Source organism: Variovorax paradoxus (genome assembly GCF_040544635.1).
Taxonomy (GTDB): Bacteria; Pseudomonadota; Gammaproteobacteria; order Burkholderiales; family Burkholderiaceae_C; genus Variovorax; species Variovorax paradoxus_R.
In genome coordinates, this window is sequence record NZ_JBEPKJ010000005.1 from 110519 (window position 1) to 164231 (window position 53713).

Annotated in this window: 60 protein-coding genes and 2 tRNA genes (2 of these 62 cut by a window edge); 33 read left to right on the plus strand and 29 right to left on the minus strand. The window is 64.3% G+C overall.

Annotated elements, in window-relative coordinates:
• The 4 genes from ABIC94_RS10030 to ABIC94_RS10045 form a co-directional block, all read left to right on the plus strand.
• Positions 1 to 271, plus strand: the 3' portion of a protein-coding gene (locus ABIC94_RS10030; protein WP_354372870.1) for an HU family DNA-binding protein. It extends 2 nt beyond the left edge of the window; only the last 271 of its 273 coding nucleotides appear in the window; only part of the start codon is in view: it crosses the left edge, with 1 base visible at position 1; the stop codon is at positions 269 to 271.
• Between the two features lie 27 nt (positions 272 to 298).
• Positions 299 to 374 (plus strand) — tRNA-Val (locus tag ABIC94_RS10035).
• Between the two features lie 75 nt (positions 375 to 449).
• Positions 450 to 2360 carry a SurA N-terminal domain-containing protein gene (locus ABIC94_RS10040; RefSeq protein ID WP_354372871.1) on the plus strand — a complete coding sequence of 637 codons (1911 nt, stop codon included), beginning with the start codon at positions 450 to 452 and terminating at the stop codon, positions 2358 to 2360.
• 103 nt (positions 2361 to 2463) lie between these two features.
• A complete protein-coding gene (locus tag ABIC94_RS10045) occupies positions 2464 to 3138 on the plus strand; it encodes a histidine phosphatase family protein (RefSeq protein WP_354372872.1) in 675 nt (224 codons plus the stop codon).
• 36 nt (positions 3139 to 3174) lie between these two features.
• Here the strand turns inward: ABIC94_RS10045 and ABIC94_RS10050 are convergent, their stop codons facing one another.
• Together ABIC94_RS10050 and ABIC94_RS10055 are read right to left on the minus strand one after the other, a co-directional pair.
• On the minus strand, positions 3175 to 3507 hold the full coding sequence (locus ABIC94_RS10050) for a hypothetical protein (protein ID WP_354372873.1): 333 nt from the start codon (positions 3505 to 3507) through the stop codon (positions 3175 to 3177).
• Between the two features lie 23 nt (positions 3508 to 3530).
• A complete protein-coding gene (locus ABIC94_RS10055; RefSeq protein ID WP_354372874.1) occupies positions 3531 to 3782 on the minus strand; it encodes a GlsB/YeaQ/YmgE family stress response membrane protein in 252 nt (83 codons plus the stop codon).
• 197 nt (positions 3783 to 3979) lie between these two features.
• Between ABIC94_RS10055 and ABIC94_RS10060 the strand changes: the two genes are divergently transcribed.
• The 3 genes from ABIC94_RS10060 to ABIC94_RS10070 all read left to right on the plus strand — a co-directional run bounded on the left by ABIC94_RS10060 (position 3980) and on the right by ABIC94_RS10070 (position 5383).
• The gene (locus ABIC94_RS10060) at positions 3980 to 4612 is read left to right on the plus strand and encodes a YbhB/YbcL family Raf kinase inhibitor-like protein (protein WP_354372875.1); all 633 of its coding nucleotides are present in this window, start codon (positions 3980 to 3982) and stop codon (positions 4610 to 4612) included.
• Between the two features lie 75 nt (positions 4613 to 4687).
• Positions 4688 to 4763 (plus strand) — tRNA-His (locus tag ABIC94_RS10065).
• A gap of 275 nt (positions 4764 to 5038) precedes the next feature.
• On the plus strand, positions 5039 to 5383 hold the full coding sequence (locus tag ABIC94_RS10070; protein WP_354372876.1) for an H-NS histone family protein: 345 nt from the start codon (positions 5039 to 5041) through the stop codon (positions 5381 to 5383).
• Between the two features lie 87 nt (positions 5384 to 5470).
• Here ABIC94_RS10070 and ABIC94_RS10075 read toward each other — a convergent pair whose 3' ends face one another.
• Entirely contained in the window at positions 5471 to 6457 is a 987-nt protein-coding gene (locus ABIC94_RS10075; protein WP_354372877.1) for an NADPH:quinone oxidoreductase family protein, read from the minus strand.
• A gap of 128 nt (positions 6458 to 6585) precedes the next feature.
• On the opposite strand from ABIC94_RS10075, the gene surE reads away from it, so the two are divergent.
• Genes surE through rlmD form a run of 5 tightly spaced genes read left to right on the plus strand, consistent with a single transcriptional unit; the run spans position 6586 to position 11546 of the window.
• Entirely contained in the window at positions 6586 to 7344 is a 759-nt protein-coding gene (gene surE / locus ABIC94_RS10080) for a 5'/3'-nucleotidase SurE (RefSeq protein WP_354372878.1), read from the plus strand.
• Position 7345: 1 nt separating this feature from the next.
• Positions 7346 to 8119, plus strand: a complete 774-nt coding sequence (locus tag ABIC94_RS10085) for a protein-L-isoaspartate(D-aspartate) O-methyltransferase (protein WP_354372879.1) — start codon at positions 7346 to 7348, stop codon at positions 8117 to 8119.
• Between the two features lie 11 nt (positions 8120 to 8130).
• Positions 8131 to 9021: a peptidoglycan DD-metalloendopeptidase family protein gene (locus ABIC94_RS10090; RefSeq protein WP_354372880.1), complete on the plus strand. Its 891-nt coding sequence runs from the start codon at positions 8131 to 8133 to the stop codon at positions 9019 to 9021.
• Between the two features lie 7 nt (positions 9022 to 9028).
• Complete coding sequence (locus ABIC94_RS10095; RefSeq protein ID WP_354372881.1) at positions 9029 to 10033, plus strand: sigma-70 family RNA polymerase sigma factor; 1005 nt, start codon at positions 9029 to 9031, stop codon at positions 10031 to 10033.
• Positions 10034 to 10085: 52 nt separating this feature from the next.
• Positions 10086 to 11546 carry a 23S rRNA (uracil(1939)-C(5))-methyltransferase RlmD gene (gene rlmD / locus ABIC94_RS10100; RefSeq protein WP_354372882.1) on the plus strand — a complete coding sequence of 487 codons (1461 nt, stop codon included), beginning with the start codon at positions 10086 to 10088 and terminating at the stop codon, positions 11544 to 11546.
• 62 nt (positions 11547 to 11608) lie between these two features.
• Here the strand turns inward: rlmD and ABIC94_RS10105 are convergent, their stop codons facing one another.
• Positions 11609 to 12310 (minus strand): Bax inhibitor-1/YccA family protein, encoded by a 702-nt coding sequence (locus ABIC94_RS10105; protein ID WP_354372883.1) that lies wholly within the window; start codon positions 12308 to 12310, stop codon positions 11609 to 11611.
• Positions 12311 to 12476: 166 nt separating this feature from the next.
• Here ABIC94_RS10105 and ABIC94_RS10110 point away from each other — a divergent pair, with 166 nt between their 5' ends.
• The gene (locus ABIC94_RS10110; protein WP_028258861.1) at positions 12477 to 12884 is read left to right on the plus strand and encodes a GlcG/HbpS family heme-binding protein; all 408 of its coding nucleotides are present in this window, start codon (positions 12477 to 12479) and stop codon (positions 12882 to 12884) included.
• A gap of 195 nt (positions 12885 to 13079) precedes the next feature.
• Here ABIC94_RS10110 and hemP read toward each other — a convergent pair whose 3' ends face one another.
• The 13 genes from hemP to bfr form a co-directional block, all read right to left on the minus strand.
• Positions 13080 to 13292, minus strand: coding sequence for a hemin uptake protein HemP (hemP, locus tag ABIC94_RS10115; protein ID WP_018903010.1), 213 nt, complete (start codon positions 13290 to 13292; stop codon positions 13080 to 13082).
• 95 nt (positions 13293 to 13387) lie between these two features.
• A complete protein-coding gene (locus ABIC94_RS10120; RefSeq protein ID WP_307701852.1) occupies positions 13388 to 13801 on the minus strand; it encodes an ExbD/TolR family protein in 414 nt (137 codons plus the stop codon).
• Between the two features lie 5 nt (positions 13802 to 13806).
• Positions 13807 to 14523 (minus strand): MotA/TolQ/ExbB proton channel family protein, encoded by a 717-nt coding sequence (locus ABIC94_RS10125; protein WP_176658475.1) that lies wholly within the window; start codon positions 14521 to 14523, stop codon positions 13807 to 13809.
• 22 nt (positions 14524 to 14545) lie between these two features.
• Positions 14546 to 15247, minus strand: coding sequence for an energy transducer TonB (locus tag ABIC94_RS10130; RefSeq protein ID WP_436317989.1), 702 nt, complete (start codon positions 15245 to 15247; stop codon positions 14546 to 14548).
• Positions 15248 to 15355: 108 nt separating this feature from the next.
• Positions 15356 to 15628 (minus strand): (2Fe-2S)-binding protein, encoded by a 273-nt coding sequence (locus ABIC94_RS10135; RefSeq protein WP_354372885.1) that lies wholly within the window; start codon positions 15626 to 15628, stop codon positions 15356 to 15358.
• Positions 15629 to 15735: 107 nt separating this feature from the next.
• Entirely contained in the window at positions 15736 to 16416 is a 681-nt protein-coding gene (locus tag ABIC94_RS10140; RefSeq protein ID WP_354372886.1) for a Fe2+-dependent dioxygenase, read from the minus strand.
• Positions 16417 to 16503: 87 nt separating this feature from the next.
• The gene (locus ABIC94_RS10145; RefSeq protein ID WP_354372887.1) at positions 16504 to 18882 is read right to left on the minus strand and encodes a catecholate siderophore receptor Fiu; all 2379 of its coding nucleotides are present in this window, start codon (positions 18880 to 18882) and stop codon (positions 16504 to 16506) included.
• A gap of 236 nt (positions 18883 to 19118) precedes the next feature.
• Positions 19119 to 20471: a sulfite reductase subunit alpha gene (locus tag ABIC94_RS10150; protein WP_354372888.1), complete on the minus strand. Its 1353-nt coding sequence runs from the start codon at positions 20469 to 20471 to the stop codon at positions 19119 to 19121.
• Positions 20472 to 20478: 7 nt separating this feature from the next.
• Positions 20479 to 21483, minus strand: a complete 1005-nt coding sequence (locus ABIC94_RS10155; RefSeq protein WP_354372889.1) for an FAD:protein FMN transferase — start codon at positions 21481 to 21483, stop codon at positions 20479 to 20481.
• Positions 21484 to 21497: 14 nt separating this feature from the next.
• Positions 21498 to 22307 carry a DUF4198 domain-containing protein gene (locus ABIC94_RS10160; RefSeq protein WP_354372890.1) on the minus strand — a complete coding sequence of 270 codons (810 nt, stop codon included), beginning with the start codon at positions 22305 to 22307 and terminating at the stop codon, positions 21498 to 21500.
• Positions 22308 to 22356: 49 nt separating this feature from the next.
• Entirely contained in the window at positions 22357 to 22857 is a 501-nt protein-coding gene (locus ABIC94_RS10165) for a DUF2271 domain-containing protein (RefSeq protein ID WP_436317990.1), read from the minus strand.
• 53 nt (positions 22858 to 22910) lie between these two features.
• A complete protein-coding gene (locus ABIC94_RS10170) occupies positions 22911 to 23555 on the minus strand; it encodes a PepSY-associated TM helix domain-containing protein (protein WP_354372892.1) in 645 nt (214 codons plus the stop codon).
• A 120-nt stretch (positions 23556 to 23675) separates the two neighbouring features.
• On the minus strand, positions 23676 to 24152 hold the full coding sequence (gene bfr, locus ABIC94_RS10175; protein WP_354372893.1) for a bacterioferritin: 477 nt from the start codon (positions 24150 to 24152) through the stop codon (positions 23676 to 23678).
• A 244-nt stretch (positions 24153 to 24396) separates the two neighbouring features.
• Here bfr and ahpC point away from each other — a divergent pair, with 244 nt between their 5' ends.
• Both ahpC and ahpF read left to right on the plus strand, forming a co-directional pair.
• On the plus strand, positions 24397 to 24969 hold the full coding sequence (ahpC, locus tag ABIC94_RS10180) for an alkyl hydroperoxide reductase subunit C (RefSeq protein WP_021006525.1): 573 nt from the start codon (positions 24397 to 24399) through the stop codon (positions 24967 to 24969).
• A gap of 90 nt (positions 24970 to 25059) precedes the next feature.
• Positions 25060 to 26634 (plus strand): alkyl hydroperoxide reductase subunit F, encoded by a 1575-nt coding sequence (gene ahpF, locus ABIC94_RS10185; RefSeq protein WP_354372895.1) that lies wholly within the window; start codon positions 25060 to 25062, stop codon positions 26632 to 26634.
• 31 nt (positions 26635 to 26665) lie between these two features.
• Here ahpF and ppsR read toward each other — a convergent pair whose 3' ends face one another.
• Positions 26666 to 27487, minus strand: coding sequence for a posphoenolpyruvate synthetase regulatory kinase/phosphorylase PpsR (ppsR, locus tag ABIC94_RS10190; protein WP_124959280.1), 822 nt, complete (start codon positions 27485 to 27487; stop codon positions 26666 to 26668).
• Positions 27488 to 27677: 190 nt separating this feature from the next.
• Here ppsR and ppsA point away from each other — a divergent pair, with 190 nt between their 5' ends.
• From ppsA to dnaB, 7 genes are all read left to right on the plus strand, one after another.
• On the plus strand, positions 27678 to 30071 hold the full coding sequence (gene ppsA / locus ABIC94_RS10195) for a phosphoenolpyruvate synthase (protein ID WP_354372896.1): 2394 nt from the start codon (positions 27678 to 27680) through the stop codon (positions 30069 to 30071).
• Between the two features lie 212 nt (positions 30072 to 30283).
• Positions 30284 to 30823, plus strand: a complete 540-nt coding sequence (locus tag ABIC94_RS10200) for a hypothetical protein (protein WP_354373153.1) — start codon at positions 30284 to 30286, stop codon at positions 30821 to 30823.
• Positions 30824 to 30937: 114 nt separating this feature from the next.
• Complete coding sequence (gene rpsF / locus ABIC94_RS10205; protein WP_280817253.1) at positions 30938 to 31312, plus strand: 30S ribosomal protein S6; 375 nt, start codon at positions 30938 to 30940, stop codon at positions 31310 to 31312.
• Positions 31313 to 31319: 7 nt separating this feature from the next.
• Positions 31320 to 31637 carry a primosomal replication protein N gene (priB, locus tag ABIC94_RS10210; protein ID WP_354372897.1) on the plus strand — a complete coding sequence of 106 codons (318 nt, stop codon included), beginning with the start codon at positions 31320 to 31322 and terminating at the stop codon, positions 31635 to 31637.
• A 21-nt stretch (positions 31638 to 31658) separates the two neighbouring features.
• The gene (gene rpsR / locus ABIC94_RS10215) at positions 31659 to 31940 is read left to right on the plus strand and encodes a 30S ribosomal protein S18 (protein WP_007830781.1); all 282 of its coding nucleotides are present in this window, start codon (positions 31659 to 31661) and stop codon (positions 31938 to 31940) included.
• 12 nt (positions 31941 to 31952) lie between these two features.
• Entirely contained in the window at positions 31953 to 32405 is a 453-nt protein-coding gene (rplI, locus tag ABIC94_RS10220; RefSeq protein ID WP_354372898.1) for a 50S ribosomal protein L9, read from the plus strand.
• A gap of 173 nt (positions 32406 to 32578) precedes the next feature.
• Complete coding sequence (gene dnaB / locus ABIC94_RS10225) at positions 32579 to 33988, plus strand: replicative DNA helicase (protein WP_354372899.1); 1410 nt, start codon at positions 32579 to 32581, stop codon at positions 33986 to 33988.
• On the opposite strand, the gene ABIC94_RS10230 is transcribed toward dnaB, so the two are convergent.
• From ABIC94_RS10230 to ABIC94_RS10260, 7 genes are all read right to left on the minus strand, one after another.
• A complete protein-coding gene (locus tag ABIC94_RS10230) occupies positions 33982 to 34722 on the minus strand; it encodes a helix-turn-helix transcriptional regulator (RefSeq protein ID WP_354372900.1) in 741 nt (246 codons plus the stop codon). The genes dnaB and ABIC94_RS10230 overlap by 7 nt on opposite strands.
• Positions 34722 to 35189, minus strand: coding sequence for a 6-O-methylguanine DNA methyltransferase (locus ABIC94_RS10235; protein ID WP_354372902.1), 468 nt, complete (start codon positions 35187 to 35189; stop codon positions 34722 to 34724). Before ABIC94_RS10235 ends, ABIC94_RS10230 begins: the two co-directional genes overlap by 1 nt.
• Complete coding sequence (locus tag ABIC94_RS10240; RefSeq protein WP_354372904.1) at positions 35186 to 35656, minus strand: GyrI-like domain-containing protein; 471 nt, start codon at positions 35654 to 35656, stop codon at positions 35186 to 35188. Before ABIC94_RS10240 ends, ABIC94_RS10235 begins: the two co-directional genes overlap by 4 nt.
• 44 nt (positions 35657 to 35700) lie before the next feature.
• Positions 35701 to 36078 carry a VOC family protein gene (locus ABIC94_RS10245; protein ID WP_354372905.1) on the minus strand — a complete coding sequence of 126 codons (378 nt, stop codon included), beginning with the start codon at positions 36076 to 36078 and terminating at the stop codon, positions 35701 to 35703.
• Positions 36079 to 36239: 161 nt separating this feature from the next.
• Positions 36240 to 38039 (minus strand): PhoH family protein, encoded by a 1800-nt coding sequence (locus tag ABIC94_RS10250; RefSeq protein WP_354372906.1) that lies wholly within the window; start codon positions 38037 to 38039, stop codon positions 36240 to 36242.
• A gap of 211 nt (positions 38040 to 38250) precedes the next feature.
• Positions 38251 to 38727: a peroxiredoxin gene (locus ABIC94_RS10255; RefSeq protein WP_007830801.1), complete on the minus strand. Its 477-nt coding sequence runs from the start codon at positions 38725 to 38727 to the stop codon at positions 38251 to 38253.
• 135 nt (positions 38728 to 38862) lie between these two features.
• Positions 38863 to 39246, minus strand: coding sequence for an Mth938-like domain-containing protein (locus ABIC94_RS10260; RefSeq protein WP_354372907.1), 384 nt, complete (start codon positions 39244 to 39246; stop codon positions 38863 to 38865).
• A 100-nt stretch (positions 39247 to 39346) separates the two neighbouring features.
• Between ABIC94_RS10260 and ABIC94_RS10265 the strand changes: the two genes are divergently transcribed.
• The 6 genes from ABIC94_RS10265 (at position 39347) to ABIC94_RS10290 (ending at position 45529) form a co-directional block, all read left to right on the plus strand.
• On the plus strand, positions 39347 to 40576 hold the full coding sequence (locus ABIC94_RS10265) for a pyridoxal phosphate-dependent aminotransferase (RefSeq protein ID WP_337314546.1): 1230 nt from the start codon (positions 39347 to 39349) through the stop codon (positions 40574 to 40576).
• 25 nt (positions 40577 to 40601) lie between these two features.
• Positions 40602 to 41924: a homoserine dehydrogenase gene (locus ABIC94_RS10270; RefSeq protein WP_354372908.1), complete on the plus strand. Its 1323-nt coding sequence runs from the start codon at positions 40602 to 40604 to the stop codon at positions 41922 to 41924.
• Between the two features lie 21 nt (positions 41925 to 41945).
• Complete coding sequence (gene thrC, locus ABIC94_RS10275; RefSeq protein WP_354372909.1) at positions 41946 to 43361, plus strand: threonine synthase; 1416 nt, start codon at positions 41946 to 41948, stop codon at positions 43359 to 43361.
• Between the two features lie 84 nt (positions 43362 to 43445).
• Positions 43446 to 43991: a molybdopterin-guanine dinucleotide biosynthesis protein B gene (gene mobB, locus ABIC94_RS10280; protein WP_354372910.1), complete on the plus strand. Its 546-nt coding sequence runs from the start codon at positions 43446 to 43448 to the stop codon at positions 43989 to 43991.
• Positions 43984 to 45264, plus strand: coding sequence for a molybdopterin molybdotransferase MoeA (locus ABIC94_RS10285; RefSeq protein ID WP_354372911.1), 1281 nt, complete (start codon positions 43984 to 43986; stop codon positions 45262 to 45264). The genes mobB and ABIC94_RS10285 overlap by 8 nt, the downstream gene beginning before the upstream one ends.
• Before the next feature lie 13 nt (positions 45265 to 45277).
• Positions 45278 to 45529, plus strand: coding sequence for a MoaD/ThiS family protein (locus ABIC94_RS10290; protein WP_354372912.1), 252 nt, complete (start codon positions 45278 to 45280; stop codon positions 45527 to 45529).
• Here the strand turns inward: ABIC94_RS10290 and ABIC94_RS10295 are convergent.
• The gene (locus ABIC94_RS10295) at positions 45516 to 46412 is read right to left on the minus strand and encodes a 4-hydroxy-tetrahydrodipicolinate synthase family protein (protein ID WP_354372913.1); all 897 of its coding nucleotides are present in this window, start codon (positions 46410 to 46412) and stop codon (positions 45516 to 45518) included. The genes ABIC94_RS10290 and ABIC94_RS10295 overlap by 14 nt on opposite strands.
• Before the next feature lie 253 nt (positions 46413 to 46665).
• On the opposite strand from ABIC94_RS10295, the gene ABIC94_RS10300 reads away from it, so the two are divergent.
• On the plus strand, positions 46666 to 47142 hold the full coding sequence (locus tag ABIC94_RS10300) for a molybdenum cofactor biosynthesis protein MoaE (protein ID WP_354372914.1): 477 nt from the start codon (positions 46666 to 46668) through the stop codon (positions 47140 to 47142).
• A 125-nt stretch (positions 47143 to 47267) separates the two neighbouring features.
• On the opposite strand, the gene ABIC94_RS10305 is transcribed toward ABIC94_RS10300, so the two are convergent.
• Positions 47268 to 48263, minus strand: coding sequence for a Bug family tripartite tricarboxylate transporter substrate binding protein (locus ABIC94_RS10305; protein ID WP_354372915.1), 996 nt, complete (start codon positions 48261 to 48263; stop codon positions 47268 to 47270).
• Positions 48264 to 48373: 110 nt separating this feature from the next.
• Between ABIC94_RS10305 and clpB the strand changes: the two genes are divergently transcribed.
• The 3 genes from clpB to arfB are packed head-to-tail and all read left to right on the plus strand — an operon-like array spanning position 48374 to position 51795.
• Positions 48374 to 50995, plus strand: a complete 2622-nt coding sequence (clpB, locus tag ABIC94_RS10310; protein WP_354372916.1) for an ATP-dependent chaperone ClpB — start codon at positions 48374 to 48376, stop codon at positions 50993 to 50995.
• A gap of 9 nt (positions 50996 to 51004) precedes the next feature.
• Complete coding sequence (locus tag ABIC94_RS10315; protein WP_354372917.1) at positions 51005 to 51343, plus strand: hypothetical protein; 339 nt, start codon at positions 51005 to 51007, stop codon at positions 51341 to 51343.
• A 44-nt stretch (positions 51344 to 51387) separates the two neighbouring features.
• Positions 51388 to 51795, plus strand: a complete 408-nt coding sequence (arfB, locus tag ABIC94_RS10320; RefSeq protein ID WP_354372918.1) for an alternative ribosome rescue aminoacyl-tRNA hydrolase ArfB — start codon at positions 51388 to 51390, stop codon at positions 51793 to 51795.
• Here the strand turns inward: arfB and ABIC94_RS10325 are convergent.
• Positions 51764 to 52294, minus strand: a complete 531-nt coding sequence (locus tag ABIC94_RS10325; RefSeq protein ID WP_354372919.1) for a hypothetical protein — start codon at positions 52292 to 52294, stop codon at positions 51764 to 51766. The two genes, arfB and ABIC94_RS10325, sit on opposite strands and share 32 nt — an antisense overlap.
• A gap of 113 nt (positions 52295 to 52407) precedes the next feature.
• On the opposite strand from ABIC94_RS10325, the gene ABIC94_RS10330 reads away from it, so the two are divergent.
• Positions 52408 to 52980: a DUF3299 domain-containing protein gene (locus tag ABIC94_RS10330; RefSeq protein WP_354372920.1), complete on the plus strand. Its 573-nt coding sequence runs from the start codon at positions 52408 to 52410 to the stop codon at positions 52978 to 52980.
• On the opposite strand, the gene ABIC94_RS10335 is transcribed toward ABIC94_RS10330, so the two are convergent.
• Positions 52932 to 53713, minus strand: partial view of a SulP family inorganic anion transporter gene (locus ABIC94_RS10335; protein WP_354372921.1) — the end only. The gene runs 976 nt beyond the window's last position; 782 of the gene's 1758 nt are visible here — the last part of the coding sequence; the start codon falls outside the window, past its right edge; it ends in the stop codon at positions 52932 to 52934. The genes ABIC94_RS10330 and ABIC94_RS10335 overlap by 49 nt on opposite strands.

Below are 53713 nucleotides of genomic sequence, written 5' to 3' on the forward strand. Positions count from 1 at the left end.
GAACAAGTCCGAACTGATTGAGCACATCGCAAAAAACGCCGATATTTCCAAGGCAGCCGCCACGCGCGCACTCGAATCCACCATCGGCGCCATTCGTACCACGCTCAAAAAAGGCGGCTCCGTGTCGCTGGTCGGTTTCGGAACTTTCGCAGTGGGCAAGCGGGCCGCCCGCACCGGCCGCAATCCCCGGACCGGCGACGCGATTAAAATCAAGGCCGCCAAGATTCCGAAGTTCCGTCCGGGCAAGGCGCTGAAAGACGCGCTGAACTAAGACGTAGACTCGGAGAGTTTCCCGGTGGGGTGCTTAGCTCAGTTGGTAGAGCGGCGCCCTTACAAGGCGTAGGTCGGGGGTTCGAGCCCCTCAGCACCCACCACCACCGATGCAAAGGCGAACACAGGTTCGCCTTTTTTATTGCCGTTCGACATCCGTCGCAAGAGAGTGTTCAAGCATGTTTGATTTCTTCCGCAAGTACAACAAGATCGTCATGATTTTCTTGTTCTTGCTGATCATTCCCTCGTTCGTCCTGTTCGGCGTGGACCGCTACCAGGGCTCCGGCAACGAGGAAAAGGTCGCGCGTGTCGATGGCAACGGCATCACACGTTCCGAGTGGGATGCGCAGCATCGCACCGAGGTCGACCGCATTCGCCAGCAGTCGCCGAACGTCGATCCGACGCTGCTCGACTCCGATGTGATGCGCTATGCCACGCTGGAGCGCCTGGTGCGCGATCGCGTGCTGGCCGCTGCGGCAGCCAAGTCGAACATGACGATTTCCGAAGAACGGCTGTCGCGGATCTTTGCGCAGGACGCAGGCCTTGCCTCGTTCCGCACGCCGGACGGCAAGTTCGATCGCGAAACCTTCCAGCGCGTGACCGGCCGCACCCCGGAGCAGTACGAAGCCTCGATGCGCGCCGACCTTGCAACGCAGCAGGTGCTGCTGGGCGTTTCGGGCACGGCGTTCACGCCGCCCGCGCTGGCGGCTGCCACCATCAATGCCTTCTATGACAGCCGCGAAATCCAGGTGGCGCGCTTCAGCCCCGAGAGCTTCGCATCGAAGGTAACGGTCAGCGATGCCGACATCGAGACCTACTACAAGGACCACGCGGCGCAGTTCCAGGCGCCCGAGCAGGCCAGCATCGAGTACCTGGTGCTCGACACCGAGGCCGCCAAGAAGAACATCTCGGTGAACGAGGCCGACCTCAAGACCTACTACGACGAGAACAAGGCGCGCTTCGGCACGAAGGAAGAGCGCCGCGCGAGCCACATCCTGATTACCGCACCGGCCAGCGCGCCGGCGGCCGATCGCGAAAAGGCCAAGGCAAAGGCGGAACAGCTGCTGGCCGAAGTGAAGAAGGCACCTGCCACCTTTGCCGACGTTGCGCGCAAGAATTCGCAAGACCCCGGGTCTGCGGAGAAGGGCGGCGACCTCGACTTCGTTACCCGCGGCGCAATGGTCAAGCCTTTCGACGACGCGATGTTCGCGCTCAAGAAGGGCGACATCAGCGACGTCATCGAAACCGAATTCGGCTATCACGTCATTCGGTTGACCGACATCAAGCCGGCTGTGGTGCCCCCGTTCGAGCAAGTGCGCGCCACCATCGAGAGCGAAGTTCGTGCACAGCAGGCAACGCAGGAATTCGCAAAGGCCGCTGAAGCCTTCACCGACGCGGTGTACCAGCAGCCGGACAGCCTCAAGCCCGCGGCGGAAAAGCTGAAGCTCACGATCCAGACGGCGACCAATGTCGGCCGCACGGCGGCACCGGGCGCGACGGGGCCGCTGGCGAGTCGTAACTTCTTGAGCGCGTTGTTCGCGCCCGACTCGCTGGACCGCAAGCAGAACACCGAGGCGATCGAAGTCGGTTCGAACCAGCTCGCATCGGGCCGTGTGGCGCAATACACGCCCGCACATCCGATGCCGCTGGCCGAAGTGAAGGACAAGATTCGTGCGCAGCTCATCACCGAGCGTGCCGCGGTGATGGCAAAGACCGAGGGCGAAGCCAAGCTCGCCGCCTGGACCACCAAGGCCGACGGCGCGACCTTCGGCGCACCGGTCACGATTTCGCGTCGCGAATCGAAGAACCAGCCCATTGCGATCATCGACGCCGCGCTGCGCGCCGATGCGTCCAAGCTGCCCGCACTGGTGGGTGTCGATCTGGGCACCCAGGGCTTTGCGGTGGTCCGCGTGACCAAGGTCGTTCCGCGCACGCCGTCCGCACCTGAACAGGCGCAGCAAGAGAACGCGCAGATCGGCCAATCCGTGGCCGCGGCGGAGGACCTCGCGTACTACAACATGTTGAAGGAACGGTTCAAGGCCGAGATCCTCGTGCCGAAGCCGGCCGATACGCTGCCGCCGGCCCGCTGACAACGCGCGCCGTGTCACGTCCGGGTCACTGGCGTGAAGCTGGCCGGGCGTTTCGTCGCACGTGGGACAAGCGCGCAATGCGCTTGTCGCCAGAATCGCGTGCATGGGAACCCTCTACCTCGTGCGCCATGGCCAAGCCAGTTTCGGCGCCGCCGACTACGACAACCTGAGCGAGCTCGGGCACAAGCAGTCTGTGCGCCTGGGCGAGTACTGGCGCGAGCGCGGCATGCACTTCGACGCCGTGATCACCGGTACCTTGAAACGCCACCGGCAGACCTGGGAAGGCATTGCCGAGGGGCTCGGCCTGAAGCGCGACGACGTGCTCCCGTGGCCCGGGCTCAACGAGTACGACAGCGAAGCAGTCATTGCCACCATCCACGAAGGCAAGCTCGAAAAGCCCGATTCGCCCGAGATGTACCGGCATCACTTCCGCCTCCTGCGCAATGGCCTGAGCGGCTGGATGCTTGGCAAGACCCAACCTGCCGGCATGCCGAGCTATGTCGACTTTCTGGCGGGCGTGACCACGGCGCTGGACCATGTGCGCGATCGTCACCATGGCGCCAAGGTGCTGGTGGTGTCGAGCGGCGGGCCGATCAGCACGGCGGTCGGCCATGTGCTTGGCACGAGCCCGGAAACGACGATCGAGCTCAACCTACGTATCCGCAACACCGCGGTGACCGAGTTTGCCTTCACGCCCAAGCGCCACATGCTCGTGACGTACAACACGCTACCGCATCTGGACGCCCCCGCTTACGAGAGCTGGGTCACCTATGCCTGAAGCGAGGGAAGCATCGGTGCCGGAAGGGCGCTGGCTTCAGGCCTGCCAGACGCCGTAGCCGTTCGTGCGCAGCCGGATGCCGAGCTCGACCTCCATCGATCGCGCATCCTCGTAGCTCATCGGGTTGTAGCGTTCATAGAGGGCGGGCAGCAGCCGGAGGCCGAATTCCTGCACGAAGCTGTTGGCCTGGATGCCGGCCTTGTGCTTGTCGAATCGAATGTCGGGGTCGAGGCCGGTCATTCCGACATAGACGAAAGGCTTGCCGAGCTGATAGTCGGGATTGGCCCGCCTGAAACGGCCATGGTTCCATACGCGGTCGTCGAGCTCGACCACATAGACATGATGCCTGGCTTGCGGTTTGCGCGGCATCAGTCAGTCCGCACTGCTCTGAATCAGCTCTTGTTGCGCTTGATCAAGCCGTAAAGGACGAGCAGCACGATCGCGCCGAGCACCGATGCAATGAAGCCGGCTCCCTGGCCCGCGGTGTACCAGCCCATGGCTTGGCCCACATAGGTCACGATCAATGAACCCGCAACGCCGATCAGCGTGGTCACGATGAAGCCCGCGGAATCGTCGCCCGGCTTGACGGCCCGCGCAACGAGACCCACGATGAACCCGATCAGAATAGTCCAGACGATGCTCATGAAGAAGTCCTTTGGCGGTGAGTTGAAAAGCGGCGCCCGTTGATTCAGGCGGCAGCCATGATAGCGGAGCGAAACCGGCGCCAAGAGCGGGGAAGCACATTGGCTGCGGGTTCGAGAATTTTGGCGCGGACTACGCCATCTCTCGCTTGCTGCGGCGTCCTACAGGGCGTGGTGCCGCACAGGGCTATACCGAAGCCATGCTCGAAAAATTGCCTGAAGTCATCGGCCACGCGCTGCACGGAATGCGCGCGGGGCTGGACAAGATCATTTTCAATACGCTCGGCATGCGGCAGGGCATGGCGTCCATCGCGCTGACCAGCGTGGCTTTCGTGGACCATGGCCCGCTTCCCGCCCGATATACGGCCGACGGTGAAGGCGTGTCGCCACCGCTGCAGTGGGCCAATCTGCCGGCGGAAACCACCTCGCTGGTGCTGGTGGTCGAGGACGCCGATTCCCCGACGCCGAACCCGCTGGTGCATGCCATCGCGGTGGGCCTGCGGCCGGGCGACGGCAAGCTCGACGAGGCGGCCATTCCCAGCCGGGACAACGAAGGTGCCGCGGGCTTGCATGTCGGGCGCAACTCAGGGCTGCAGGCTGCCTGGCTCCCGCCCGATCCTCCGCCGGGGCATGGCGCGCACCGCTATGCTTTCCAGTTGTTTGCGCTCGACAGCGCGCCTCTCTTTTCCGCCACGCCCGGACGCGATGAAATTTTCGAAGCGCTGCGCGAACATGCGCTTGCCAGCGGCCTGCTGATCGGCACCTGCGAAAGGCCGGACGGCTCCATCAAGATCCAGAAGGCCGCGCCGGCAGGGCCGTTGGCAACAGGTTGAGCAGAATTTCAGGCGTTTTCGAATGCCCTGGTGGCGAAAACCGGAGTTTTTGCCGCTACAATTGCGGGCTCTGCGGTGGCTGTAGCTCAGCTGGTAGAGTCCCAGATTGTGATTCTGGTCGTCGTGGGTTCGAGTCCCATCAGCCACCCCAAAATACTTCCCTGACTGCTATTGCGCAATAGCGTCCAAGGGACCACAACGCCGGGCCAGCCCCGGCGTTGTCATTTCCGGCTGTTACTGCCGTTGGGGCTTAACCCCTTGTATTCCCTCTTTTTGTTCGATAAGAACACGCGCCAAGTGTGCTTTGCATTGTGCGCCGCCGCAAACTAACGATGCGCCTCGGGGGTTTTTCTGGTACCGGCATGCTTGTTTTAAATTGAAATTGAATTAAAATTCGCCCCGTTTCCAATTTTCAGGAGTCCAACAATGGCTTCGACCCTTGCCGATATCAATTCCCAGATCAAGAAGCACGACGAGCTGATTGCGCAATTGCGCAAGCAGGCCGAAGACCTTCGTAACCAAGAACGTTCGGGCGTCATTGAAGAGGTGCGCAAGAAGATTGCCGAATACGGTTTGACGGCGTCCGATCTGAAACTCAGCGCACGCATCGGCTCGGTCAAGCGCGGCGTTGGAGCACCCGGGACCAAGGCTGCGGCCAAATACCGTGGCCCAAGCGGCGAAACCTGGTCTGGCGGCCGCGGCCGCAAGCCGCGTTGGGTGACCGAAGCGTTGGCGGCCGGCAAGTCGCTTTCCGAGTTCGAGATCAAGTAAACGTCCGACAGGGCCCCTGGCCAATAAAAAAGCCCGCATCCGCGGGCTTTTTTATTGCGTGGGTGGAACCAACGCGGCGCAAGGCGCTCAGTTCACCATGACGAGTTTTCCTTTGACGCCGCGCGAACCCATGTGGGCGTAGGCTGCTTTCAATTCTGCCATCGGCATCGTGCTGTCGATCACCGGCTTGATCTTTCCTTGACCGTACCAGTGTGCCAATTCGGCCATCATTTGAGCATTGGCCTTGGGTTCGCGCTTGGCGAAATCGCCCCAGAACACGCCCACCAGCGAAGCGCCTTTCAGCAGGGTCAGATTCAATGGCAGCGATGGAATCGGGCCAGAGGCAAAGCCAACCACCAAATAGCGACCGCGCCAGCCAATCGAGCGAAATGCCGGCTCGGCAAAATCGCCGCCCACCGGGTCGTAAATGATGTCGGGGCCCTTGCCGTCGGTCGCGGCCTTGATGGCATCGCGAAAACCGTTGGGAAGCGCATGCGTCGTGTAGTTGATGGTGGCATCGGCGCCAATGGAGCGGCAGAGTTCGCATTTCTCGTCCGTGGAAGCCGCCGCAATCACTTTTGCGCCTGCTGCCTTTGCGATTTGTATGGCCGCGGTGCCCACGCCGCCGGCGGCACCGAGCACGAGCACGGTTTCTCCGGCCTTGAGTTGCGCGCGGTCCATCAGCGCATGCCACGAGGTGGCATAGATCATGATGAACGCCGCTGCGTCGATGTAACCGAAACCTTCCGGCAGCGGCATGCAAAGAGCGGCCGGCGCCAGCGCATGGGTTCCGAAGCCGCCGGTGCCCGAAAGGCACGCCACGTTCTGCCCGACCGAGAGGTGCGTGACGCCTTCGCCCACCGCCTGGACGATGCCGGCATATTCCGAGCCGGGCACGAAGGGCAGGGGTGGCTTGATCTGGTACTTGTTCTGAACGATCAGCAGATCGGGAAAATTGAGGCTGGCGGCCCTGATTTCGATCAGCACCTGGCCCGGACCCGGCGTGGGTGTGGGCAGTTCCTTCCAGGTCAGCGCGTCGACGCCGGTGGGGTTTTCGCAAAGCCATGCGTGCATGCTCGGGTCTCCTTGAATGAGTCGTGTGGGGGCAATGAATGCGAGGCGATGATAGGGGGCGCGGCGGGGCGCCGTTGTCCCTGCTGCGACGCACCCGGCGCCTACAATCCGGAGCACCGAAAAGCACCATGAAGATACTTATTTCCAATGACGATGGCTTTCAGGCACCGGGCATCGTCGCATTGCACGACGCTCTGAAAGACATCGCCGACGTCGAGGTGGTTGCACCCGAGCACAACAACAGCGCCAAGTCGAACGCGCTCACTCTCGCCGCACCGCTCTACGTGCACAGGGCGCACAACGGTTTTCGCTACGTCACGGGCACGCCGGCCGACTGCGTTCATATCGCGCTCAAGGGGCTGCTCGACTACCGGCCCGACCTGGTGGTGTCCGGTATCAACAACGGCGCCAACATGGGTGACGACACCATTTACTCGGGCACCGTCGGTGCCGCGATGGAGGCATACCTGTTCGGCATTCCGGCCATTGCGTTCTCGCAGATCGAAAAGGGCTGGGCGCATGTCGATGCGGCCGCGCAGGTGGCGCGCCGGCTGGTGCAGCAGATCGAGCGCGAGCGCATGATCGACGGCGGCGCTTTCCTGCTCAACGTGAACGTGCCGAACCGGCCGTTCGAGGAACTCAAGCCGATCAAGGTCTGCCGGCTCGGCCGCCGCCACGCGGCGGAAAAGGTAATTACGCAGGAGAGCCCGCGCGGCGAGACGATGTACTGGATTGCAGGCGCCGGCGGCGCCAAGGACAGCGGCGAAGGCACCGACTTTCACGCCACCGCCTCCGGCCACGTCGCATTGACACCGCTGCAGATCGACCTGACCGATCACGCCAACCTGGGGCAATGGCGCGAGACGGTAGCCCGTCTCGGCAATTGACATGGCCACGCAACGGCCTGGATTCCCGGTTCGCCTGACCCCCACTGCTTCGGCCGCCACCCGCGGGCGCCTGCCTGCCGTGCCTGCCAAGCCGATGGTGCCGGCCACGCCCTCGATGGCTTCCGACGCCGTGCGTGCGCGCATGGTGCAGAAACTCGCCGCCCAGGGCATTACCGACCCCCGTGTGCTGCGCGCGTTGGGCGCGGTCGAGCGGCATCGCTTCGTCGACAGCGCACTGGTCAACCAGGCGTACGAAGACACGAGCCTGCCCATCGGGCTGGGCCAGACCATTTCAAAACCCAGCGTGGTGGCTCGCATGATCGAGCTTCTGCTGGGTGCGCCCGCGCTGGCCGGCAAGCCGCAAGACCGCCTCGGCCGGGTGCTCGAAATCGGCACCGGTTGCGGCTACCAGGCCGCGGTGCTGAACCACGTGGCCACGGAGGTCTACAGCATCGAGCGCCTGCGCGGGCTGCACGAGCGCGCGCGCGCCAATCTGCGGCATTTCCGGCTGGCAACGGTGCATCTGATGCTCGGCGACGGCATGGTCGGCTATGCCAAGGGTGCGCCTTACGCCGGAATCATCGCCGCCGCGGGTGGCGAAGCGGTTCCGCAAGCCTGGACCGAACAACTCGCCGTGGGCGGACGCATCGTCGCGCCCACGCAATCGGCGGGGGGCGGACAGGCGCTCGTCGTCATCGATAAAACCGCCCGTGGGCTGGAGCGCCGCATTCTTGAGGCGGTTCACTTTGTCCCCCTAAAATCGGGCATCGCTTGAAGGAACAACACATGCAGGGTTTTGGCAATCGGAGTTGGTGCGCTGGTATCACGTTGGCCGTTGTGCTCGTGATCGCGGGCTGCGCCGCACCGCGAGGGCCGGCGCCGGTCGAAGACCGCGGCACGATGACGCGCGCGCCCAATGCGGCACCCGGTGGCCCGCTCATCACCACCGACGCGTCGGGCAAGCCGCTTCCCGGTATCGAGAACTATGGCAAGCCGGGCTATTACGCCGTGCGCCCTGGCGACACGATTCGCCGCATCGGAAACGAGACCGGCCAAAGCTGGCAGAACATCGCTCGCTGGAACAATCTCGACAACCCCGACCTGATCGAAGTCGGCCAGGTGCTGCGCGTGGTTCCGCCAGTGGGTCCGACCTCCACCACCGTTGCGGCCATGCCGGCTCCCGCCGAAGGTGCCACGACCAAGCCCGTCACGCCGCAGGCAGTATTGCCCGCGGCTCCCGCGAGTGCAGCGGCCAGCAAGCCGCCGGTCACCGCATCGCCATCGGCACCTGCTGCCAATTCGGGCGACGAAGACCTCGGCTGGATCTGGCCGGCGCATGGCACGCTCATCGCAGGATTCGACGACGCCAAGAACAAGGGCTTCGATATCGGCGGCAAGGCGGGCGATGCAGTCCTCGCAGCGGCCGATGGCCGCGTGGTCTATGCAGGTGCAGGCCTGCGCGGGTACGGCAACCTCATCATCCTGAAGCACAACAACACCTACCTCACGGCCTATGCGCACAACCAGACGCTGCTCGTGAAGGAAGACCAGTCGGTGCAAAAGGGCCAGAAGATCGCCGAGATGGGCAACAGCGACGCAGACCGCGTCAAGCTGCATTTCGAAATTCGTCGCCAGGGCAAGCCTGTCGACCCGGCACGCTACCTGCCGAGCCGGTAAAAATGCCATGGCCGCCTCTCGCCCCCGCCGCACACTGCCTGTGCGTCGGCTGGCGGGCCGGGCCAGGGCCGTAGCAGCGAACAGCCAGGAGAGCGGGACTGCAAAGCCAGGCCATGCTGCCGCAGACCTGATTGCAGTTACCGAACCGGCCGGCGGCGAGGGCGCAGACGCCCTCACCATCTACCTGCGGCAGGTGCGGCGCACCGAGCTCTTCACGCCCGAACAGGAATATCAGGCTGCATGCGCTGCCCGCTCCGGCGACTTCGCCGCGCGGCAATCGATGATCGAGCACAACCTGAGGCTGGTTGTGAACATCGCCAAGGCCTATCTCGGCCGCGGCGTGCCGCTTTCCGACCTCATCGAGGAAGGCAACCTCGGCCTGATGCACGCCATCACCAAGTTCGAGCCCGAGCGAGGTTTTCGCTTTTCTACCTATGCGACCTGGTGGATCCGGCAATCGGTCGAGCGTGCGGTCATGACCCAGGCGCGCGCAATCCGACTGCCCGTGCACGTGGTGCGTGAACTGCAGCAGGTGCTGCGCGCCCGCCGCACGCTCGAAGGTGACGCCGAGTTCCTGGCGCACCGGCCCGACGGTGTGCGAGTGGAAGACGTCGCGGCGTTTCTGGGACGCGAAGTGCAGGCGGTCGCGGAACTGCTTGCGCTTGCGGAAGCCCCGCGCTCGCTGGATGCCGGCGATGCACGCGGCGACGAAGGCTTCACCCTGGCCGACACCGTGGCGTCCGATGATGAGCGGGGCGACCCGACCGACGTCACGCACACCCACGAGGTTGCGCGCTTGCTCGATCAATGGGTTCATGCCCTCGATGCGCGCGAGCGCGAGGTGCTGGAAGGCCGCTATGGCTTGCACGATCGCGAGCCCGAAACGCTCGAGGTGCTGAGCGTTCGCCTCGGCCTGACGCGCGAGCGCGTGAGGCAGATCCAGAACGAGGCGCTGGCCAAGATGCGCCGCCAGCTGATCCGGTCCGGGGTGGGGCGCGACGCGCTGTTCTAGGCGAAGCCGCCGTGTCCGCGGGAAGCAGAGCCGGCGCTGAGACAATCGGGGGATGACGGAATCCATCGAAGAAAAGAAAGTCCCCGCGAAAGCCCCCGGGAAAGCCTCGGCAAGCTCACCCGACGAATGGCTCAAGGTCGAGTCGCTCGACCTGGACGCGCAAGGCGTTGCGCATAACGCCGAAGGCATGGTCGTGTTCATCGAAGGCGCCTTGCCCTTCGAGGAAGTGCAGTTCAACGTTCATCGGCGCAAGAACAACTGGGAGCAGGGCACGGTCACGGCCATCCGGCGTGAGTCGTCGCAGCGCGTGCGCCCCGGCTGCCCGCATTTCGGCTTGCACACCGGTGCCTGCGGTGGCTGCAAGATGCAGCATCTGGACGCCGCGGCGCAGGTTGCGGTGAAGCAGCGCGCCCTGGAAGACAACCTGTGGCATCTCGGCAAGGTTCGGCCCGAGAACGTGCTGCGGCCGATGGAAGGGCCGGCTTGGCACTACCGCTATCGCGCGCGGCTTTCGGTGCGCCACGTGGTCAAGAAGGGCACGGTACTGATCGGCTTTCACGAGCGCAAGAGCCGGTATCTTGCCGATATGCAGGTGTGCCCGGTGCTGCCGAAGCAGGTCAGCGACATGCTGATGCCGCTGCGCGCACTCATCGGCTCGATGGATGCACGCGAGGCCTGCCCGCAGATCGAGCTTGCCTGCGGCGATGCGCCCGGTACGACTGCGCTCGGCACGATTGCGCTGGTACTCAGGCACCTGGAATCGCTGTCCGACGCGGACATCGGCCGCTTGAAGGCGTTCGCGGCGCAGAACCCCGGCGTTCAATGGTGGCTGCAGGCCAAGGGCCCCGAAACAGTAAAGCTGCTGGAGGAGGGCGGCACGCAGCTGTCGTACGAGCTGCCCGAGTTCGGTGTCACCATGCCGTTCAAGCCGACCGATTTCACGCAGGTCAATCCGCACATCAATCGCGCGCTGGTGGGCAAGGCGCTGCGTCTTCTCGATGTGAAGCCGGAAGAGCGCGTGATCGACTGGTTCTGCGGCCTTGGCAATTTCACCTTGCCGCTGGCCAGCCGGGCGCGCGAGGTTCTGGGTATCGAGGGCAGTGACACCCTCGTGGCGCGCGCTGGCGACAACTTCAAGAAGAATCAGCCCGCCACGCCCGCCAGACGGGCGCTTTCGCCGACCCGGTTCGTAGCCCGCAACCTTTTCGAGATGACGCCCGCCATGCTGGTGGCGGACGGCAGCGCCGACAAGTGGCTGGTCGACCCGCCGCGCGAGGGCGCTTTTGCGCTCGCCAAGGCCATGGCCGATCTGCACCTGCAGCCCGAACTGCGAACCGACGGCTGGACGCCGCCGAAGCGCATCGTGTACGTGAGCTGCAATCCGTCCACCCTTGCGCGGGATGCCGGCTTGCTCGTGCACCAGGCCGGATACCGCTGCACATTCGCCGGGGTGATCAACATGTTCCCGCACACGGCGCACGTCGAGTCGATTGCGGTGTTCGATCTGGCATGAAAAAAGGGCCCGTCGGGGCCCTTTTGGATACTGGCGCCGTGGGCGCCGCTCGTTTCTTTCGATCAGTCGCGTTCGCCGCCGGCGAGGCCCAGCAAGGCCAGCAGGCTCTGGAACACGTTGAACAGGTCCAGGTAGAGCGCGAGGGTGGCGCTGATGTAGTTGGTCTCGCCGCCGTCCATGATCTGCTTCAGGTCATAGAGCATGAACGCCGAGAAGATGCCGATGGCCGCCACCGAGATGGCCATCATGCCGGCGCTCGAGCCGACGAAGACGTTGATGATGGCGCCCACCATCAGCACCATGGCGCCGACGAAGAGCCACTTGCCCATGCCGGACAGGTCGCGCTTGATGACGGTGGCCAGGGATGCCATCACGAAGAACACGCCGGCGGTGCCGCCGAATGCCGTCATGATGAGCTCGGAACCGTTCTTGAAGCCCAGCACCATTGCGATCAGGCGCGACAGCATCAGGCCCATGAAGAAGGTGAAGGCCAGCAGCACCGGCACGCCAGCGGCCGAGTTCTTGGTTTTCTCGATGGCGAACATGAAGCCGAAGGCGCCGCCGAGGAAAACGATGAGGCCCAGCCCGCCCGTGAGCGATTGGGTGATGCCGGTGCTGACGCCGACCCATGCGCCCAGCACAGTGGGCAGCAGGCTCAGTGCAAGCAGCCAATACGTGTTGCGCAGGACGCGTTGGCGCTCAGCCTGCGGCAGCGCCTGGCCGTAGCCGGCGGAAGTGTCGAGGGTGGTAACGCGGTCGTTCATGGCCGTAGCTCCTTTGGTTGCTGCAATGACGCAGTTGGGCGCATTCTAGGGGTCTGCAAGAGGGGGTGATACACAAAGACCGTATGAACGATGGTCCTAAGGCCCCTGGGGCTTTCCGGCACGTTGGCCGTTATGCTGTCGGGTTTTACGCAACCAGACGCTCAACATGAAGACCAAGTCCTTCCTCGAACTCGCCGACGTCAAGGCCATTGCCGCGGCTGCCGAAGCCGAAGCCCTGAAGAACAACTGGGCCGTGACCATCGCCATCTCCGACGACGCCGGCAACCTGCTCTGGCTCCAGCGCCTCGACGGAGCTGCTGCTCTGTCTTCGCACATTGCCCCGGCCAAAGCCCATACGGCGGCCATGGGTCGCCGCGAGAGCAAGGTCTACGAAGACATCATCAACGGCGGCCGTACCGCGTTCCTCACGGCGCCCGCCGTGCAGGGCCTCCTGGAGGGCGGCGTGCCCATCGTGAAGGACGGCCAGGTGATCGGCGCCGTCGGCGTGAGCGGTGTGAAGTCGAACGAAGATGCCCAGATCGCCAAGGCGGGCATTGCAGCGCTCGGCCTTTGATGACGTAGCTTGCTGCGCGGTGTTCCGCGCAGAAAAGCAAAACGCCGACTTCGAGTCGGCGTTTTTTATGGGTATTCAGCGTGAAAAAAAGCTTGGCTAGTCGGCGAACCGTTGGCTAGCAAAAAACGACCCTTCGGAGATGAATCTCCTGGAGTCGCCCCACGATGAAACTTGCGCGAAGGGCGGGCTGGTTGCTTACTTGGTAAGAATCAGCTTGCCGAGTTTGGTCGCCTGAAGACGATAGAGGGAGCCGTTGTGCATGATGCCCACGGTTTTGCTCCCCTTGAGAAGCTCCGTGCTTTCGACCATTGGCGCCGGACGGGGAGCCTGGATGGACGCGTGTCCGCCACCCGATTGGTCGAGCGATGGATGGCTCAGCACAGAAAAGGCGTTCGGTTTGGCTTGCATCTGAAATTCCCCTTAACGAAGCGATGACTGAATGATAATGATTCGCAATAAAAAGTCAATCGCGGCGATCAACTTTTTTTAGCTCATTCAGTGACTTACTTCGCGTCGGGCTCCGTAATGAAGCCGATCTTGCGTACGCCGGCCTCTCGCGCCTCCGACATGGCCTTGGCCACGCGCTCATAGCGAACCGCCTTGTCGCCGCGGATGTGCAGCTCGGGCTGCGGGTCCTTCGCGGCCTCGGCGGCCAGGCGGCCGGGCAGCTCGCCGTCTTCGATCTTCTGCTCGTTCCAGTAGTAGCTGCCGTCGGCCGTGATGCTGAACAGGATGTTCTGCGGCTTGGGCTGCTCGGGTTCGCTGGTGGCGCGGGGAAGGTCGATGTTTACTGCGTGTTTCATCACCGGCACGGTGATGATGAAGATGATGAGGAGCACCAGCATGACGTCGACCAGCGGCGTCATGTTGATCTCGTTCATTACCTCATCGGGTTCGTCCTGGGTACCGAAAGCCATGATGCTCAGCCCTTCTTGAGCGGAACCACGATGGCGTCGCCACTGCCGCTTTGCACGCGAGCGCCGGTCACGAAGTAGGCGTGCAGGTCATGGGCGAAGCTGTTGAGCTTGGTCAGCACGAACTTGTTGCCGCGGACCAGCGCGTTGTAGCCCAGCACCGCCGGAATCGCCACCGCGAGGCCCAGCGCCGTCATGATCAGCGCCTCGCCGATCGGGCCCGCCACCTTGTCGATGGTGGCCTGGCCCGCCGAGCCGATGCTCATGAGCGCGTGATAGATGCCCCAGACGGTGCCGAACAGGCCGATGAACGGAGCCGTCGAACCGACGGAGGCCAGGATGGCCAGGCCGGTTTGAAGGCGCGCCGTGAATGCGTCGATGCCGTTGCGCAGTGCGCGCGTGATCCAGTCGCTCACATCGAGCGCGTCGTGCAGATGAGCCTTTGTGTTGCGGTGGTGCGCAGCCGCTTCGCGGCCTTCCAGCGCCAGCGCGCGAAACGGGTTGCTGTCGTCCTTGCCGAGCTTGTTCAGCGCGGTTGCGAAGTCTTCGCTGTGCCAGAAGTCTTGCGAGTTCTTCGCGAGGCGCTTGTATTTGATGACGTCGAGGGCCTTGACGATGATCACGATCCACGACGCAAGCGACATGCCGATCAACAGCACCGCGACGGCCTTGGTGACGAAATCGCCCTGGTTCCAGACGTTCATCAAGCCGAATTGGGAATCCATACGAAGTTGCTCCAGAGAAAAATTAGTTCAATTTGAATGAGAAGGGCGCCCGCAGCAGGTAGGTGGTCTGCGCGTTGCCTCCCGTTTGCCTGAACGGCGTGACCTGGGCGGTTCGCGCGGCACTAAGCGCCGCTTCGTCCAGGCGTTCGAACCCGCTGGACTTGTAGAGTTCGACGCGCTTGGCAAAGCCTTCGCTGTCGAAATAGATCGAAACGACGGTTGTTCCCGACTCGCCCAACCGCCTGCTCATGCTGGGAAATACCAGCTTGGGCTCCCTGACGTAGCGCGTCTGGCCTTCCGAAATCTCGATTGTCCGTGGTGCGGGCGGCGCTGGCGGCGGAGCCGGAGGAGCGGGCGGCGTGGGAGCGGGGGCCTCCGCAACAGGTGCGGGGGGCGGAGGCTCGGGCACCCCGACCGGTGCGCTTGGCGCGGGTGTCGGCTTCGGCTCGCGTATGGCAACCGGGCGCGGCGGAGGCTTGACCGCTTCAGGCTTGCGCTGCGGAGGCGGCGGGGGGGGAGGGGGCGGCGGCTCGGCCGGCTTGGGCGCCTCGACGAACTGGCTCAATATTTCGACTGGAATCACCACTTCGGCAGCCCGGCGCAGCAGGCCGCTTTGCAGCGCCCACAGCGCGGCTGCGTGAAACAGGATCACGCCTCCGGCAATGAGTGCATTGCGCGAGAGGCCCAGAACGGAGGGAGGGGGGGCAAAGCGGTCAGACACGATCAACCAATTCGAATACGGGCACGCACGGAACGCGCCCCGATTGCAGCAAAACCGCTACGACTACTGTTTACTTACGAAAGATCCACCAGACGGAGCCTGCGACGAGTATCAGGCTGCCGCCGATTGCCGAGAAGAGTTCCATGCCTTGCTTTCCGAGATGGAGGTGGCAAGCTGGATCGCGCTCACTCCCGATTCGCGATTCAACGCGGCGACCGGATGCGAGGCACTGCACTGCGCGACGATATCGCGCGCACAACCTTCACACTGGCCGCACTGGGTGGCCACGCCAAGCTCGAACTGGACTTCGTCGAAAGTCATGCCGGCTCGCACGTGACGTGCGATTTCACGGTCGGAGACTCGGCGGCAGACGCAAACGATCATGGCGGTGAAAGCGGCAGTTGGCTGGCTGGTTTGGATTCGAGTCGATTATAAATACGAATCCATCGCATTTGCAATAACTATGGTGTTACCGGAGGTGGGAGACGCGGCTACATCTCCGACCAGAGCCGCAAAAGGTTGTGGTAGTGGCCCGTGAGTGCCACCGTTTCGTCGCATTCGCCCAGCCGGGCACGCAGTTTCTGGATGTTCTGGTCGAGTTCGAACAGCATGGCGCGCTGCTGGTCGCTGCGCACCATGCTCTGGAGCCAGAAAAATGAGCAAACCCGCGCGCCACGCGTGACCGGGTGCACGCGGTGCAGGCTGCTCGCCGGATAAAGAATGAGGTCGCCGGCCGGCAATTTCACTTCGTGCGACCCATAGGTGTCGATCACCTCGAGTTCGCCGCCGTCGTACTCCTCCGGATCGCACAGGAAGAGCGTGCAGGAGAGATCGGTTCGCAGTTGCTGGCCGCCTTCGGGCAGCGCGCGCACCGCACCGTCGACGTGAACCCCATAGTGCTCGCCGCCTTCGTAGCGGTTGAATAGAGGCGGCACAAAGCGCAAGGGCAGTGCCGCCGCGAAGAACAGCGCGTGTCGCGACAGCGCGGCGAGCACGGCGCTGCCGAGCTCGCGTCCGATGGGCGAGGACTCCGGCAACTGGCGGTTGCGTTTGACCTGCGCGCCTTGTTCGCCGACGGTTTCGCGGCCATCGATCCAGTTCGTGGTGTCGAGCGCCGCGCGCATTTCGCGCACCTGAGCGGCACTCAGTACGTCAGGCACATGCAACATCATTTTCAGGGACTCCGTAACGAGAAAAGCCCCGGCGTGGGCCGGGGCTCGAGTTTCGCACCGTGCCGGGCGGGACCCGGCACAGAGGCGTCAGAACGCGAAGTTCGCAGTGATCTTCGCCGAGCGCGGCGTGCCCGGTGTATAGCGGTAGCCGCTCTTGTTGATGGCCGCCGCGTATTGCTTGTCGAACAGGTTGGAAATGTTCAGCTGGATGTCGAGGTTCTTGTTGATGCGGTACGACGCCATGGCGTCGACCACCCAATACGAATCGATATACGACGGCGTACCCACGGCGCCGTCGGTACCGCGATGCAGTTTGCCGGTGTAGCGCGCACCGCCGCCGACGGTCAGGCCGAACGGGAACTGGTAGGTGGTCCAGGCGGTGAAAGCGTTCCTCGGGGTGTAGGTCAGCACGTTGGTGCCGTCCGCGGTGACACTGGGGCCGCTCTGCACCTTGGTGTCCATCGTGGTGAACCCGGCGCTCACGCCCCATTGTTCGGTGATGGCGCCAGCCACGCCCAGCTCGATGCCCTGCACACGCTTCTTGCCGCTCTGGGAAAAGACCGCGGCGTTGGTCGGATCCTGCACCACTTCGTTGGTCACATCCGTGCGATAGATCGCGCCCGTCAACGAGATCTTGTCGTTCAGCACGTCCCACTTCGTGCCGATTTCGAAGGTCTTGGCCTTCTGCGGCAGGAAGTCGGTGCGTGCCGCGCTGTTGCCCGATCCGCCCGCCGACAGCGAGAAGTTCGCGCCGCCCGGAGGCTGCGCAGACGTGCCGTAGGCCGCGTAGATGCTGCCGTTCTTCGCGGGCTTGTAGACCACGCCGATCTTGCCGGTGAACAGGTTGTCGGAGAGCTTCAGCGAAGAGGGCACCAGCGTCCCGACCGGAAGGCGCGGGTTGTTGGCTGCCGTCGACAGCGTCGAGCCCTGGAACGAGGTGCTGTAGTGGTCCAAGCGCAGGCCGCCGGTGATCTGCCATTGCTCGTTGAGCTTGATGGTGTCGAAGGCGTAGAGGCCCACCGTGTTGGTCACGCCCTTGCTGTCGGCGCCGCTGGCAACTCGGTTGTAGCCGTTGACATAGGGGTTCGGCGCGTACAGGTTGGCGGCCGGCCAGGCGCCGTTCTGCACCACGCTGCCGTTGAACGTTGCGCCGGGGCTGAAGTAGCCCAGGTTCGACTGCTCTTCACGGATCAGTTCGAGGCCGGCACTGAGCGAGTGGCTCACGCTGCCGGTGTCGAACTTGGAGGTCACGTTCGTCTGGTTGACGAAGATCGTGTTTTCCTGGTTCTTGTTGGTCGGCGAGTTGCGCGTCACAGTCCAGGTGGCAGGCAGGCCAGGAACCGGCGTATTGAGGAATGCCGTGTTCGCGGCTGGGCGTGCGCCGCTGGCGGTCAGGCCGCCAAGCATGAACGACGTCAGCATGTAGTCCTGCTTCGTCTTGCCGTAGCGGGTGGTGTTGCGCAGCGTGGTGTCGGGCGTGAAGTCGTGCTCGACGCGCGCGGTGAACATGTCCGCCGTCACCGTGTTGAAGTCGTAGGCGGTGCCGTAGAAGTTCTTCGGGTCGACCGGCGCGGCAAGGTTCAGGAAGCTGCGGCGGCGGGCGCCGAGGGCCGTCGGGTCGGGGTTCGAATAGCTCGGCAGGCCGATGGTGGGCACACCGCCATCGGGCACGTTGTCCTGGTCGACGTGCAGGTAGTCGAAGTAGAAACGCGTGGGCGAGTTCAGGCCAAGCGCGATCGAGGGAGCGATGGCCGTGTGCTTGTTCTTGACAAAGTCGCGGCCGGGCACGCCCGAGTCTTCTGCCACCGCATTCAGGCGGAAGGCGGCACCAATGCCGTTGGCGCCGCTGAGCGACTTGTTCCAGTCGATGCTGCCGCGCTTGTAGTCGGCGCTGCCGAAACCGATCGAGCCCGTGAAGCTGTCTTCGAGCTTCGGCTTCTTGGTGACCAGGTTGATGTAGCCGGTGGGCGAGGCGCGGCCGACGTCGGTGCCCGACGGGCCCTTCACGACTTCGACCTGCTCGATGTTGAACACGTCGCGCGAGACCGAGCCGAGGTCGCGGATGCCGTCGACGAAGATGCTGCTCGAGCTGTCGAAGCCGCGCATGAAGACGGCGTCGCCCGTATTGGTGTTGCCGTTCTCACCGAGGAAGAAGGTGCCCACGCCAGCGGTGTTGCGCAATGCTTCGGTCAGCGTTGTCGCGCCCTGTTCGCGGATGATCTGTTCCTTGATGACCTGGATCGTCTGCGGCGTGTTCACCAGCGGGGCGGTGAACTTGGGGTTGGCCGAGGTGTCGGTCTTGTAGTCGACGGCGGCCGATTCCTGCACGCGGACTTCGGGCAGCGCACCGCGTGTCTGGGCAAAGGCGGCGGGGGCCGCAATGGCCATGAGTGTTGCGGCGGCAGCGCCGGAAAGGTGTGGAACGGCGCGCGCGACGGCGTGTTTGCGGCTCTTGATATAGGCCATGAAGTTTTTCTCCGGAAAGGGCGGCGAGCTAGGACTCGACTGGCGATGTCCGCACGTCGCTTTCAGGAGAAAACCGAGGACTGGCTGGGTGAGTCAATTTGCGAAGAGCGCAAATTGGTGCAAATGATAGTGATTCGCACTACATACGGCTTCAGGATTGTGAACTTAATGCTGTAGTTTTGTTGCGATTGTTGTCGTTCAGCAACAAAGGCGAGCTTGGCAGGATGCGCGCTTTTTCAGTAGACGTCCCGTCGATAGCGCCCGCTTGCGGACAAGTCGCTCCATAGCGCCTCTCCGGCGATTTGCCGCAATGCGGCATCCACCCCCGATGCCATGCCTTGCAGGCTTCCGCACACATAAATGGCCGCGCCGTTGTCCAGCCATGTGCGCAGCGCGTCCGCCGATTGCAGCAGCCTGTGCTGGACGTACGAGCGCTCGGGCTGATCGCGCGAAAAGACCATGTCGAGCCGCTGCAGCACGCCGCCGGCTTGCCAGGTTTCGATCTCGCCGCGGTACAGGAAGTCGTGGGCGGCCTGCCGTTCGCCGAACACCAGCCAGTTGTCATGGCGGCATGCCGCCGCGCGGGCGCGCAAGTGGGCACGCAAGCCGGCAAGCCCGGTGCCGTTGCCGATGAGGACCAGGGGCCGGTCCTCGTTGCCGTCGAGGCGAAAGGCGCGGTGCGGACGCACTCGCACCGCGACGGTGTCGCCGATCGCGAGTGAGGAAGTGAGGAGACCGGATGCGGCGCCGAGGGTGCCGTCGGGGTGTTGTTCCTGCCGCACCAGCAGTTGCAGTTCGCCGTCGGCAGGCAGTGAAGCGATGGAGTAGTCGCGTGGACGTGACGGGTCGCTCGCGAGGGCGATCTGCGCCAGGTCGCCGGAAGCCCAATGAGGCATCGTGCCCGCCTGTGGCTTCAGGCCCAGGTGGAAGACCGGGGCACCGGTGCTGCCGGCATTGAGCCATTGGCGTGTAGTGAGTTGCCATGGCGTGAAAGCGGCGGCTGGATCTTCAGTCAACGCATCGCCCCATTGGGCTTGCCAGGCGGCCAGCGCCACCGGGTCGCTGTTGTCGACCTCCACGCATTCGAAATCGCGCCGGGCACCGGCCGCATGCAGCCACGCATCGAGCGCGCGGCCGAAGCCGCAAAAGTTCTTGTACTGGCGGTCGCCGAGCGCCAACACCGCATATCGCAGCGAGTGCAGGGCCGGAGGCGAACCCATCACGCGCTTGGCAAACACGCCCGCGCCGTCGGGCGCATCGCCTTCGCCGTAGGTGCTGGCCACGAAAAGCGCCCGGCTTGCCGAGGCCAGCGTGGTGGCATCGAGGGCATTGAGTTCCATCACGCGCACCGAAGCACCCCCGGCATGCAGTTGCCGCGCTGTCTGCCTCGCGATGGCCTCCGCCTGCCCGGTCTGGCTGGCGAAGAGAACGAGGGTGGGAGGCTCGCGGTCGTCGGCAGAGAGCGCCGCGGCCTCACGGGCGGCAACGGTGCGCGAGCGCCGCTGACGCGCATAGATGGCGAGACAAAGCGCCGTGTAGGCCGCCGTCGTGGCGCCTGCACCCAGCATGCGCAACATCGCCTCTGTCATGCCTTGGTCATGCCTGGGTCTGTGCGAGCCAGGCGCGTGTGGCGCATGGACCCGGCGGCCCTTCGCCGTGGCTGGCGAACAGGGCGGCGATGTCGTGGCGCTCTGCGAAGGCAAGGCCCTCGTCCGGTCCGAGCACTGTCAGCACGGTGGCCAGCGCATCGGCGTCCATGCACCGTGGATGCAGCACTGTGACGCTCGCCAGTGAATGCGTGATGGGCTCGCCGTTGCGCGGGTCGATCGTGTGCGACCAGCGACGGCCACCTTGCTCGCGCCGATGCCAGCGGTCGCCCGAGGTGGCGATGGCCATGTCTGCGAGCGCAACGGGTCGCGCGGTTGCCAACTCACTGTCGGCCTGCACCTGCCACGGCTGACCGCCGGGACGGCGCCCGACGCCTCGCAGTTCCCCGCCTACTTCGAACAACAGATCGGCAAGGCCAAGCGTACGCAACGCCTCGACACCGTGATCGACCGCGAAGCCCTTGGCAATGCCCGAGAGGTCGAGCGCGAGGCCTCCCTGCTGCAGCAACGAGCCATCCACCGCATCGAACGCGAGCCGCTCCCAGCCGACGCGCGCACGTGCCTCGACGAGGACCTCGGGCGAGGGCAGGCCGCCTTCTTGCGCGTCAGGACCGAACCCCCAGCAGGCCACCAGCGGTCCGACGGTCGGATCGATGGCGCCTGCGCTGGCGAGCGCCCAGTGAAGGGCGCAACGCATCACATCGGCAAACTCTGGGGGCAGTACATGGCGTGAATCCGGCGGCGCGCGATTGAAGCGGCTGATGTCCGATGCCGGCTCCCAATGACTCATCTGCGCGATCACGCGGGCGAGGGCTGTTTCGACTGTCTCACGCACCCGTTCCAGCGCAAGCATGCGCGGGTTGTCGAAGCGCAGCGACCAGGTGGTGCCCATCGTCTGCCCGCTCAACTGCTGCAGGGTGGCCGGGTCGGCGCGTCGCGGTACGGCCGCGTTGGCGTAGCCGCCCGCGCGCCAGGTGCTGAAGGAGGGTCCCAAGGCTGCGTGCGGAGTCAGGGCATCACTTCAAGGGTGGCCGCGTAGCTCAGCCGGCGCTCCTTGGCTTGCGGCACCGTGGTCTTGTTGTCCTTGGTGTTGGCGTCGAGCCAGTACATGCCGGCGGCTGGCCAGGTCACGCTGAACTGGCCCTTGTCGTCGGTCTTGAGCTTGATCTCGTCGAGCTTGTCGCGGTACTGGGTGTTGCCGGCGGTCACCGTGACTTCGAGGTTTTTTGCGGGCTGGCCATCGATGTTCAATGTGAAGCTGGCTTTCTCGCCCTTGACGAGATCGGTCGGGCTGCCTGTCACGATCAGCTCCAGTCCCTGGCCGATCGGCTTGAGCGCCGAGGGCTTGCCCACCGTCACAAAGGTCTCGATGCGACCGGAAGACTGGGTGATGGTGACGTCCTGCGCGTCAGCGGGGATTTCCTTGGCGATGGTCTCGGCCGTGCCGCGCGCGCGCTTGTTCTGGCCGGTGGCCTTGTCCTTCCAGTTCGCGAAGGCGCCGGCATTGATCACGGCGATGCGATACGTGCCAGCCTGCGCGACGTTCACGTCGAACACATTGCGCAGCTTGAGCTTGGCTTCGCTCTCGGGCTTCACGGTGCTGCCGTCGGGTGCGGTGATCTGTAGGCCGTCGAGCCGCAGCGGTGCGTGGTTTGCCACGAACAGGTCGTTCGACACGGCGGCGTCGATCGAAACCGTGTCGGCTTTGGAAAACACGGTAGACGAGGGCAGCAGCCAGGCGTTGTGCGCCGTGGACGCGGAAGCGATGGCCGAGAGGGCAATGGCGAAGCCGGTGGCGCGCAGGGAGAAGCGGGTCATGGGAAGGTCCTTGATGGGTGAAGCTTGCTGGGGAGGCGGCGCGGCCGGCTCAGGGCTTGAGCTCGAGCTTGATCTCGCCGAGCTCTTCCTTGCCGGCTGCGGTAGGTTGCGATGCCGCGGCGGGCGGCCACTGGAAGGGAATGCTCACGACCTCGCGGCCACCGACTTCACGCGCCGCCTCGACCACCAGCTTGTAGGCGCCGGGCGCGAGCTTGGGCATGGGCCCCGTGCCCTCGGTGAAGCTCAACTGGTGCTTGCCGGCGGGCTTGGTGGCACCGGTCACGCCATCGACGGGCACCGCGAGTTCGCGGCCGCCGCGACGCCACCACTGGCGCATGTCCTTGAGCCATTTCGTGCCTTCGCCTTCGGGGTTGTTCGTCTTGGTGCGCACGTCGTACCACACGGCCAGCGTGCCTGCGACCGTGTTGTCGGCGCGTTCGATCCAGGTTGCCACATAGGGGCGGTGATATTCGGAGGCATTCAGCCGGGGAATCTCGATGTTGACAGCCAGGCCCGCCGCAAAGGCAGGCGCTGCGAACAGCGCCGACATGGCGATGGGCGCGAGTGAGTAGCGAACGTGCACTGGAAACCTCTTTTTCCGAATCAATGAATGAACAGCAGCGCGAGCAGCACCGGCACGACGAGTCCCATGCCCACCATCGGCCAGGTGAACGGCCGGTTGCCCGCGTGCATCTTGAGAATGAACAGCCCGGTGATCGAGAAGACCAGCGCGGCACCCGCGAAGATGTCGATGAACCAGCTCCAGGCTGCGCCGGTGTTGCGGCCCTTGTGCAGGTCGTTGAAGTAGGAAAGCCAGCCGCGGTCGGTGCGCTCGTATTCGATCTCACCGTCGGCGAGGCTCAGGCGCAGCCAGGCATCACCGCCCGGACGGGGAAGCGAGAGATAGATTTCGTCTTCCGACCACTCGGCTTCGTGGCCGGCGGTGGCGACATCCCAGTTCTTCTGAATCCAGCCCTGCAGTTCGGCGGGCAGGGGCGCCTTCCCCTTAAGGATCTTGGCCGCAGGTAGCTGTTGTTCAAGGCGGGCGCGCAGCGCCTCGTCGACCGAGCCGCTCAGCTTCGTGATGGCCGGCTTCGCCTCGATCTGTCCCGCGTGATTGAGAGTGAAGCCCGTGACGCTGAACAGAATCATGCCGATCAGGCAGATGGCTGAACTGACCCAATGCCATTCGTGCAGGGTCTTGAGCCAGTAGGCACGGCGGCGGTTGTCGGGGCGGGCGGCAGTCATCAAAGGCGCGGATTTTATCCATGCGAATGAGAATTACTGCCATTTGAGGAGCGTTAAGTTACGTAAAGTAATAAAAAACGGGACCGAAGTCCCGTTTGGTGCGAAAGCCGATGGCTGGCTTTATTCGAGCTCGCCCATCTGCGCCTGCAGATAGTTCTGCAGCCCGACCTTGTCGATCAGGTCGATCTGGGTTTCGAGGAAGTCTATGTGCTCTTCCGTGTCGTCCAGAATTTCTTGCAGCAGGTCGCGCGAAACGTAGTCGCGCACCGTTTCGCAGTAGGCGATGCCGTCCTTGATGGTGGCTTGCGCGCCGGTTTCGGCGCCCAGGTCGCAGCCGAGCAGCTCGGGCACGTCTTCGCCGATGTTCAGCTTGCCCAGGTCTTGCAGGTTCGGCAGGCCGTCGAGCATGAAGATGCGGTCCATCAGCTTGTCGGCGTGCTTCATTTCGCCGATCGATTCTTCATATTCCTTCTTGGCCAGCTTGTCCAAACCCCAGTGCTTGAGCATGCGGTAGTGGAGGAAGTACTGGTTGATCGCGGTGAGCTCGTTCTTGAGCTGCGCCTGCAGATGTTCGATGACCTTGGGGTCGCCCTTCATGGTTTTTCCTTATTCTGAAAGCACCGATTGTGAGAGGGGCGGGCAAGCACTTGCAAGCAATCCCATGCTGCGCCGGTCTGCATGCGTTTGATGGTGATACACGTTCGTATTCGGCCTTCGCTGACGTCATCGCAAACATAGCAAGCCGCAATGCTTTTAATAGTTGATTGCTATCAAAATATGAAGATTGGTAGTTATACTCATGGCTCGTTCTTTTCATTAGCCACCACCAAGGAAACAGTAAATGTCCCTGATCAACACCGAAATCATTCCCTTCAAGGCCACCGCGTATCACAACGGCAAGTTCGTGCCCGTCAGCAACGACAACTTCAAGGGCAAATGGTCGGTTGTGGTGTTCTACCCGGCTGACTTTACGTTCGTGTGTCCGACCGAACTCGGCGACCTGGCCGACCATTACGCTGAATTCCAGAAGCTCGGCGTGGAGATCTATGGCGTGTCGACCGACACCCACTTCACCCACAAGGCATGGCACGACACCTCGGACACCATCGGCAAGGTCAAGTACCCGCTGATCGGCGACCCGAGCCAGCAACTGGCCCGCGCCTTCCAGGTGCTGATCGAAGAAGGCGAAGACGCCGGCCTCGCATACCGCGGCACCTTCGTGATCGACCCCGAAGGCAAGATCAAGACCATCGAAGTGCACGACAACGGCATCGGCCGCGACGCTGCCGAACTGCTGCGCCGTGTGAAGGCTGCCCAGTACGTGGCCGCCCACCCCGGCGAAGTCTGCCCCGCCAAGTGGACCGAAGGCGCCGAAACGCTCAAGCCTTCGTTCGACCTGGTCGGCAAGATCTAAACGTCCCTGCGCGACAGCCCGGGCGCTCACGAGGCCCCGGGCTTTTTTGTTCCCCGTTGATAGTTTTCAGATATCGAAAGTGAATCCGTCATGCTCGACGCCAGCACCAAAGCCCAATTGAAGAGTTACCTCGAACGCGCCACGCAGCCGATCGAGATCGTCGCCTCGCTCGACGACAGCAAGGCCTCGGGCGAAATGCTGTCGCTGCTGAAGGACGTTGCCGAAGCCTCGCCGCTGGTCACGCTGACCGAAAGCCGCGACGACAACCATCGCAAGCCCTCTTTCTCGGTCAACCGCCCGAGCGAGAACCACGGCCCGCGTTTCGCCGGCCTGCCGATGGGCCATGAATTCACGTCGCTGATCCTTGCGTTGCTGCAGATCGGCGGCTATCCCCCTAAGGTCGAAGACGCCGTGCTCGAGCAGATCCGCGCGCTCGACGGCGACTTCGAATTCGAGATCTACGTTTCGCTCACCTGCCACAACTGCCCCGACGTGGTCCAGGCACTGAACCTGATGGCGATCCAGAACCCGCGCATCCGCACCACGATGATCGAGGGCGGCACCTTCCAGGACGAGGTCAAGGAGCGCCAGGTGATGGCCGTGCCCACCGTCTTCCTGAACGGCACCGAGTTCGGCCAGGGTCGCATGAGCCTGGAAGAAATCCTCGCGAAGATCGACACCAGCGGCGTCGAGCGCGAGGCCAGGAAGATTGCCGGCAAGGACCCGTTCGACGTGCTGATCGTCGGCGGCGGCCCCGCAGGCGCCGCGGCTGCCGTGTATGCAGCGCGCAAGGGCATCCGCACCGGCGTGGCATCGGAGCGCTTCGGCGGCCAGGTGCTCGACACGCTCGGCATCGAGAACTTCATCTCGATCAAGGAAACCGAGGGGCCGAAGTTCGCCCATGCGCTCGAAGAACATGTGCGCGACTATGACGTCGACATCATGAACCTGCAGCGCGCGAAGGCGCTGGTTCCGGGTAAGGACCTGATCGAAGTACAGCTCGAAAGCGGTGCTTCGCTCAAGAGCAAGTCGATCATCATTTCGACCGGTGCGCGCTGGCGCAACATCAACGTGCCCGGCGAGCACGAGTTCAAGAACAAGGGCGTGGCGTACTGCCCGCATTGCGACGGCCCGCTGTTCAAGGGCAAGCGCGTCGCGGTCATCGGCGGCGGCAATTCGGGTGTCGAAGCGGCCATCGATCTGGCCGGCATCGTGGGCCATGTCACGCTGATCGAGTTCGACACCGCGCTGCGCGCCGACGCCGTGCTGCAGCGCAAGCTCAAGAGCCTGAAGAACGTCGACGTGTTCACCAACGCGCAGACCACCGAAATCACTGGCGACCAGAAGGTCAACGGCCTGGTCTACAAGGACCGCGCGACGGGCGAGCTGAAGAAGGTCGAGCTCGAAGGCGTGTTCATCCAGATCGGCCTGGTGCCCAACACCGATTGGCTCAAGGGCGTGGTCGAGCTCACCAAGCACGGTGAAATCGTGGTCGACGCCAGGGGGCAAACCTCGGTGCCGGGCGTATTCGCTGCGGGCGACGTGACGACGGTGCCGTTCAAGCAGATCATCATCGCGGCAGGCGACGGCGCGAAGGCGGCACTGGGTGCGTTCGATCACCTGATCCGGACCTCGGCGCCGGTGGAGGGAACTGCCGCCGCCTAAAAAGCGGCTGTCAGATTGCCGGGCGGCCGGTTCAGTAAACCAGCCGCTCGGGCTTCAGTTCCTGCAGGATGGTGGTCGCAATTTCCTCGATCGACTTGGTCGTGGTCGAAAGCCACCGGATGCCGGCCCGCCGCATCATGGCCTCGGCCTCGCTCACCTCGTTGCGGCAGTTCTCGAGGCTGGCGTAGCGCGAATCCGGACGGCGCTCGTTGCGGATCTGGCTCAGCCGCTCGGGCTGGATGGTGAGCCCGAAGATCTTCTTGCGATGGGGCATCAAGGCAGGCGGCAGCTGGCGGCGCTCGAAATCTTCCGGAATCAGCGGGTAGTTGGCCGCTTTCAGGCCGTGTTGCATGGCCAAGTAGAGGGAAGTCGGCGTCTTGCCGCTGCGGCTCACGCCCACCAGAATCACGTCCGCGCCCTCGAGATCCCGGTTGCTCTGGCCGTCGTCGTGGGCCAGGCTGAAGTCGATGGCCGCGATGCGGGCGTCGTATTCCTTGCTCTTGCTGACGTCGCTGAAGCGGCCGATGCGGTGGTTCGACTTCACGGCCAGCTCGATTTCCAGCGGCCGCACGAAGGTGCCAAACATGTCGAGCAGCATGCCCTTGCAGCCAGTCTCTATGACTTCGAGCACCTCCATGTTCGCCAGCGTCGTGAAGACGATGGGGCGCACGCCTTCCAGCTCGGCCGTGTGGTTGATCTGCCGTACCGCCTGGTGCGCCTTGTCGACCGTGTCGGTAAAAGGCAGCCGAACATGGCGCGGCTTCATCTCGAACTGGGCGAGCACGGCGTTACCAAAGGTTTCGGCGGTGATGCCGGTGCCGTCTGAAATGAAGAAAACAGTGCGTGTGTGCATGGTGTAGCTCTTGCGGCCTTGTCCTGCGGCGCGCGCGACCTTGCCACGCCTACAATTCGGGCCATTATCGGGAATCCGCTTTCCCACCTCCAATTCTTTCCATGCACACCGCGCCCGCACCCAAAGCAACGACAACGATCGTGCCGCGCCGTCTGCATGCAGCACCGGTTTCAACTTCTGGAGCTTTCCCATGTCTGCACTTTTCGACGCGACCGCCCTGGTCGTACCGTTTGAAAACCTGAGGATGACCGACGTCGAGTCGGTCGGCGGCAAGAACGCCAGCCTCGGCGAAATGATCTCGCAACTGCCCCAGGGCGTGCGGGTGCCCACGGGTTTTGCAACCACGGCGCACGCGTTTCGCCAGTTTCTGGCCCACGACGGACTGGCCGACAAGATCAGCAAGCGGCTCGCCGCCTTGGACACCGAAGACGTGCGGGCGCTGGCCGTGGCCGGTGCCGAAATCCGCGCGATGGTCGAGGCCCAGCCTTTCCCCGCCGATCTGCAGAAAGCCATTGCCGACGCCTTCGCGAAACTGAGCGCCGGCAACCCCGCCGCCTCTTTTGCCGTGCGTTCCTCGGCCACGGCCGAAGACTTGCCGGATGCTTCTTTTGCCGGCCAGCAGGAGACCTTCCTCAACGTGGTCGGGATCGACGACGTGCTGCACAAGATGAAGGAGGTGTTCGCCTCCCTCTACAACGACCGCGCGATCAGCTATCGCGTGCACAAGGGCTTTGCGCACGACGTGGTCGCGCTTTCGGCCGGTGTGCAGCGCATGGTCCGTTCCGACCTCGGCGCCGCCGGCGTGATGTTCACCATCGACACCGAGTCGGGCTTCGAAGACGTGGTGTTCATCACCTCCAGCTATGGGCTGGGCGAAACGGTGGTGCAAGGCGCCGTGAACCCTGACGAGTTCTACGTGCACAAGCCCACGCTGCGTGCCGGCAAGCGCGCGGTGATCCGCCGCAACCTGGGTTCGAAGCTAATCCAGATGGAGTTCGCGACGCCTGAAGAAAAGAAGGCCACCGGCAAGCTGGTGAAGACCACCGACGTCAAGGCCGAACAGCGCAACCGCTATTCGCTGAGCGACGCCGATGTCGAACTGCTTGCCAAATACGCGCTGGTGATCGAAGAACACTACGGCCGCCCGATGGACATCGAGTGGGGCAAGGACGGCACCGACGGCCAGCTCTACATCCTGCAGGCGCGCCCCGAGACGGTGAAGAGCCAGCAGCAGGGCAAGGCCGAGCAGCGCTACAAGCTGCTGGGCAAGGGCGCCGTGCTGGCCGAAGGCCGTGCCATCGGCCAGAAGATCGGCACCGGCCCCGTGCGGCTCGTGCACAACATCAGCGAGATGGACAAGGTGCAGGCCGGCGACGTGCTCGTCACCGACATGACCGACCCCAACTGGGAACCGGTGATGAAGCGCGCCGCCGCCATCGTCACCAACCGCGGCGGGCGCACCTGCCACGCGGCCATCATTGCGCGCGAACTCGGCATTCCGGCCGTGGTGGGCTGCGGCGACGCCACCGACCTGCTGAAGGAAGGCACGCTGGTGACCGTGAGCTGCGCCGAGGGCGACACCGGCTTCATCTACGACGGCCTGCTCGAGACCGAGGTGACCGAAGTGCAGCGCGGCGTGATGCCCGAGATCGACATCAAGCTCATGATGAACGTCGGCAACCCCCAGCTGGCTTTCGACTTCGCGCAGCTGCCGAACCACGGCGTGGGCCTGGCGCGGCTCGAGTTCATCATCAACAACAACATCGGCGTGCACCCGAAGGCGATCCTCGACTACCCGAACGTCGACAACGACCTGAAGAAGGCCGTCGAGTCGGTGGCCCGCGGCCATGCCTCGCCGCGCGCGTTCTATGTCGACAAGGTGGCCGAAGGCATCGCGACCATTGCAGCGGCCTTCTGGCCCAAGCAGGTCATCGTGCGCCTCTCGGACTTCAAGTCGAACGAGTACCGCAAGCTCATCGGCGGCAGCCGCTACGAGCCGGAAGAAGAAAACCCGATGCTCGGCTTCCGCGGCGCCGCCCGCTACCTGAGCAAGGATTTCGGCGAGGCTTTTGCCATGGAATGCGAGGCGCTGAAGCGCGTGCGCAACGAGATGGGCCTGGTCAACGTGCAGATCATGGTGCCCTTCGTGCGCACGCTGGGCCAGGCCGAGCGCGTGACCACGCTGCTCGGCGAGCACGGCCTGAAGCGCGGCGAAAACGAACTCAAGCTGATCATGATGTGCGAGGTGCCGAGCAATGCGATCCTGCCCGAGGAGTTCCTGAAGTTCTTCGACGGTTTCTCGATCGGCTCGAACGACCTGACTCAGCTCACGCTCGGCCTGGACCGCGATTCGGGGCTCGAGTTGCTGGCCGCCGACTTCGACGAGCGCGACCCGGCCGTCAAGGCCCTGCTGAGCCGCGTCATCAAGGCCTGCAAGGCCGAAGGCAAGTACGTCGGCATCTGCGGCCAGGGCCCCAGCGACCATCCGGATTTCGCGCTTTGGCTGGCGGAACAGGGGATCGAGTCGATTTCCCTCAACCCGGACAGCGTGATCGACACCTGGCAGCAACTCGCCAAGCGCTGACAGGCGGGGAGAGCGGGGGCTCGTACCCGCCACGCGACAGACTGCGGGAACTCCCATTGGGGAAATTCCCGCTTCTGTGCTGCACAAATGAATCAAAATGTGTTCCTAATGTCGGACTTGTGAACCTCGCAAGGCGGCAAGCCGCTTGCGGGTTTCGCATGGCGAAAAAAGCGTTCGTCGCCAACCGGCGGTATATCGCGGAAGAAACCATCATGATTCTTGTCAAGACAGAAGCCGGACAACAGGTTTTCAAAGACCGCTCGGTACCGCTTTCGCCGCGCCAGCGGACGGCTTTCATCCTCTTCGACGGCAAGCGCTCGGTCGATGAGGTGCTTGCCGCGGGAAACGGCATTGCGCGCGAAGAGATCGACCAGATGGTCGATTTGGGGCTGCTCCAGCCGGTAGGGGGAGTCAAAGCGGCTGCACCCAAGGCGCCCGAGCCCGCCGCCGCAGGCAAGACGGCGCTACCGAGGTCACCCGAACCCTCTGCCGGAGGCAAGGCGCCCGAGGCCGCAAAGCCAAGGCCGGCAGAACCCGCGCCGGCTGCCGGCCGCAGCAAGCAGCAGCGCTACAAGGACGCCTATCCGATTGCCACCCAGTTGACCGGTGCCCTCGGGCTGATGGGTTTCCGGCTCAATCTGCAGGTGGAAGGCACGACGAGCTACGAAGATCTCGTGGCGCTGGCACCCAAGATACGCGCCGCGGTCGGCGCCGAGAAGGCGGCCGCCCTGGACAAGGCCTTGAACGACTGAGCCTGGACCAACGCCGCGCCTATAGTGCTACAATAGCCGGCTTTGCCTTGCCACACTGCGCCCGACGCTGCAGGTGGCTTTTCCTCTTCCACGGAAGAATCCACAAGGAGTGCCATGCGTCACTACGAAATCATTTTGCTGATCCACCCGGATCAGAGCGAACAAGTTCCGGCCATGCTGGAGCGCTACAAGGGCCTGATCACGGCCGGCGGCGGCAAAGTCCACCGCGTTGAAGACTGGGGCCGCCGTCAGTTGGCTTACCAGATCAACAAGCTCAACAAGGCGCATTACCTGTGCGTCAACATTGAAGCCGAGCAAACCGTGATGGGCGAACTCGAACACGCGTTCAAGTTCAACGACGCCGTGCTGCGCCACCTCACCGTTCAGAAGAAGAAGGCCGAAACCGGTCCTTCGTCGATGATGAAGACGGTCGAGCGCGAAGAAGCGCGCAAGGCCCAGCAGGCCGAGTACGCCGCCAACAACAGCTGATAGCGGCGTGACCGCTGCCGCTGCTGCGGCAACCGGGGTCAATCAGCTTCTGCTGACAGCCTCCGTTGCCGAACTCGGAGCCTTGCGATACACGCCGGCCGGCCTTCCCGCCATCGATCTGAAGCTCGAACACGAGTCGACGCTCCATGAGGCAGGAAAAGCCAGGCAGGTGAAAACGGCCCTCAAGGCCGTTGCCTTCGGCGCCATCGCCGAACGGCTCGCAACGCAGTCGATGGGAAGTCTCTGGCGTTTTCAGGGGTTTCTCGCGACACCGGGCAACGGCAAGCATCCGGTCCTGCACATTCAGGATTTTCAGCAAAATTAATTTTCGACAAGAGGTCCCCAAATGGCCACGTTCAAGAAATTCAACAAAGACAAGCGCCCGAAGCGCAACACCCAGTCGCTGCTGTTCAAGCGCAAGCGCTTCTGCCGCTTTACCGTCGCTGGCGTCGAGGAAATCGACTACAAGGACATCGACACGCTGCGTGACTTCATCAGCGAAAACGGCAAGATCATCCCCGCACGCCTGACCGGCACGCGCGCGATCTACCAGCGCCAGCTCAACACCGCGATCAAGCGCGCACGCTTCCTCGCGATGGTGCCGTACAGCGACCAGCACCGCGTCTAAGGAGCAAGCACCATGCAAATCATTCTTCTGGACAAGGTTCTCAACGTCGGCGGCCTGGGCGATATCGTCAAGGTCAAGGACGGCTATGCACGCAACTTCCTGATCCCCTCGGGCCGCGCCCGCCGCGCCACCGCTGCCAACAAGGCCGAATTCGAAGCCAAGCGCGTCGAACTCGAGAAGGCTGCGGCCGCCAAGCTGGCTGAAATGCAAGCCCAGGGCGAGAAGCTCGGCGGCACGACTGTCAAGCTGACCCAAAAGGCCGGCGTCGACGGCCGTCTGTTCGGCTCGGTCACCAACGGCGACATCGCCGAAGAGCTCGGCAAGCAGGGCTACAAGGTTGTCAAGTCGCAGGTGCGCCTGCCCAACGGCCCGATCAAGGTCGTCGGCGACAGCACGGTGAGCGTTGCTTTGCACACCGACGTGGTGGTCGACATCACCGTGACGGTCTACGGCGAAACCGCCTGATCGTCATTGCGGCGCCTTGTGCGCTGCCGCAAAAGCCGCCTCCGGGCGGCTTTTCTTTTTTGCGCCATTGAGTTTTCCAGTGCCTTGCACCGGAAGATCACCGTTTATTCACAACCTTGTCCACACGCGCAACGCTGTGAGCGGCTTAGCATGCAGGGTTGCAAGGGAAGTCCATGTCCGCCGTTTTCTCCTATGCCGACAATGACCCGTCGGCCGATCGCCAAGTCGCCCAACTTCGCATTCCGCCTCACTCGATCGAGGCCGAATCGAGCGTGCTCGGCGGCCTGTTGCTCGACAACGGCGCATGGGACCGCATGGGTGACCTGCTGGTCGACGGCGACTTCTACCGCCACGAGCACAAGCTGATCTACGCGGCCATCGGCGGGTTGATCAATGCCAGCAAGCCGGCCGACGTCATCACCGTTTACGAGCAGCTGCAGGGCCTTGGCAAGGCCGACGAAATCGGCGGGCTGGTCTACCTGAACTCGCTCGCGCAATATGTACCGAGCGCGAGCAACATCCGCCGCTACGCGGAGATCGTGCGCGAGCGCTCCATTTTGCGAAAGCTGGTGTCCGCGAGCGACGAGATCGCGACCAACGCCTTCAATACGCAGGGCAAGTCGGTCGACAAGATCCTGGACGAGGCCGAACAGAAGATCTTCAACATCGGCGAAGAAGGCACGCGGATGAAGCAGGGCTTCCAGAGCATGGATGCCCTGGTGGTCGAACTGCTCGATCGCGTGACCGAGATGGCGGAGAACCCGAACGACATCACCGGCGTTCGCACCGGCTTCTACGAGTTCGACAAGATGACCTCGGGCCTGCAGCCGGGCGACATGATCGTGCTGGCCGCGCGGCCTTCCATGGGCAAGACCTCGCTGGCCATCAACATCGCGGAGCACGTGGCCCTCAACGAAGGACTGCCGGTGGCGGTTTTCTCGATGGAAATGGGTGCTTCGCAGCTGGCGGTGCGTATCGTCGGCTCGATCGGGCGCATCGATCAGGGGCACCTGCGGACCGGCAAGCTCAGCGACGAAGAGTGGCCGCGCCTGACCGAAGCGATCGAGAAGCTGCGCAACGTGTCGCTGCACATCGACGAGACCCCGGGCCTCACCACCAGCGAGCTGCGTGCCAACGCGCGCCGCCTGGCGCGCCAGTACGGGCGGCTGGGCCTCATCGTGGTCGACTACCTCCAGCTCATGAGCGTGTCGACCAGCATGAACGACGAGAACCGCGCAACGGCCGTGGGCGAAATTTCGCGCGGCCTGAAGATGCTCGCCAAGGAGCTCAAGTGCCCCGTGATTGCGCTGTCGCAGCTGAGCCGCGGCGTTGAAAGCCGTACCGACAAGCGCCCCATGATGAGCGACCTGCGCGAATCCGGCGCCATCGAGCAGGACGCGGACATCATCATGTTCATTTACCGCGACGACTACTACGACAAGAACAGCAAGGAGCCGGGCGTGGCCGAGGTGATCATCAGCAAGCACCGGAACGGACCCACGGGTACCGTCAAGCTGACCTTCCTCAAGCCGCTCACCAAGTTCGAGAATATGGCCAGCTACGGCAGCGGCGACGACTACTGACGTTGCGGATTCATTGGGGCTGTTGCTGTTTCTGCAGTTTTGCATTCGGCCGCGGCCCGCGCCTTCAGCTGGCGCGTCATGTCCGCCAGCGTCTTGCCCGCTTCGTCGCGAAAACGCTCCGGCAGCACATCGACCGCATCCATGCGGTCGAGGCGAAAACCGCGAAAGTCGTTGCGCAGTTCGCACCAGGTCGAAAGTGTCCAGACCTTGCCCCAATAGAAGCAGCCGAGCGGGCGCACGGTGCGTTCGCTGGCATCGCCTGATACATCGCGATAGCTGAGGCGCAGCTTCTGATGCGCTTCCACGGCCTCGCGCAAGATCTGCAGCCTTGCGCGGATGGTGTCGTCCAGGCCCAGTGCGGGAGCGTAGAGCGCCAGCGCTTCCGCCGAGACGCGGGCCGCCGCCGGCAGCACCGAGAGAATCTTGCCCAGCCCTGTTTCGATGTTGCGCGCCAGCGCCGGGTCGACCCAGCTCTGCGCGAGCCGGGCCGCGGCCACGAGCGCCGAAGCCTCCTCCTGCGTGAACATCAGCGGCGGCAGCTCGAAACCAGCCCCCAGCCTGTAGCCCACGCCGGCTTCGCCCTCGATCGGCACGCCCTGATGCTGCAGATCGGCCACGTCGCGGTATACGGTGCGTTCCGACACTTCCAGGCGCTGCGCCAGGAAGGCGGCCGTGGTGAGCCGGCGCCCGCGGATGAGCTGTACGAGCTGGAACAGGCGGTCGGCGCGGCGCATCAGTGTGTCCGGGCCGGCTTCTTCGCGAAGTCTTCGACGAAGTAGCGCTTGCCGCGCTGCACGACCGTGTGGCCTTCGGCTTCGAGCTTGGTCATTTGCGCCTCGATGCCGCCGGGGTACTTGGCATTGAGCTCGCCGCCGCTCTTGAGCGTGCGCCAGTAGGGCGTCCTGGCATCCGGCTGGACGGCTTCTTCGGCCGCATGCGCAACCATGTGCGCAAAGATCGCCGTGGTCACGGTGCGGCCGATGGTGGCGTGGTGGCGCACGGCAATGTCCTCGCCGATGCCGAACACTGTGGCGAGCCGGCCCTCGGGAACGCCGCGCATCGCTTCTTCGATCTCGCGCGGCGAAGGCGTGGCAATGGTGCCCTCGCCATGCCGCTTGCGCATGGGCAGCGGGATCTCCTTCACGTTGGGCAGGTGAGGGTAGCCGGCGAGCCTGTCGCGCCAGCTCTTCTTGGTGCTCATGAAACTCCGATATGGATCGTCACTTTGTCCGGCCCCTCGTAGGCTTCGAAATCGCTGCGGTAGCGGCGCGTGATTGTCGGGTGCGCCTCGAAATACTGCCAGATGCGCTGCCAGGTGGCGATCACCATCTGCGGCATTTCGCCTTGGCCCGCAAAGACGAGATAGTCGCCGGCCTCGATGGCTCTCGCTTCGCCCGTCGCATCCGAGACGGCCACGCCCACAGTCACGTCGAACGCGCCATGGGCGTCCGATTCGTAGCCGGAGTAGACACCGAAGATGCGGGCGTCGCCTGTGCGATGCGGCGTCGCCTGGTAGGTCTCTTCTCCGAAGAAGCGATTCCACAGTGCACCGATGCGCGCCGTTGCCGGATCGTTCTCTTCGCGGTTGGTGGTGCGGGCCGTGAGGCCTGCAACCTGGAAAGCGCCATGGTGCTGGCGGACGGGTTCCATCTGGTTCTTCTCCTGCATATGCAATGTTCGGGGCCCGGTACGAGGTTCTACAGCTTTGTCGGTCAGGCCAGTGCGTGAAGGCCGACCTCGTTGCCTTCGGTGTCGCGCAGATGGGCGATGAAACCCATGCCTTCGGGCAGCGCGGACTTCGGGGCGACGATCTGGCCGCCTGCCGCCTCGATGCGGGAGAGCACCGCATCGATGCTCGGCATGCAGTCCAGATAGATGCGGATGCCGCTGCCCGCGCGTGCGCTGGGGTTGGCGTTGGCGCCGGCCTGCAGGGCGCCGCCCGTGGCGGGATTGTCGTAGGGAAAAACGGCCAGCGTTTCGCCGCCGAAGTCTTGGCGGCGCAGCTTGCGGCCAAGCACGGTTTCGTAGAAGGCCTGGGCGCGGTCGATGTCGGCGACGGGAATCTCGAACCAGCTGATGACGTTTTGCATGAAGTGCTCTCTTTCGTTTTTGCGTTGGAAGGAGCCTCGATGGTGCGGACCGGCTCCTGACAACGTCTTGTCAGGAGCCTGTCATCACGGGCGAAAAAAAGCCCGCGATGCTCGTGGGAGCATGCGCGGGCTCGATCGGCCGCGGGCCGTGAATAGGCGGCTTAGAGCACGTCGCTCGCGAAGTCGGCCAGCCGCGAACGCTCGCCGCGCGCCAGCGTGATGTGGCCGCCGTGCGGCCAGCCCTTGAACTTGTCGACCGCGAAAGTAAGCCCCGAGGAGCCTTCCGTGAGGTAGGGCGTATCGATCTGCGCGAGATTGCCCATGCAGATGATCTTGGTGCCCGGACCGGCCCGGGTGATCAGCGTCTTCATCTGCTTGGGCGTCAGGTTCTGCGCTTCGTCGATGATCACGTACTTGTTCAGGAAGGTGCGGCCGCGCATGAAGTTCATGCTCTTGACCTTGATGCGACTGCGGATCAGCTCGTTGGTGGCCGCGCGGCCCCATTCGCCCGCGCCGCCGCCGTCGCCCTTGGCCAGGAACTCGAGGTTGTCATCGAGCGCGCCCATCCAGGGGCCCATTTTTTCTTCCTCGGTGCCCGGCAGGAACCCGATGTCCTCACCCACGCTCACCGTAGCACGGGTCATGATGATCTCGGTGTAGCGGCGGTCGTCCAGCACCTGCGTCAGGCCCGAGGCCAGCGCCATCAGCGTCTTGCCGGTACCTGCGGTGCCGGTGAGCGTGACGAAATCGACTTCGGGGTCCATCAGCAGGTTCATCGCGAAGTTCTGCTCGCGATTGCGCGTGTTCACGCCCCATACCGCGTTCTTGCCCGAGCTGTAGTCCTTCAGGGTCTTGAAGACTGCGGTCTTGTCGCGGATTTCGGTCACGCGCGCGTACATGCTCGGCTCGCCCGGCGCTTCGAAGTAGACGAACTGGTTGATGTACAGGTTGGGCACCAGCGGACCGCTGACGCGGTAGAAGGTGTTGCTGCCGCTTTGCCAGCTCTCGACGGTCTTGCTTTGGCGCGTCCAGAAATCGGGCGGCAGCGCGAGCGAGCCCGCATAGAGCAGGTCGCCGTCTTCCAGGGTCTTGTCGTTCTGGTAGTCGTCGGCGGCCAGGCCGAGGGCGCGTGCCTTGACGCGCATGTTGATGTCTTTCGACACCAGCACCACCTCTTGCTTCGGCCGGCCGGGCTGGTCCTTGGCGTAGAGATCGCGCAATGCCTGAACCACGCCGAGGATCTGGTTGTCCGCCTTGCCCTGGGGCAGGCTGATCGGCAGCGAATAGTCGAGCGGTGCGGTCTGGAAGAACAGTTTGCCGCCGGCTTCGCGGTGGCCCGTGGTGTCGAGCTTCAGGCCCTTGGCAATGTCGGCGTCCTGCGCCGCCGCCAAGGCATCGAGCGTGCGGCTGGTTTGGCGGCCGTTGCGCGCCACTTCGGTGGTGCCCTTCTTGTGGCCGTCCAGTTCCTCCAGCACGATCATCGGCAGGAAGATGTCGTGTTCCTCGAAGCGGAACAGGCACATCGGATCGTGCAGAAGCACATTCGTGTCGAGCACGAACAGCTTGGCCGGGCCATTGGACTTGGCGCGCTTGGTTCGCGCCGGAGCTTGCGGAGCCGCGACTTGCGACGGTGCCGGCACATAGGCGGGCGGCGGGGCCTCGGGCTCGCTGCGGGCAGCGGGCCTGTGCTCCTGGCTGCGTTCCTGATTGCGCTCCTGACCGCGGGAGGGCGCGGTTTTGGACCTGCCGCGGGTCGCGGGGGCTACCTCGGTGCCGCCGCCGACCGCGTCGGCCTCATTTCGGTCGAACAGTTCCAATGGCTGGGAGCCGCTTGTTGAAGCCGAATCGGTGCGCGATTCGCCCGAACGGCGCGTTCCCCTGTGCGAGGAGCGGGCGGGTGCATCGTGCGCATCCGGCGAGAGCAATGCGGCGCGTTTCGTGGGGGCGGGGGGCAATGGCATATGTCAGGTCGCTCGCAGGAAGTGGAAACCAGAAAACGAAAAAGCCGCCTGTAGACCAAGGCGGCTTTGTTCGGGGGATGCGGTCGTGGAGCTCAACGGCATGAGGCCATTATGCACACCGGCGGTGACACGTCTCGTGCTCTTTGCATTGTTCGTTGGGCATTCCCCACGCGATGATGCAAAAGCGCACAGAACGCGCTTCTTGTAACCGTCAGGCTGCCTTCTTGAGCGCCTTGACGGCCTTGAGCACGTCGTCGACATGGCCGGGGACCTTGAGTCCGCGCCATTCGGCCTTGAGGATGCCGTCGGCGCCGATCAGGAAGGTGCTGCGCTCGATGCCCTTGACCTTCTTGCCGTACATGATCTTGTTCTTGACCACGCCGAACATGTGGCACATTTTTTCTTCGGTGTCCGCGATGAGTTCGAACGGGAGTTCGAGCTTGGCCTTGAACTCGTCGTGCGACTTCATGTTGTCGCGGGACACGCCGAACACGGTGGCACCGGCTTTTTCGAAGTCTTTGTAGCGGTCGCGAAACTGCATGGCTTCGGTCGTGCAACCCGGAGTGTTATCTTTCGGGTAAAAATACATGACCAGCACGTGGCCGAGATGCGAGGTATTCGAGACTTTCAAGCCGCCCGTGGCGTTGGCGTCGAATTCAGGAATGGGTTTGTTGACAACGATCGCCATGAAACTTGTTTTCTCCGTTGGTTTCCATTTGGTCGAGCGCTTTGGGGCACACTCGACGGATGGAGGATTGGTCGTTGCTAACTGAGGGCAGCTGGCCTGTTCGCAACCCGGTATTTTACCCCGAAAAGCTCCCCCTCAGCCATCCTGGGGCGGTTCGACCAGCAGGGCGGCGATTACATGGCGGCCTTCGCCGGCCAGGATGTTGTAGGTGCGGCAGGCAGCGGGGGTGTCCATGGTCTCCACGCCGGTGCGCTTCGCCATCAGCGGCTGGAGCCACGCGGCCTGCGGAAACCGGATGCGGGATCCGCTTCCGAAAATGACCAATTCCGCGCCAAGCGACGCCAATTGGGCGAAATGTTCGGGCCCAAGCTGGTCGAAGCGGCTGCAATTCCATTCGAAGCGCTCGCCGCGGGAGCCGACCACCACGCTGCCCTCGACCTTCTCGTTGTTGATCGCGACCCACCCGGGGCCGTGTGCGGTAAGGGACTGGGCGTCGGATTTGTCGGGCTGGAGCTTCATCGGGGCACTGGGAACTGTGGTCAAATTATAGGTTTTCCCCAGTGACACGAGGCCTCCAAGGGCCTTTCGACATCGAGTAACCCGCGCCCGGGAGGGCCCTTTGAAGCAGTTCAAGAAATCGGCCAAGCTGGCCAATGTGCTCTACGACATCCGCGGCCCCATCATGGACGCCGCGAAGCAGATGGAGGAAGAGGGCCAGAAGATCATCAAGCTCAACATCGGCAACCTGGCCGTGTTCGGGTTCGATGCGCCCGAGGAAGTGCAGCAGGACATGATCCGCAATCTGCCGGCCTCGGCGGGTTATTCGGACAGCAAGGGCATCTTCGCGGCCCGCAAGGCCGTGATGCACGAAACGCAGAAGCAGGGCATTGCGGGCGTCACGCTCGACGACATCTACCTGGGCAACGGCGCCAGCGAGCTGATCGCCATGGCGACCAATGCGCTGCTGAACGACGGCGACGAGATGCTGCTGCCGGCGCCCGATTACCCCCTTTGGACGGCCGCATCGAGCCTGTCGGGCGGCACGCCGGTGCATTACCTCTGCGACGAGGCCAACGGGTGGATGCCCGACCTGGACGACATCCGCGCCAAGATCACGCCACGCACCAAGGGCATCGTGGTGATCAACCCGAACAACCCGACCGGCGCGCTCTATTCCGACGAGCTGCTCAAGAGCATCGTGGCCATTGCGCGCGAACACGACCTGGTGATCTTCGCGGACGAGGTCTATGACAAGGTGCTGTACGACCACGTCAAGCACACCGCCATCGCGAGCCTTTCGACCGATGTGCTCACGCTCACCTTCAATTCGCTTTCCAAGAGCTACCGTTCGTGCGGCTATCGCGCGGGCTGGCTCGTGGTGTCTGGTGACAAGAAGCGCGCGCAGGACTACATCGAGGGCCTGAACATGCTCTCGAACATGCGCCTGTGCGCCAACGTGCCCGGGCAATGGGCCATCCAGACCGCTCTCGGCGGCTACCAGAGCATCAACGACCTGGTGGGCGACGGCGGCCGGCTGCGGCGCCAGCGTGACCTGGCCTATGAACTGATCACCGCCATTCCAGGCGTGAGCTGCGTCAAGCCCAGCGCTGCGCTCTACATGTTCCCCAAGCTCGATCCGAAGATCTATCCCATCGAGGACGACCGGCAGTTCTTTCTCGAACTGCTGAGAGAAACCAAGGTCATGCTGGTGCAGGGCACGGGCTTCAACTGGGCGACGCCGGACCACTTCCGCATCGTGTTCCTGCCTCATGAGGACGACCTGCGCGAAGCGATCCATCGCATTGCCAAATTCCTGGAGCTGTACCGCCTGCGCAGCAAGACCGACTGATACGAACCCTCAACGCGAATCTCCAATGAAACCCATTCAAGTAGGCCTGCTCGGTGCAGGCACGGTCGGTAGCGGCACCTTCAAGGTGCTGCTGCGCAATCAGGAAGAAATCAAGCGACGTGCGGGCCGGGGCATCGAGATCACGATGGTGGCCGACCTCGACCAGGCGCGTGCGCGCGAAGTGGCGGGCGAGGGCGTGCAGGTCGTCGCCGATGCGCGCGACGTCATTGCCAACCCGGACATCGACATCGTCATCGAGCTGATCGGCGGCTACGGCATTGCGAAGCAACTCGTGCTCGAGGCCATTGCGGCCGGCAAGCACGTGGTCACGGCCAACAAGGCGCTGCTTGCGGTGCACGGCACCGAAATCTTCGCGGCCGCGCACGCCAAGGGCGTGATGGTGGCCTTCGAGGCCGCGGTGGCCGGCGGCATCCCGATCATCAAGGCGCTGCGCGAAGGCCTCACGGCCAACAGCATCCAGTGGCTGGCCGGCATCATCAACGGCACCACCAATTTCATCCTTTCGGAGATGCGCGACAAGGGGCTGGATTTCGCCACCGTGCTCAAGGAGGCGCAGCGCCTGGGCTACGCCGAAGCCGACCCCACCTTCGACATCGAAGGCGTCGACGCCGGCCACAAGGTCACGCTGATGAGCGCCATCGCGTTCGGCATTCCGGTGCAGTTCGACAAGGCGCATATCGAAGGCATCACCAAGCTGGCCGCGCAAGACATCAAGTACGCGGAACAGCTCGGCTACCGCATCAAGCTGCTTGGCATCACCAAGCGCACCGCGCAGGGCATCGAGTTGCGCGTGCATCCGTCGCTCGTGCCGTCGAAGCGGCTGCTTGCGAACGTCGAGGGCGCCATGAACGCCGTGGTGGTGCATGGCGATGCCGTGGGCACCACGCTGTACTACGGCAAGGGCGCGGGCAGCGAGCCGACCGCCAGCGCGGTGATTGCCGACCTCGTCGACATCACGCGCCTGCACACGGCCGACGCCGCGCACCGCGTGCCGCACCTGGCCTTCCACCCCGATGCGATGAGCGACCTGAAGGTGCTGCCGATGACCGAGGTGGTCACCAGCTACTACCTGCGCCTGCGCGTGGCCGACCAGGCCGGCGTGCTCGCCAAGGTAACGGGCCTGCTCGCCACCGCGGGCATCAGCATCGACGCGGTACTGCAGCGCGAAGCCGACGAAGTGGGCGGAGAAGGTTCCACGCAGACCGACCTGATCATCCTCACGCACGACGCGCGCGAAGGCACCGTGAACGACGTGCTCGCCGAACTGCAGGCCCTGCCCACGGTGTTGCAGCCGATCGTGCGTATCCGCAAGGAAGAGCTGTCCTGAGGGCGGCGCAAGAGACATACCGTGAACTACCTGAGCACCCGCGGGCACCCGGACCGCAAGCGTTTCTGCGAAATCCTGCTTGAAGGCCTCGCGCCGGACGGCGGGCTTTACCTGCCCGAGCACTATCCGCAAGTCGATACCGCCACGCTCGCGAAATGGCGCGAGCTGCCGTATGCGGAGCTGGCGTTCGAGATTCTCTCGCTCTACATCGACGACATTCCGCCGGCCGACCTGAAAGCCATCTGCGCCAAGACCTACACGCCCGAGGTGTTCGGCAGCGAAGAAATCGTGCCGCTGCGCGAGCTCGAAGACGGCGTGTACCTCGAGGCTCTGTCCAACGGCCCGACGCTGGCCTTCAAGGATATGGCGATGCAGCTCCTGGGCAACCTGTTCGAGTACGAACTGGCCCGCCGCGGCGCCGAGCTCAACATCCTCGGTGCCACCAGCGGCGACACCGGCAGCGCGGCCGAGTACGCCATGCGCGGCAAGAAGGGCGTGCGCGTCTTCATGACCTCGCCGGACGGCCGCATGAGCCCGTTCCAGCAGGCCCAGATGTTCAGCCTGCAGGACGAGAATATCCACAACATCGCCGTCACCGGCGTGTTCGACGACTGCCAGGACATCGTCAAGGCGGTGTCGAACGACCTGGGCTTCAAGCGCAAGTACCGCATCGGCACGGTCAACTCGATCAACTGGGCGCGCCTGCTCGCGCAGGTCGTCTATTACTTCGCCGGCTACTTCCAGGCCACGGCAAGCAACGACAAGCCCGTGAGCTTTACCGTGCCGTCAGGCAACTTCGGCAACGTGTGCGCGGGCCACGTGGCGCGCATGATGGGCCTGCCCATCCACACGCTGGTGGTGGCCACCAACGAGAACGACGTGCTCGACGAGTTCTTTCGCACCGGCATCTACCGCGTTCGCGCGGCGGCCGACACGCATGAAACGTCGAGCCCTTCGATGGACATCAGCAAGGCCAGCAATTTCGAGCGCTTCGTGTTCGACCTGGTGGGCCGCGATGCCGGCAAGCTGCGCTCGCTGTTCGTCGACGATTTGGGCCGCCAGGCCCGCTTCGACCTGAGCGGCGAACCCGCATTCAAGCAGGCGGCAGAACGCTTCGGCTTCAAGAGCAGCCGCAGCACGCACGCCGACCGGCTGGCCACCATTCGCGATACCGACAAGCGCTTTGCCACCTTGGTCGATCCGCACACGGCCGATGGCCTCAAGGCCGCGCGCGAGCACCTCACGCCCGGCGTGCCGATGGTGGTGCTCGAAACCGCGCTGCCCATCAAGTTTGCCGCCACGCTGGTGGAGGCTCTCGGCCACGAGCCCGCGCGGCCGGCCAGGTTCGAAGGCATCGAGGCGCTGCCCAAGCGGGTGGTGAAGCTTCCGGCCGATGTCGAAGCCGTGAAGGCCTACATCGCCCAGAACTGCGATTGACTGTCGCCGCACGCCGAAATGGCCGCCCCGCATTTGCACATTTGCATTCGGCTGTTGCCTAGATAGCAGCCACAGGAATTCGACATGAAGGTGATCGGCTTTTCCGGGTACTCGGGTTCAGGCAAGACCACGCTGGTCGAGCGCCTGATTCCGGTGCTCAAGCTCCACGGCCAGCGCGTGTCGGTGGTCAAGCATGCGCACCACAAGTTCGACATCGACCATCCCGGCAAGGACACCTATCGCCATCGCGAAGCCGGCGCCTTCGAGGTGGTCGTGGCGTCGGACAAGCGGCTGGCGCTGATCCGTGAATTCGAGCAGCCCGCGCAGCTCACGGTGCACGACCTCATTGCAGAGCTTCACGACGGCGTCGACTGGGTGCTGGTCGAGGGCTTCAAGCACAGCGACCTGCTGAAGATCGAAGTCTGGCGCGCGCCCGAAGCCGGCAAGCCGCCGCGGCCGTCGCAGTACCTGGAAGACGCCTTCGTGACCGCCATTGCGACTGATGCGCCCACGAGCCTGCCCGCGCCAACGAGCCTGCCCATGTTCGACCTCGACGACATCGAGGGCATCGCGCAGTGGTTGATCGACAGCGGAAGCCGCTTCGAATACAACCCCGAACATCATGGCTGACACCGCTCCTCCTCCCTCGCGCCCGCCGCTGATGGCGCTCGATGAAGCGCTGGCGAGCCTGCTCGAAAAAGCGCAACCGAAGCTCCCCGCCGAAAGCGTTGCCACCTTCGATGCGGACGGCCGGGTGCTTGCGCAAGACCTTGTCTCCGCGCTCACCGTGCCGCCCCGGGACAACAGTTCGATGGATGGCTATGCGGTGCGCGTGGCCGATTGCACCGCGCCTGGCGCCTTGCTCCAGGTTGCGCAGCGCATCCCCGCCGGGACCGTGGGCACGCCGCTGGTGGCCGGGACGGCGGCGCGCATCTTCACCGGCGCGCAGATTCCCGAAGGCGCGGATGCGGTCGTCATGCAGGAAGACACGCAGGCCGTGCCGCAGGAAGGCGGGCTCGGCGCGGTGCGCATCCAGATCGCCCCCGCTGCCGGCCAATGGATTCGCAGGGCCGGAGAAGACGTGGCATCCGGCGACGTGGTGCTGCGCGGCGGCGAGCGCCTGACGCCCGCCGCGCTTGGGCTCGCTGCGAGCATCGGCTTCGACCGGCTCCAGGTGGCGCGACGGCCACGCGTGGCCCTGCTGTCCACCGGCGACGAACTGGTGATGCCCGGAGAAGTCGCACCCGAGGCCATGAAGCCGGGCGCCATCTACAACTCCAACCGCTTCTTCATGCGCGCCTTGCTGCATCGGCTGGGTTGCGAGGTGAACGACCTGGGCATCGTGCCCGACAAGCGCGAAGCCACCATCGAGGCGCTGCGCGGCGCTGCCGAGAACAGCGACCTGATCATCACCACGGGTGGCGTGTCGGTGGGCGAAGAAGACCACATCAAGGCTGCCGTGCAGGCGCTCGGCGAATTGCAGCTGTGGTCGCTTTCCATGAAGCCCGGCAAACCCTTCGCCTACGGTTCGATCGCAAGAGCCGGCGGGGACGCGCAGGGCCGCTGCCACGTGACGGGGTTGCCCGGCAACCCCGTCTCCAGCTTCCTGACCTTTCTGCTGCTCGTGCGTCCTTTCCTGCTGACGCTGCAGGGTGCCGCACGCGTGGCGCCAGAGCCCGTGCAGATGCGCGCCGACTTCGAGTGGCCGCGCGCCGACAAGCGCCGCGAGTTCCTGCGCGGGCGCCGCAACGCAGCCGGTGGGCTCGACCTGTTCGCCAATCAGAGCTCGGGCGTGCTGACGTCGATGGTCTGGGGCGACGGCGTCGTCGACAACCCGCCGGGCCGGACCATCAAGGCTGGCGACACCGTGAATTTCATCCCCTTGGCCTCGCTGCTGGCCTGAAGCACGGAAGCACATGAAGGTCCAGATCCGTTATTTCGCCTCCGTGCGCGAGGCGCTCGCCACCAGCGGCGAAACCGTCGAAACCGGTGCCGGCACGCTGGCCGCCTTGCGCGACGAACTCATTGCCCGCGGCGGGGCGTACGCCGCGGCGCTTGCACGAGGCAAGGCCGTACGCATGGCGCTCGACCAGGTCATGAGCGACGAGGCGGCCGCGCTGCGCGACGGCGCCGAAGTCGCCTTCTTTCCGCCGGTTACGGGCGGCTGAGCCGAGCGTTCAGTTCTACCAGCCGGTCGCGCAACGCATCCGACGCACGGGTCATCGGCGAACGCAATTCGTCGCTCATCGATCCGTTGTGCGCCAGCAGCGCCTTGAGCGGCGCCGGATTCGGTTCGGCAAACAGCATCTCTATCAACGGCTGCAGCAGCTGCCATTCGGCGCGCGCTTCCGCAAGCCGGTTCTCGGCCAGCAGACGCAGCACCTGCACGAAGCGCCGCGTCTGCACATGGCCGCTCGCTGCAATGGCGCCGACACCGCCTTCGGCCACCGTGCTGAAGATCTGGTGGTCTTCGCCGGACAGCACCTGCAGCCTGCCGTCCGCAATCACGGCGCGCGTCTTGGCCATGTCGCCGCCGCAGTCCTTGATGCCTCGAATGCGCGGGTGCTCGGCAAGGGTCAGCAGTGTTTCGCGCGCAATGGTCGCGCCGGTGCGGTAGGGAATGTCATAGACCAGCACCGGTGCGGCGCTGGCGTCGGCGATGGCGCGGAACCACTCGAGCAGACCGGCCTGCGAGGGCCGGATGTAATGCGGCGCGGGCACCTGCAGCCCCGCGAGGGGTCGTTCGGCGAGCCGCCGTACCCAGGCCGTCGTCTTGCCCAAGTGGTACCCCGAGAGGCCCATGATGATCGGCAGCCCGTCCGCGGCGGCTTGCACAGTGTCGAGCGCGGCCAGCTGTTCCGCTTCATCGAGCGCGGCGGCTTCGCCCGTCGAGGCGCAGACCACGAAACCGGCCACGCCGTCATCGGCGAGCCGGCGTGTCAATGCCGACAGCGCGGCGTGGTCGACGGCACCGCTGCGAAACGGCGTGACAAGAGGAATCCAAAGGCCCGAGAAATCAGGATTGGCGGAGGGGTTTGACGATTGCGGCACGCGAGCTTCCTTTGAGGAATCGACCGATGGAAAAGAACCGTCGTTCGATGCGCGCGCAACCCAAATCGGGGCCAAGGCCTTTGCAGGTTCCGTCGCTCATCCGACGACGGAACCGCGGCTCCGGTCAGACGAGCTTTGGTTTTTTGGCTTTGCTGCCCTGGCGCGCGCGGCTGCTTTCGAGGTGCGAAAGCACCGTGGAGAGCGTGGCGTGGCAAGGCATTGCCGAAGTCTAGCGCGGTGCCACAATCCCGGCATGAGCGATGCACGCGTTTCGATCCAGACAGCCGATTTCGACCTGGGACAGGAGGTCGCCGCGTTGCGTGCCGGCGACAAACGCGTGGGCGCGGTGTGCAGTTTTGTTGGTACCGTGAGGGACCGCAACGACGGAAGCACCATCGCCTCGATGGAACTCGAGCACTACCCCGGTATGACCGAGAAAGCCATCGAGGCCATGATCGATGAGGCGCACAAGCGCTTCGACATCCTGGCTGCACGCGTGATCCACCGCGTGGGCCTGCTGCAGCCGCTCGACCAGATCATGATGGTGGCAGTGGTGTCGGCCCACCGCGGCCAGAGCTTCGAGGCCTGCGAGTTCCTGATGGACTATCTGAAGACGCAGGCGCCATTCTGGAAAAAAGAGCAGACGCCTGAAGGCGCACGATGGGTGGATGCGCGGGTCAGCGATGACGCGGCATTGGCGCGCTGGGGCATCACCGCCAACAACGCCTGATCTTTTCCCTCTCCCTCTGGGAGAGGGCAGGGTGAGGGCAAGCGGCCGTTGTTGAGCACGGCGCCTCATCGGCGGCACATGCCCTCACCCCAATCCTCCCCCAGAGGGAGAGGGAGCAAGAACGGTCAGAGGGGCTTGAAGCCGCTCGACTGGATGATGCGCTCCCACGTCTGCGTATAGCTGCGAACGCGGCCCGCAAACTGGCCTTGCGGCTCATACGCCACGGTGAGGCCCATCGTCGTCAGCTTCTGCTTCACGTCGGGCATGGCCAGCACCTTCTGCAGCGCTTCGCCGTACTTGTCGATGATCGGCTGCGGCGTGCCCACGGGCGCGAAGATGCCGTAGTAGGGCAGGTCTTCCAGGTTCGAGAAGCCCAGTTCGGTAAAGGTCGGCACGTTCGGCAGCACGGCCTGACGCTTGGCGCCGATCGAGGCCACGATGCGCACCTTGCCTGCCTTGTGGTTCTCGATGAAGTCGGGCACCGAGGCAATGCCCGCGGTGATCTGGTTGCCCAGCATGTCTGCCGTCATGGGCGCGCTGCCGCGGTAGGGCGCGGGCTGCACGTCGATCTTGTATTTTTCCGAGATCATCTTCACCAAAAACTCGGGAATCGACGCCGGCGCCGGAATGCCGATGGTCTCCTTGCCGCCGCGCTGGGTGCGAACCCACTTCACGTACTCATCGATGCTCTTGGCCGGCGTGCCGCCCGACACTGCGAGCACGTTGGCGAAAGTGGCGAAGCCGGCCACGGGCACGAAGTCGGTGGCGGGGTTGAAGCCAGGGTTTTTCACCACCTGCGGCAGGATCGAGATCGAGTGGTCATGCGAGAGGAATAGCGTATGGCCGTCGGCCGGGGCCGCCTTGAGTGCCTGCGCCGCGATCTGGCCGCCTGCACCGGCGCGGTTCTCGACCACCACCGGCATGCCCAATACGTCCTTGAGTTTTTCTCCCAGCGTGCGTGCAATGGCATCCGTGCCTGCACCGGCCGGAAAACCGACCAGCAGGCGGATGGGCGTGCCTTGCGCCTGCGCAAGACCTGTCAGGCCCATGGCGGCTAGAAAGAGCCCGACGCCGAGCGCCCGGCGAACCGGATGAGGGCGCTGCTGCATTGAAAAAACCATGATCGACTCCATTCGAAAGATGACGAGGCACAGTGCAATAGCCGTGCCCGAAGCGCCGGACACCTTGAATCGCGCCCGAACAGTCCTATTTTGAGTGCAGGAATACCACCATGCGACAAGACAAACTCACCACCAAGTTCCAAGAAGCGCTGAGCGATGCCCAGACGCTCGCCCTCGGCAACGACAACGCCTACATCGAACCGGCCCACCTGCTGGTCGCCATGCTGCGCCAGGAGGACGGCCCGCGCGCCTTGCTGGAACGCGCCGGCGTCAACGTGCAGGGCCTTGCAAACGCGGCCGAGGCGGCCATCAAGAAGCTGCCGCAGGTGCAGGGCCACGACATCGTGCAGGTCGGTCCCGAGCTCGGCAAGCTGCTGCAAGCCACCGAGAAAGAGGCCATCAAGCGCAACGACCAGTTCATTGCGGGCGAACTCTTCCTGCTGGCCGTGGCCGACAGCAAGTCCGACATCGGCCGGATCGCCAAGGAGAACGGCCTCAGCCGCAAGTCGCTCGAATCCGCCATCGATGCGGTGCGCGGCGGGCAGGGCGTGAACAGCGCCGATGCCGAAGGCCAGCGCGAAGCCCTCAAGAAATACTGCCTCGACCTGACGGAGCGCGCCCGCCTGGGCAAGCTCGACCCGGTCATCGGCCGCGACGAGGAAATTCGCCGCGCCATCCAGGTGCTGCAGCGCCGCACCAAGAACAACCCCGTGCTCATCGGTGAACCCGGCGTGGGCAAGACCGCCATCGTCGAAGGCCTGGCGCAGCGCATCGTCGCGGGCGAGGTGCCTGAATCGCTCAAGGGCAAAAGGGTGTTGTCGCTCGACATGGCTGCGCTGCTGGCCGGCGCCAAGTTCCGCGGCGAGTTCGAAGAGCGACTGAAGACCGTGTTGAACGAACTGGCCAAGGACGAAGGCCAGACCATCGTCTTCATCGACGAGCTTCACACCATGGTGGGCGCCGGCAAGGCCGAAGGTGCGATGGACGCGGGCAACATGCTCAAGCCCGCCCTCGCGCGCGGCGAGCTGCACTGCGTGGGCGCGACCACGCTCGACGAGTACCGCAAGTACATCGAGAAGGACGCCGCGCTGGAGCGCCGCTTCCAGAAGATCATCGTGGGCGAGCCGAGCGTCGAAGCCACCATCGCCATCCTGCGCGGCCTGCAGGAAAAATACGAAGTGCACCACGGCGTGCAGATCACCGACCCGGCCATCGTGGCCGCGGCCGAACTGAGCGACCGCTACATCACCGACCGCTTCCTGCCCGACAAGGCGATCGACCTGATCGACGAGGCCGCGGCCAAGATCAAGATCGAGATGGACTCCAAGCCCGAGGTGATGGACCGCTTGGACCGTCGCCTCATCCAGCTGCAGATCGAGCGTGAAGCCGTGCGCCGCGAAAAGGACGAAGCCTCGCAGAAGCGCTTCGGCCTGATCGAGGACGAGATTGCACGCCTGCAGAAGGAGATTGCCGACTACGACGAGATCTGGCAGGCCGAGAAGGCGCAGGCGCAAGGCAGCGCGAAGATCCGCGAGGACATCGACAAGATCAAGTTCGAGATCGAGGAGTGGAAGCGCAAGGGCGACTTCAACAAACTCGCCGAGCTGCAATATGGCCAACTGCCGGCGCTGGAAAAGCGCCTGCGCGAGGCCGAGGAAAGCGAAGCGAACAAGGGCAAGTCGAGCGCGCCCACGCTGCTGCGCACGCAGGTGGGGTCGGAAGAAATTGCCGAGGTCGTGGCGCGCGCCACCGGCATTCCGGTCGCCAAGCTGATGCAGGGCGAACGCGACAAGCTGCTTGTCATGGAAGACAAGCTGCACGAACGCGTCGTGGGGCAGGACGAAGCCATCGGCGCGGTTGCCAATGCCATCCGCCGCTCGCGCTCGGGCCTCTCCGATCCGAACCGCCCGACCGGCTCGTTCCTGTTCCTCGGCCCCACGGGCGTGGGCAAGACCGAGTTGTGCAAGGCGCTCGCTGGCTTCATGTTCGACAGCGAAGACCACCTGATCCGCATCGACATGAGCGAATTCATGGAGAAGCATTCGGTCGCCCGCCTGATCGGCGCGCCGCCGGGCTACGTGGGCTACGAGGAGGGCGGTTACCTGACGGAAGCCGTACGCCGCAAGCCCTACAGCGTGGTGCTGCTCGACGAGGTCGAGAAGGCGCATCCGGACGTGTTCAACGTGCTGCTGCAGGTGCTCGACGACGGCCGCCTGACCGACGGCCAGGGCCGCACCGTGGACTTCAAGAACACGGTGATCGTGATGACCAGCAACATCGGTTCGCCGATCATCCAGGCCATGGTGGGCCAGCCTTCCGAAGAGATCAAGGAAGCGGTGTGGGACGAGCTGAAGAACTACTTCCGCCCCGAGTTCCTGAACCGCATCGACGAGACGGTCGTGTTCCACGCGCTCGACGCGAAGAACATCGAATCGATTGCCGCGATCCAGCTCAAGGTGCTGAAGGCGCGGCTCGCGAAGATGGACCTGGGGCTCGAGGTGTCGCCCGCGGCGCTGGCCGAGATTGCGAAGGTCGGCTTCGACCCGGTGTTCGGCGCACGGCCGCTGAAGCGCGCCATCCAGCAGCGCATCGAAAACCCGCTCTCGAGGCTGTTGCTCGACGGCAGCTTCGGGCCGAAGGACACGATCGAAGTCAATACCGACCCGATCCGCAGCCCCGGCCAGTTCTCGTTCACCAAGGCTGGGGAACCATCGGAGGCCGTTGCGGCCTAAAGTCGGATGATGAACTTCATTTTTCGCGTCATTCTTTTGCTCCTGGGGCTGGTTTTCGCGGCCAGCCTGGCGGTCGCGATCACATTGCTCGCCGCCGTGTGGGGTGTGCGCTACGCCTGGGGGCGTATCACGGGCAAGCCCGTGACGCCCTGGATGGCTTCGATGGGCGGGCGTTTCAACCCACGTTCGGGCTTCGATCGATTTCGCAATGCGGCACAGCCGACCGAACCCAACGCCGCGGATGTGGCCAATGCGCGTGCGCGCGGCGAATCGGTGCGCAGCCCGCTTTCGCTGCGTCCCGCCGGCGACGTGACCGACGTGCGGGCCCGGCCCGCGCGCAGCGAGTAGGCACGCCGCGGTCTCCGAGCGCGTTTGAAGGCACACTTGCCTTCATGCTCCGCCCACCCATCCTGATCGACCCCGACGAGGTCGAGATCAGCGCCATCCGGGCGCAGGGGGCGGGCGGGCAGAACGTCAACAAGGTGTCGAGCGCGGTGCACCTTCGCTACGACATTCGTGCCAGTTCACTGCCCGCCGATGTGAAGGAGCGGCTGCTCGCGCTGCGTGACAGCCGCATCACGCAGGAGGGCGTCTTCGTGCTGAAGGCGCAGCAGCACCGCACGCAGGAAATGAACCGCGCCGACGCACTGGCGCGCCTGCAGGTGGTGATCGACACCGTGGCCACGCCACCGCGCGTGCGGCGCGCCACCAAACCCACCTATGGTTCGAAGCAGCGCCGGCTCGAGGGCAAGAGCCAGCGCTCGCAGATCAAGAACCTGCGCGGACCGGTGCGGGACTGACCGGCCTGCCGCCGCGCAGTCGCTTAATCTGCAGCGTCACGCCGATCAGATACAGCACGCCGAGCACTGCGGTGATCGCCTTGAGTTCAGGTGCGTCTGCGTTCGGCAACAGCGGCGCGCCCAGCGGCAGGCGGGTCAGGGTTTCGGTAAAAGCCGGAATCCAGTGGAACAGGAAGCTCGCCGAGAACGCCACGGCTTCGATGTAGCGCGCGGCCTGGCCGAAGAAGGCGCCGCGGCCGGCGGCCGCCCCCACGGCCAGCGCCGCGAGCGTCAGGATGCCCAGCGCATGCGGCTTGCCGAAGCCACCGTGCTGGAAGATGCCGAAGCCGGTCAGGCAGGTGAGCACGGTGGTCCACACGAAGACCCGGCCCAGACCGGTGCGCAGCGTGATTTCCTTGTAGCGGAACAGGGCGATCAGCCCCGCGATCACGGCGATCAGGCTGATCGCGGTGTGAACAATGCCAAGGGACGTGAGTCCCAGCCATCCTGTCGCTGCCATGCGGATCTCCTCAGAGTCGTGGTGGCGCGATTCTGGCCGGGCACGGGCAATTTGTCTCCATCGTTAAGGCCCCGCTAAGCTGGCGGACACGGGTCGCAAGCACAATAGGCGCCATGAGAGCCGCCCTCTTTTGCCGCGCCTTGCCGGCCTTCCTGCTTGCGCTGGGCGCACTTGCCCTGGCGGGTTGCGGCCCGGCCGCCGACACGGGCTCGGCTGGCATCGGCCCGGTGCAGGAGCTCAAGTGGGAAGAGCTGGTTCCCAAGAACTGGGATCCGACCAAGCGCTACCGCAACATCAGCCTGGAGTCGCTGCGCGACAACGATCCGCGCGCGGTTCAAATGCTGGACGAGATGCGCGCCGTCTGGGACAACGCACCGGTCAACGTGGCGCTCGATGGCACGGCCGCGCGGCTCTCGGGCTTTGTGGTTCCGCTGGACAACACGCAGGGCGGCATTCGCGAGTTTCTGCTGGTGCCGTACTTCGGCGCCTGCATCCACACCCCGCCGCCGCCCGCCAACCAGATCGTGCACGTGATCGCAGCCGATACCGTGAAGGGCCTGCACGCGATGGACACGGTGCGTGTCAGCGGGCTGCTGAAGGCGGCGCGCTACTCTTCGGTGGACATGGGTGTGAGCGGCTATGAGATCAAGTCGGCTTCGGTCGAGCCTTTCGTCGCAGCGCGCTGACCCGGCGCAAGCGGCGGAACGTCGGCGGGCTGTGCCAGCGCCGCCAGCGCTTCTGCATCGGTGCGGTAGCTGAAAAGCATCGGCCCCGGCGAGAGCAGCCCGGCACGTTCGAGCACCTGCATCGCCGGCAGCTTCAGGCCGCTCAGGTGCAGGCGAACGCCCTTGGCTTCCATCATTCGCCGGATGGAGCCGAACACTTCGGCGCCCGTGATGTCGATGCGATTGATCGGCTGGGCAAAGAGGCACACATCGGTCAGCTCGGGGCGCTCGGCGAGCGCAATCGTGAGCGCGCGCTCGAGCGTGGAGGCCGATGCGAAGTCGAGCTCGGCATCCATGCGCAGCGCGTAGAGATGCGGCGCCAGCGGCGGCAGCTTCCAGAGGTGGCGGTCGCGCAGGCTGCCGTCGGGGTGCAGGCCCACCTCGATGATGCGCGGATGCAAATGGCGGTACATGTAGTGCGCCATGCTCGCGAGCAGGCCGCCGAGCACACCCCAGTAAATGCTCGGCGCCGTGGCAATCGTCAACACGAAGGTACCGAACGCAATGCCCGCCTCGATGCGCGACACGCGCCACAGCGCGGCAAAGCTCGCCGGCTTGACCAGCCCGAGAATGGCCGTGACCACCACCGCCGCCAGTACCGCCTGCGGCACGTGATAGAGCAGCGGCATCAGCCACAGCAATGCGCCGGCCACCACAGCCACGCTGAACAGCGTGGCCCACCCGGTCTGGGCGC

What these genes read in the sequence shown, in the direction of transcription:
- rplI (WP_354372898.1), top strand. Translation starts at nt 31,953, where the DNA reads ATGCAAATCATTCTTCTGGACAAGGTTCTCAACGTCGGCGGCCTGGGC.
- ABIC94_RS10140 (WP_354372886.1), bottom strand. Translation starts at nt 16,416, where the DNA reads ATGATGTTGCATGTGCCTGACGTACTGAGTGCCGCTCAGGTGCGCGAA.
- clpB (WP_354372916.1), top strand. Translation starts at nt 48,374, where the DNA reads ATGCGACAAGACAAACTCACCACCAAGTTCCAAGAAGCGCTGAGCGAT.
- ABIC94_RS10285 (WP_354372911.1), top strand. Translation starts at nt 43,984, where the DNA reads ATGGCTGACACCGCTCCTCCTCCCTCGCGCCCGCCGCTGATGGCGCTC.
- ahpC (WP_021006525.1), top strand. Translation starts at nt 24,397, where the DNA reads ATGTCCCTGATCAACACCGAAATCATTCCCTTCAAGGCCACCGCGTAT.
- ABIC94_RS10330 (WP_354372920.1), top strand. Translation starts at nt 52,408, where the DNA reads ATGAGAGCCGCCCTCTTTTGCCGCGCCTTGCCGGCCTTCCTGCTTGCG.
- ppsR (WP_124959280.1), bottom strand. Translation starts at nt 27,487, where the DNA reads ATGCACACACGCACTGTTTTCTTCATTTCAGACGGCACCGGCATCACC.
- ABIC94_RS10050 (WP_354372873.1), bottom strand. Translation starts at nt 3,507, where the DNA reads ATGCCGCGCAAACCGCAAGCCAGGCATCATGTCTATGTGGTCGAGCTC.
- ABIC94_RS10125 (WP_176658475.1), bottom strand. Translation starts at nt 14,523, where the DNA reads ATGGATTCCCAATTCGGCTTGATGAACGTCTGGAACCAGGGCGATTTC.
- rlmD (WP_354372882.1), top strand. Translation starts at nt 10,086, where the DNA reads ATGACGGAATCCATCGAAGAAAAGAAAGTCCCCGCGAAAGCCCCCGGG.
- ABIC94_RS10055 (WP_354372874.1), bottom strand. Translation starts at nt 3,782, where the DNA reads ATGAGCATCGTCTGGACTATTCTGATCGGGTTCATCGTGGGTCTCGTT.
- arfB (WP_354372918.1), top strand. Translation starts at nt 51,388, where the DNA reads ATGCTCCGCCCACCCATCCTGATCGACCCCGACGAGGTCGAGATCAGC.
- ABIC94_RS10305 (WP_354372915.1), bottom strand. Translation starts at nt 48,263, where the DNA reads ATGGTTTTTTCAATGCAGCAGCGCCCTCATCCGGTTCGCCGGGCGCTC.
- ABIC94_RS10315 (WP_354372917.1), top strand. Translation starts at nt 51,005, where the DNA reads ATGAACTTCATTTTTCGCGTCATTCTTTTGCTCCTGGGGCTGGTTTTC.
- ABIC94_RS10270 (WP_354372908.1), top strand. Translation starts at nt 40,602, where the DNA reads ATGAAACCCATTCAAGTAGGCCTGCTCGGTGCAGGCACGGTCGGTAGC.
- ABIC94_RS10095 (WP_354372881.1), top strand. Translation starts at nt 9,029, where the DNA reads ATGGCCGCCTCTCGCCCCCGCCGCACACTGCCTGTGCGTCGGCTGGCG.
- ABIC94_RS10135 (WP_354372885.1), bottom strand. Translation starts at nt 15,628, where the DNA reads ATGATCGTTTGCGTCTGCCGCCGAGTCTCCGACCGTGAAATCGCACGT.
- ABIC94_RS10090 (WP_354372880.1), top strand. Translation starts at nt 8,131, where the DNA reads ATGCAGGGTTTTGGCAATCGGAGTTGGTGCGCTGGTATCACGTTGGCC.
- surE (WP_354372878.1), top strand. Translation starts at nt 6,586, where the DNA reads ATGAAGATACTTATTTCCAATGACGATGGCTTTCAGGCACCGGGCATC.
- ABIC94_RS10260 (WP_354372907.1), bottom strand. Translation starts at nt 39,246, where the DNA reads ATGAAGCTCCAGCCCGACAAATCCGACGCCCAGTCCCTTACCGCACAC.
- ABIC94_RS10255 (WP_007830801.1), bottom strand. Translation starts at nt 38,727, where the DNA reads ATGGCGATCGTTGTCAACAAACCCATTCCTGAATTCGACGCCAACGCC.
- ABIC94_RS10240 (WP_354372904.1), bottom strand. Translation starts at nt 35,656, where the DNA reads ATGCAGGAGAAGAACCAGATGGAACCCGTCCGCCAGCACCATGGCGCT.
- ABIC94_RS10290 (WP_354372912.1), top strand. Translation starts at nt 45,278, where the DNA reads ATGAAGGTCCAGATCCGTTATTTCGCCTCCGTGCGCGAGGCGCTCGCC.
- ABIC94_RS10085 (WP_354372879.1), top strand. Translation starts at nt 7,346, where the DNA reads ATGGCCACGCAACGGCCTGGATTCCCGGTTCGCCTGACCCCCACTGCT.
- ABIC94_RS10300 (WP_354372914.1), top strand. Translation starts at nt 46,666, where the DNA reads ATGAGCGATGCACGCGTTTCGATCCAGACAGCCGATTTCGACCTGGGA.
- mobB (WP_354372910.1), top strand. Translation starts at nt 43,446, where the DNA reads ATGAAGGTGATCGGCTTTTCCGGGTACTCGGGTTCAGGCAAGACCACG.
- ABIC94_RS10120 (WP_307701852.1), bottom strand. Translation starts at nt 13,801, where the DNA reads ATGGCTTTCGGTACCCAGGACGAACCCGATGAGGTAATGAACGAGATC.
- ABIC94_RS10040 (WP_354372871.1), top strand. Translation starts at nt 450, where the DNA reads ATGTTTGATTTCTTCCGCAAGTACAACAAGATCGTCATGATTTTCTTG.
- ABIC94_RS10165 (WP_436317990.1), bottom strand. Translation starts at nt 22,857, where the DNA reads ATGTCGGCGCTGTTCGCAGCGCCTGCCTTTGCGGCGGGCCTGGCTGTC.
- ppsA (WP_354372896.1), top strand. Translation starts at nt 27,678, where the DNA reads ATGTCTGCACTTTTCGACGCGACCGCCCTGGTCGTACCGTTTGAAAAC.
- ABIC94_RS10070 (WP_354372876.1), top strand. Translation starts at nt 5,039, where the DNA reads ATGGCTTCGACCCTTGCCGATATCAATTCCCAGATCAAGAAGCACGAC.
- ABIC94_RS10150 (WP_354372888.1), bottom strand. Translation starts at nt 20,471, where the DNA reads ATGACAGAGGCGATGTTGCGCATGCTGGGTGCAGGCGCCACGACGGCG.
- ABIC94_RS10200 (WP_354373153.1), top strand. Translation starts at nt 30,284, where the DNA reads ATGATTCTTGTCAAGACAGAAGCCGGACAACAGGTTTTCAAAGACCGC.
- ABIC94_RS10145 (WP_354372887.1), bottom strand. Translation starts at nt 18,882, where the DNA reads ATGGCCTATATCAAGAGCCGCAAACACGCCGTCGCGCGCGCCGTTCCA.
- rpsF (WP_280817253.1), top strand. Translation starts at nt 30,938, where the DNA reads ATGCGTCACTACGAAATCATTTTGCTGATCCACCCGGATCAGAGCGAA.
- ABIC94_RS10230 (WP_354372900.1), bottom strand. Translation starts at nt 34,722, where the DNA reads ATGCGCCGCGCCGACCGCCTGTTCCAGCTCGTACAGCTCATCCGCGGG.
- ABIC94_RS10325 (WP_354372919.1), bottom strand. Translation starts at nt 52,294, where the DNA reads ATGGCAGCGACAGGATGGCTGGGACTCACGTCCCTTGGCATTGTTCAC.
- ABIC94_RS10110 (WP_028258861.1), top strand. Translation starts at nt 12,477, where the DNA reads ATGAAGACCAAGTCCTTCCTCGAACTCGCCGACGTCAAGGCCATTGCC.
- ABIC94_RS10075 (WP_354372877.1), bottom strand. Translation starts at nt 6,457, where the DNA reads ATGCACGCATGGCTTTGCGAAAACCCCACCGGCGTCGACGCGCTGACC.
- ABIC94_RS10160 (WP_354372890.1), bottom strand. Translation starts at nt 22,307, where the DNA reads ATGACCCGCTTCTCCCTGCGCGCCACCGGCTTCGCCATTGCCCTCTCG.
- ABIC94_RS10045 (WP_354372872.1), top strand. Translation starts at nt 2,464, where the DNA reads ATGGGAACCCTCTACCTCGTGCGCCATGGCCAAGCCAGTTTCGGCGCC.
- ABIC94_RS10170 (WP_354372892.1), bottom strand. Translation starts at nt 23,555, where the DNA reads ATGACTGCCGCCCGCCCCGACAACCGCCGCCGTGCCTACTGGCTCAAG.
- ABIC94_RS10105 (WP_354372883.1), bottom strand. Translation starts at nt 12,310, where the DNA reads ATGAACGACCGCGTTACCACCCTCGACACTTCCGCCGGCTACGGCCAG.
- bfr (WP_354372893.1), bottom strand. Translation starts at nt 24,152, where the DNA reads ATGAAGGGCGACCCCAAGGTCATCGAACATCTGCAGGCGCAGCTCAAG.
- ABIC94_RS10060 (WP_354372875.1), top strand. Translation starts at nt 3,980, where the DNA reads ATGCTCGAAAAATTGCCTGAAGTCATCGGCCACGCGCTGCACGGAATG.
- rpsR (WP_007830781.1), top strand. Translation starts at nt 31,659, where the DNA reads ATGGCCACGTTCAAGAAATTCAACAAAGACAAGCGCCCGAAGCGCAAC.
- ABIC94_RS10250 (WP_354372906.1), bottom strand. Translation starts at nt 38,039, where the DNA reads ATGCCATTGCCCCCCGCCCCCACGAAACGCGCCGCATTGCTCTCGCCG.
- dnaB (WP_354372899.1), top strand. Translation starts at nt 32,579, where the DNA reads ATGTCCGCCGTTTTCTCCTATGCCGACAATGACCCGTCGGCCGATCGC.
- ahpF (WP_354372895.1), top strand. Translation starts at nt 25,060, where the DNA reads ATGCTCGACGCCAGCACCAAAGCCCAATTGAAGAGTTACCTCGAACGC.
- ABIC94_RS10245 (WP_354372905.1), bottom strand. Translation starts at nt 36,078, where the DNA reads ATGCAAAACGTCATCAGCTGGTTCGAGATTCCCGTCGCCGACATCGAC.
- ABIC94_RS10235 (WP_354372902.1), bottom strand. Translation starts at nt 35,189, where the DNA reads ATGAGCACCAAGAAGAGCTGGCGCGACAGGCTCGCCGGCTACCCTCAC.
- hemP (WP_018903010.1), bottom strand. Translation starts at nt 13,292, where the DNA reads ATGCAAGCCAAACCGAACGCCTTTTCTGTGCTGAGCCATCCATCGCTC.